The sequence below is a fragment of the Mesorhizobium sp. M0106 genome (genome assembly GCF_040322715.1).
Lineage (GTDB): Bacteria > Pseudomonadota > Alphaproteobacteria > Rhizobiales > Rhizobiaceae > Mesorhizobium.
On record NZ_JAMYUA010000008.1, the window covers coordinates 168,751 to 213,593 of the forward strand.

The following is a 44,843-nucleotide window of genomic DNA, read 5'->3' on the forward strand; positions in this document are numbered from 1 at the left end:
GCGCGGCCAGCGCCTCGTCAAGCGTCATGGCGACGGTGACGCCCTTGCCGGCAGCGAGGCCGTCGGCCTTGATGACGATCGGCGCACCCGTCTTCTCGACATAGGTCCTGGCCGAAGCCAGATCGTCGAAGCGGCCATAGGCGGCGGTCGGGATGCCGTATTTGGCGCAGAGGTCTTTGGTGAAACCTTTCGAGCCTTCCAGCCGTGCCGCTGCCTTTGACGGTCCGAAGACGCGGATGCCCTCGGCGCGCAGGTCGTCGGCAATGCCGGCGACCAGCGGCCCTTCCGGCCCGACCACGACGAGGCCTATTTCATTCTCGCGGCAAAACCGGACCACCGCTGCGTGATCGGCAGTATCGAGCCTCACCAGTTCGGCTTCGTGGCCGATGCCCGGATTGCCGGGCGCCGCGTAGAGCCTGGTCAGCAGCGGCGAGGCCGCGATCTTCCAGGCCAGCGCATGTTCGCGTCCGCCGGAGCCGATCAGTAAAACACGCATGCCCAGATTCCTCGTCATTCCAAGACCAGGACTGCGCTATTGCGCCGCGCGCGACGGGTCAAGACATTTGGCTGCCGAAGCGCCGATTGCGCGTGGCGAGCGTGCGGGGGCTGCTTGACGCTTGACGGCATTCGCCTCTGCTGCCACTCCAGCAAAATGGAAACCGTCCAGTCGAAAGCGGCCCAGGGCCGCGTCGCCGATGCGCCGAGCGGCCACTGGGTCTATCGCGCGCTGCCGCGGCGGTTGTGGCCCTATGCGCAGCTTGCCCGGTGGGACCGGCCGATCGGCTGGCAATTGCTGCTGTGGCCGTGCTGGTGGTCGGCTGCACTTGCCGCGAGCGCCTATCCGCGTCCGTCGGATCCGCTGCTCTCGCTGCTGCCGTCGCCGTGGTATCTCCTATTGTTTTTTCTTGGCGCGTTCGCCATGCGCGGTGCCGGCTGCACCTACAATGATTTGGTCGACGAGAACATCGACAACCAGGTGGAACGCACGCGCTCGCGGCCGCTGCCGGCCGGCAAGGTCACGCGCCGGCAGGCCTGGATGTTTGTTGTCGTGCAGGCACTGGTCGGCCTTGCCGTGCTTTTGCAGTTCAACAGCTTCGCCATCTTGCTCGGCATCGGCTCGCTGGTCATCGTCGCCGTCTACCCGTTCATGAAGCGGTACACCAATTGGCCGCAACTCGTTCTCGGCCTTGCCTTTTCCTGGGGCGCGCTGATGGGATGGGCGGTCGAGTTCGGCGATCTCGATGGGCCGGCAATCATGCTCTATATCGGCTCGATCCTGTGGGTGATCGGCTACGACACGATCTATGCGCATCAGGACAAGGAAGACGACGCCATCGTCGGCGTGCGCTCGACGGCGCGCCTGTTCGGCGACAACACCAAAGCCTGGCTGGCCGGACTTTATGGCGGAGCGCTGGTCTGCTTCGCCATTGCCTTCGCCTCGGCACAGGCACCGGTACCGGCGCTCGCCGGGCTGATCGCCGCCGGCGCCCATATGGCGCGGCAGATCGGCGTGCTCGACATCGACGATCCGGACCAGTGCCTGAGGCTGTTCAGATCGAACAATCAGGTCGGCTGGCTGATCTTCCTCGGCCTGATCGGCGGCGCGGTCTGGGTGGCGCTGAAGCCGCTGGTTTAAGAGCAGCGGTATCGATTCGGCAGCTGCGGAATCGACCTTTCTCCAACTGCTTATGCCGCCCCTCATCGCCCTGCCGGGCACTTCTCCCCGTATAGTGACGGGGAGAAGCACGCCTTCGCAACGGATTTCGCCAATCTCAAGCGTTTGCAGAAAGAGTGCCGAAATTGCGGCCAGTGTCCCTTCTCCCCGTCACTATACGGGGAGAAGGTGGCGGCAGCCGGATGAGGGGCAGCGCCAACTTGCAAGCTGATTTCAATCTATTCCCGCGAAATAAGCTCCTCGCCGCCGATGACCAGCCTGAGGCCGAGGTCGCCGGCGCGGCGGCGGGCGAGGAAGCGCGGGCGGCGCATGGTCGAGACGCGACCTTTGCGGCGGTCCTGCGGCGGCAGCGCCTTGATGGCGGCGCCGAGCGATTCTTCCAGCGTGCGGGCAATGCCGTCGGCCTCGATCAGCAGCATCGGCAGCCGGTAGGCGTCGGCCCAGGCGGGCCAGTCAGCGGCGACATCGTCGAGATCGTCGGCCACCAGCAGCGGCACCGACAGCATCGGGTCGTTGTGCAGAAGCTCAAGCGTCACTGTGACATTGCCATCCGGATCCTCCATTGCGCGGGCGGCGACGCCGCGAAACGCGTTGGCGGGCATAGCGATGATCGCCGGCACGCCGCTCATCTCCAGCGTGCGGCGGATAACCGCGCCGCGCTGGTCGATGGTGAAGGTGACGTCGCCATAGTCGTCGCGCGTGGCGTAGCTCACCACCTGCGGCAGGCGGAATGGGTCGAGACGCATATTGCGGCCGGCCCAGACTGGCTTCAGTCCAGTGTTCATATCGTGCCTTTCCTGTTTCTCCTGAGAGCCGGTGTTTCCGGTTCTCCGGGCCGGTTTTCCCAGCCTCGTTTGTGGAGAAACATTAGCGCGGGCTTCTTATCCTCGCGCTTAAGAAAGTCGGTTAAATTTTGCTGATCCGGGGCGGATGGTTATCGAAATGCGAACCGGCGCGGGCCGGCGAAAGGATCAGATAACCTTACCCGGATTCATGATGCCGGCCGGGTCGAACGCGGCCTTCACCCTGCGCATCAGCTCGATCGCCATCGGCGGCGCCGTCGCGATCAATTCGTCCCGCTTCAACTGGCCGATGCCGTGCTCGGCCGAGATCGAGCCATGAAACGAGCGCACGACCTCGTGCACGGCCTTGTTCATGACGTGGTAAAGGCCGAGAAACGCCTCGTCATCGCCGTCGACCGGCCGGGAAATGTTGTAGTGCAGATTGCCGTCGCCCATGTGGCCGAAGCAGACGACGCGCGCGCCGGGACTGACCGATTGCACGGCGCCGGCGGCCTTTTCGATGAAGGGCGGGATTGACGCCACCGGCACCGAGATGTCGTGCTTGATCGAGGCACCTTCCGGTTTCTGCGCCTCGGGCAGCACCTCGCGGAAATTCCAGAACGCATCGCCCTGGGCCATGCTTGCCGCGATCACCGCATCGCCGACGATGCCTTGCTCGAGGCCTGCCTCCAGCACCTCCTCGATCAGCGCCCTGGCATCCTCGGCCGAACGGCCCGACGAGATCTGCATCAGCACATACCACGGCCAATCGCCGGCCAGCGGCCGTACCACGCCTTGCGCGTGGGCAAGCGTGAAGTCGTAGGGCCTCTGGCCAATCAGCTCGAAGGCGGTGAGCGCTGCCCCTGCACGGTCCATCGCGAGGCTGAACAGCGACAGTGCCGCCTCCGGCGATGACAGGCCGGCAAACGCCACCTCGCGCCCCTTGGGCTTGGGGAACAGCTTAAGCACGGCGGCGGTGATGATGCCGAGCGTACCCTCGGCGCCGACGAACAGGTTCTTCAAATCGTAGCCGGTATTGTCCTTTTTCAGCTTGCGCAGATCGTCGAACACTTCACCGGTCGGCAGCACCACTTCGACGCCGAGGCAGAGCTCGCGCGCATTGCCGTAGGCAAGCACGCCGGTGCCGCCGGCGTTGGAGGAGAGATTGCCGCCGATCTGGCAGGAGCCTTGCGCGGCAAGCGACAGCGGAAACAGCCGGTCGGCGGCATCGGCCGCTTCCTGCAGCGTCTGCAGGATGACGCCGGTTTCGACCGTGACCGTGTTGGACAGCGTATCGATTTCGCGGATGCGGTTCAGCCGCGACAGCGACAGCACGATCTCGCGGCCGGATGCGTCCGGCACCTGGGCGCCGACCAGCCCGGTGTTGCCGCTTTGCGGCACAATGGGCGTGCCAGTTTCGGTCGCCAGCCGCATGATGCTGCTGACCTCCTCGACGGTCCCCGGCCTCAGCACCAAAGCCGTCCTGCCGTGCCAAAGTCCGCGCCGCTCGGCTAGGTAAGGCGCGATGTCCCGCTGATCGCGCAGCGCATATTTATCGCCGACGATTGTCGCAAAGCGCGCGACGACGGCGGGGTCGAGATCGGGGGAAATGTCGTTCATGGGTGGAAACTATGGTGCTCAATCCATCTTGTCACGCGGGGCGATCTTGTCACGCGGGGCGGCGGCGCGCGAAAGCCGGTCATTGATCGCCTCGCCCAGCCCGTCGAACGGGATCGGCTCGACGGCGATGGTTTTGGCGCCACTGCCATCGAGATCCTGCAGATGGGTGAAGAGATTGCTTGCCGCCTCGCGCAGGTCGCCGGTCTCCGACAAGTTGCGCAGGGCGGCTGCATCGCGCCAGCCTTCGGCACGGCGGCGGCCGAAGGCCAGCAAGGCTTCCCCCGGTGCGACCTCCGCAGCATTGAGCCGCACTGCCGCACCTGGCGCATAGTGCGAGGCGAGCATGCCGGGCGCCTCGATAACCGAAGCGCCGCGCAGCAACTTTGTCCCGGCCACCGCTTCGATCTCTTCGGCGGCAATGCCGCCCGGCCGCAGCAGCCGCAGCTTTCCAGCTTCGACCTTGACGATGGTCGATTCCAGCCCGACCGGCGTCGCGCCGCCGTCGACCACAAGCTTGATCCGGGGACCGAGATCGGCGGCCACGGCTTCGGCCGTCGTGGCGCTGATCCTGCCCGAGGAATTGGCGCTGGGCGCCGCCAGCGCGCGGCCGAACCTGGCGATCAGCTCGCCGCCAAAGCCTTTCGGCATGCGCAGCGCGATCGTTTCCAGGCCGGCGGTGACCAGCGGATGAATGCCGTTGCCGGGCCGTTGCGGCAGCACCAGCGTCAGCGGCCCCGGCCAGAATACCTGCGCCAATCTTTCCGACAGCGGATCGAACAGCGCGATGCGCTCGGCCATCGCCGGGTCGGCTATATGGGCGATCAGCGGGTTGAAGCGAGGTCGGCCCTTGGCTTCGAAGATACGAGCCACGGCAACGCCATTGGTCGCGTCGCCGGCCAGCCCATAAACGGTCTCGGTCGGGATGGCGACGACATCGCCGCTCTCGAGCAGCGCCAACGCCCTTTTCATCGCCTCGCCGACGGCACGAATTTCAGCCACTGTCGTCACCTCACGGATGCGGGTGCCTAATACGCTGACGCCGACGGAGCAAGTCCGGGCGTAGGCGAATCGCAAATCGCTAAAATGCTCTGTTTCCCCGCAAGCCGGCATCAACTGCCATCCGCTACGGTGCCGTCTTGTTGGGCAAGGGGAATTATCATGCTTTCGATGCGTATCCTTGGAGCGCTTGGTCTGGCGTTTATGGCCGGCACGGTACAGGCCTCATCGCTCGTTTTTCTCGGGCAAACGACGGCGACGCCTTCGGTTGTAAGTGCCAGCGCGCTCGAACGGGCGAAAACACCGTCGATCGTCGCGCTCGGCGAGAAGTTGCCTGACGTCAATGAAAACGTCACCGATGAAAAGGTCGCGGCAATCCCGAGCCAGCCGAACCATGGCTTCGCCGGAAGTCCGATGATCATTCGCGGCGGTATCGTCGGCGATGCCTTTGCAACGCCCGCGCCCAAAGCCGCGCCGGCCACCGCTGCCGCGCCCGCCGCGGACAGCAAAGCCGACCCAAAGGTCGCCAGCAAAACCCCTGAGGCGGCCGCGCCGAAGCCTGCGCCGCTAGCAGCTCCCGACCAGCCCAAATAGCGCCACAAGCGATGATTTTTTCCCGGACGTCAGCCGGCTATCTTGGAGAAATCCGCGACCCGGTCGGTCGCCGCGCGGATGCGGGCGAGCAATGCCAGGCGATTGGCGCGCACGGCCTGGTCCTCGTCGTTTACCAGGACTTTCTCAAAGAATGAATCAACCGGCTCGCGCAACACGCTAAGCTCCAGCATGGCGGCGGAAAAGTCTTCGTTTTGAATTGCTTCGCCGGCTTGCCTCTCGGCCTGATTGACCGCGGCGTACAAGGTTTTTTCGGCGCCCTCCCGGAACAGAGCCGGCTCAACGCTGCTTGCGATCGCTGTCGCCTTCTTCTCTTCGGCAGCCACAATGTTGGCCGCGCGCTTGGTGCCGGCAAGCAGGTTCCTGCCGTCCTCGGTGTCGAGGAAGGAGCCGAGTGCTTCGACGCGGCGGACTATTTGCAGGAGATCGTCGTTCGACGATTGGCCGATCTCCCCCCTTGAGGGGGAGATGCCCGGCAGGGCAGAGGGGGGCGCGACAGAATGAGACGCCGGCGGGACAGCGCCCCCCGCTGTCGGCTTCGCCGACATCTCCCCCTCTAGGGGGGAGATTGGCGCGCTTCCGCCACTCGCCAGGACGGCATCGATCAAATCGTGCCGTGCACCCTGGTCGCGGAGATAGACCTTTAGGCGGTCCTGGAAAAAGGAGAGGAGGTCGTTTTGGCCAGCGTCAAAGGTACGCAACCAAACGGCTATCTGCTTACGGAGGAGCGAGTCGACGCTTGCAGCAATTGCGGCAAAACGCACTTCATCAAACTCCAAACCAGTGAATGTTTCAGCATCCGCAAACCGAATAGCCGCCTCGCCCAGTTCCCTATTCCAGCGCTGATCGGCAAAAAGTAGCCACGCCGTTCTCCAGCTTGTTTTAAGACGAATTCTGATCCCATTCTCGACCAAAATCCTGACCACCCCCAGCGCCGCTCTTCTGAGCGCATAGGGGTCCTTCGATCCGGTTGGCTTTTCATCGATCGCCCAAAACCCGACCAGCGTATCGAGCTTGTCGGCAAGCGCCACGGCGACCGATACCGGATCGGTCGGCACGCGATCGGACGGGCCCTGCGGCTTGTAGTGCTCCTCGATGGCGGCGGCGACTGATGGATGCTCGCCCTGCAGCAGCGCGTATTTGCGGCCCATGGCGCCTTGCAGTTCCGGGAACTCGCCGACCACCTCGGTGGTGAGGTCGGCCTTGGCGAGCACGGCGGCGCGGCGCGCCAGCGCGATAATCTCCCCCCTCGAGGGGGAGATGTCGCCGAAGGCGACAGAGGGGGTCGGCACGTCCTGATGCGGCTTCCTATTTTGGACAGAGGACGCCGGCGCTTCACGCGAAGCGACCCCCTCTGGCCTGCCGGCCATCTCCCCCTCAAGGGGGGAGATTGCGCGCGCCACGATTGGTGCTAGTTCTTCGGCCAACCTGGCAATCCGCTCCACCCGCTCGCCTTGCGTGCCGAGCTTGGCATGAAACGTTACATTGAGGTGGTCGAGGCGGGCCATGCGCTGGTCGAGTGGCTTGTTGAGGTCGAGTCCGAACTTTTGCGCCGATGCCTGCAGCTGGTCGAGATCCGGCAGGTCGCCCTGGTCGGTTTTCCAGAAATAGAGCGCGTCGGACAGGCGGGCGCGCACCACCTTGCCGTTGCCATGGGCGATCTCCTTGCCGCCGTCCTTGGCCTCGATATTGGCGGTCAGGATGAAGCGGTTGGAGAGCGGCGATTGGCTGATCTCCCCCCTTGAGGGGGAGATGGCCGGTAGGCCAGAGGGGGTCGGCACGACCTGACGCGACTCCCTGTCGCGGACAGGGGATGCCGCCGATCCACGCGAGGCGACCCCCTCTGTCGCCTTCGGCGACATCTCCCCCTCGAGGGGGGAGATTTGGCGCGTCGTCACGAAGCACTTCTGGTTGGCGCGGATGGTGAGCCGGATTACCTCGGCCGGAATGGCGAGAAAATCCTGCTCGAATTCGCCCATCAGCACGACAGGCCATTCGACCAGGCCCGACACTTCCTCCAGCAGCCCCTCGTCCTCGACGAGGTCGAGCCCGCTGGCGAAGGCGAGGTTCCTGGCATCGGCAAGGATGATCTCTTTGCGCCTGTCGGCATCGAGCACGACCTTGGCCGCCTCAAGCCTGGCGACATAATCGTCGAAGCGGCGCACCGTGATGGCGCCAGGCGCATGGAAACGGTGGCCGTAAGTGATATTGCCTGAGCGGATGCCGTCGATCTCGAAATCGACGACCACCGGCTCCTCGGTTTCGGGGCCGAAGGTGCACAGGATCGATTGCAGCGGCCGCACCCAGCGCAGCGAGCCGGGCTTGGCTGAAGCCGGCCCCCAGCGCATCGATTTCGGCCAGGGGAAGTTGCGGATGATGCCCGGCACCAGCTCGGCGATGATCTGCTCCGCCGGCCTGCCCGGCCTGGAAATATGGGCGACATAGAAGTCGCCCTTCTTCGGATCGGAATGAACATGCGCCTCGGCAATCGAGGCAAGGCTGGCCTTGCGCAGAAAACCTTGCACCGCCGGCTCGGGCGCCTTGGTCGAGGGCCCCTTGATCTCCTCGCTGATGTCCTTCGAGCGCGCGGTCAGGCCGCGAATGTCGAGCGTCAACCGGCGCGGCGTCCAATATTCGCGCGCCGCCTCATAGGTCAGCCCGGCTTCGACCAGACCGTCGGTCAAAAGCTTCTTCAGGTCGCCGGCCGCCTTGCGCTGCATGCGAGCGGGGATTTCTTCGGAACGAAGTTCTAGAAGCAGGTCAGGCATTGAAAGAGCTCACGCGACAAAAAACAGCCGCCGCTTCGCGGCGTCCTCCCCCATCGAGGCGGAGGTAAGCGGGGCATAGCAACTCGGTCGGCTGCTGTCACCCTTCCCAGCAAGATCGGGCCAGCACGATCAAGGCGTCCAACGGCGATTTCCGAAAAAATTCAGCCGCCTGTCGGACACGGACCGATCCGCCCGTCCTTGGATCAAAGATTTCCATGAACCGAACGCAGCGCTGAAGCGACCAACGCTCAGGCAGAGAGCTATTGGCTGAACGACCATGAAAACGGCATCGACATTCCTGCAGATCCTCGCGCTCAGCGCCTGTTTCGCGGCGCAGGCTCATGGCACGTTCTCGATGCCCGGCGTCAGGCAAGCGCTGCGGACAATGGCCGGCTCCAGCGGCCAGGGTGCGTTACCAATCAGCACTCCTGCCGAATTCGCCTTGAGCTAGGCCGCCAGCCCGCCCGCCTGCGTCAGCAGAAACGCCTCGCCGCAGGCTTTGGCCAGATTGCGCACCCGCAAAATATAACTCTGGCGCTCGGTGACCGAAATCACGCCGCGTGCGTCGAGCAGATTGAAGACGTGGCTGGCCTTGATGCACTGGTCGTAGGCTGGGAACACGAGGCGGTGGTATCCCTCCCCCTTGAGGGGACCAGACAAGGTCCGGCCGGGAGGGGTCGCTCGTGCAGTGCTCGACGCCTGACCTGCGGTGCCTTCTGATGCGACCCCCTCTGCCCGCTTCGCGGGCGTCTCCCCCTCAAGGGGGAAGATGGGCGCGCCGGCTTGTAGCAACGCCTTGCACTCGGCTTCGGCGTCTTCGAAATGGCGCAGCAACATCGCGGTGTTGGCAAATTCGAAATTATGGCGCGAATATTCCTGCTCGGCCTGCAGGAAGACGTCGCCATAGGTCACCTTGTCGGCGCCTTCACGGCCGTTGAAGTTGAGGTCGTAGACATTGTCGACGCCCTGCACATACATGGCCAGCCGTTCCAGCCCGTAAGTGAGCTCGCCCGCCACCGGGGCGCATTCGATGCCGCAGACCTGCTGGAAATAGGTGAACTGCGACACCTCCATGCCGTCGCACCAGCACTCCCAGCCCAGCCCCCAGGCGCCCAGCGTCGGGCTTTCCCAGTCGTCCTCGACGAAGCGGATGTCATGCAGCAGGGGATCGATGCCAATCGCGGCCAGCGAGCCGAGATAAAGCTCCTGCAGATTGGGCGGATTGGGCTTCAGGATCACCTGGTATTGATAATAGTGCTGCAGCCGGTTCGGGTTCTCGCCATAGCGGCCGTCCTTGGGGCGGCGCGAGGGCTGGACATAAGCCGCGTTCCAGCGTTTTGGACCGAGCGCGCGCAATGTCGTTGCCGGATGGAAGGTGCCGGCGCCGACTTCCATGTCGTAAGGCTGGAGGACGACGCAGCCATAGTCCGCCCAGTAATTATGCAAAGTCAGGATCAGCCCCTGGAACGAGCGGCTGGGATGCATATGGGCAGGGATATGAACGGTCACGGCGGCCTCCGGCGGGATGCGGCACCTCGTAGAGTGCCGCTCCGCGACCGTCAAGGCGATGGAGTCACCCCTTGGGCGCCGGCGCCGGCACGGGCTTTACGTTCGGGGTTTCCTGCGCCGTGTTGGATTCGATCGGCGGCAGGCCCTTCATCAGCTTTTGCTGCAAGGCGGCAAGCACGTCCGGGTCCGGCTTCAGGTCGCGGGCCTGGTTCCACTGGAAGGTGGCTTCCAGCTTGCGGCCGACGCGCCAGTAGACGTCGCCGAGGTGATCGTTGAGCACCGGATCCTCCGGCTTCAACGAAACGGCGCGTTCCATTTCGCGCACCGCATCGTCGAACTGGCCAAGGCGGTAATAGGCCCAGCCCAGCGAATCGACGATGTAGCCGTCGCTCGGCCTCAGGTCGACGGCCTTCTGGATCATCGCGAGGCCTTCCTTGAGGTTCATGTTCTTGTCGACCCAGGAATAGCCGAGATAGTTCAGAACCTGCGGCTGGTCGGGGTAGAGCTCCAGCGCCTTGCGGAAATTCGGCTCGGCCTTCGGCCATTCCTTCAGTCGCTCATAGGCGATGCCGCGCTGGTAGAAAATGTTCCAGTTGGCGGCAGTCGGCGTCTTCAGCACCTCGACCGCCTTGTCGTAAAGATTGGCGGCGGAGCGGAAATCCTCCTTCGAGGAATAGACGCCGCCGAGCGCCAGATAGGCGCGCATGTCGTCTGGATGCGCATCGACGATGGCCTTGAGGTGAGTGATCGCCTCGTCGTTGCGGTCGAGATCGGCAAGGTTGAGGCCAAGCTGCAGGTCCGAAAGCTCCTTCAGCGGCGAGCCAGCGGGAATGCGGCGATAGAGCGCGATGGCGCCCTCGCCATCTTTCAACTGCTCGGCAACGGCGGCAAGCTGAACGAGCGCCGCGTCGTTGTCGGGCCGCAGCGCCAGGGCATATTGCAGATAAAGCCGCACGAACGGCTCGCCGCCGCCGCGGTTGAGCGCGGTGGCGAGATCGAGCAGGATTTCCGAGGCGCCGTCCGACGGACCGGCAACGAAGGGCTCGATCTTTTCGCCCTTGTTGATCTTGTCGCGAAGGGCCGCAATCTCGACCTTGCCCGGGGCGAACGCCTCGGCCTTGTCGAGCACCGACAGCGCCTTGGCCTTGTCGCCTTTGCGGGCGAGGAAAGAGGCGTAGGCCTGCGCGTTGCGCATCCATGTTTCGGGGGCCGCACCGCCTGCCGCCGTGTCCTGCACGGTGGCGGTGTAGAGCGCATCCGCCCTGTCGGGCAGGCCGGAGGCGTCGGCAATCAAGGCGCGGTGGAAGGACTTGAACAAGCTGAACCAGTCGGGGCCCTGCAGCTTGTCGATGGAAGCCATGGCCTCGCCGGCGTCACCCGCACCCTGCTTGGCCCAGCCGGTCATGACGCCGGAGATCAGCCGGTCGAGATCGGATTCGAGCGACAGCTTGAGCCAGTATTCGGCTTTGGAGAAATCCTTCTTGTGGAAGGAATCGATGGCCAGCGCCAGGCGCGAGAAGCGCTCGACGTCGGGAACCGCCTTGAGCTTGTCAGCATAGACCAGGGATTCGTCGAAGCGCCCCTGCGCGATCAGCGACAGCATCAGGCTTTGCTGCAGTCCCGTATCGTTCGGATCGAACGCAAGCGCCTGCTTGTAATAGGAGATGGCGCTGTCGAGGTCGTTGTCGCCATCGGCGATCCTGGCGGCAAGATAGGCCCCCGAGAAGGATGTGATCCTGACCGGCTCGGCGGTCTGTTTGGCATGCGCCGGCAAAGCCGAGATCGCCATGCCCGTCGCGATTGCCAGCCCCGTCAGCCAGCGCGCATATCCTTGCCGCATCATATCCCTTTCAGCCAAACGCCATCTCCGCGTCAGCGGGATCGCCGTAGACTCGATCTTTACAGGTAAAGCATGGCCTTTTTGGGGTCGTGCTTCAACCCGGCCCGAATTCACAATCGGGTCAAGCAATTAATAAACCATGCCGAAAGAGGTCGCACGACCGCATTGCGACAATTCGGCAATGGGAAACCGGCGTCACGGCCCCGAACCTCAGGGTGCTTGCGAAAGGCTTGCGTCGAGCGCCTGCATGGCGACGGTGACAAGATCGTGCAGCCGCTTTTTCGGCACGCCGTCGCGTGCCTGCACCGAAAGGCCGTGCATCAGCGTGGCGTAATAGTCACCCAGCGTCTCGGCATCGGTCTCCGGCTTCAATTCGCCATCGCGCACGGCTTTTTTCAATCGCTCGACGATCGACGCGGTACGCGCCAGCCGATGCTCCGCCAGCCATTGCAGCACGGCGTCATTTTCGACGGCGCAATTGGTCGCGGCCGTCACCACCATGCAGCCCTGCGGCCGCCCCGGCCTCGTATAGATTTCGACGGCGTCGCGAAGCATGCGCTCGATGACGCGCCGGACATTTGGTTCTTCCTGCAGCGCGCGTGTGGCAAAGCCGCCCTCATTGGCCTCGTAAAGCGCCACCGCTTCGCGAAACAGGTCCTCCTTCGAGCCGAAGGCGGCATAGATGCGCGCCGATGCGAGGCCAAGCGCCGATACGAGATCGGCCATCGAAGTGCCCTCGTAGCCGCGCCTCCAGAAAGCGTCGCGGGCTTTCTCCAGCGCCTGGTCGCGGTCGAATTGCCTTGGCCTGCCTGCCATGGCGGTCTCCAATTTTTGTCGATCAACAAATAATCCGCTTGACTTCGGATTGCAAATTTCAATTCTTTGTCGATCATTAAATAATTGTCGACAAGGAGTCCGGCATGAGTTCACTGGATCAAGGCGCGCCGCTCGGGGCGATAACGCAGGGAGCAAGCAGGGCGAAACATGGCGCAACGCTGGCGCTCCTCGCCTTCGCGCAGCTCATCATCTCGCTCGACCTCAACATCGTCTTCGTGGCGTTGCCGAAGATCGGCGCCGGCCTCGGATTTTCAGGCCAGACCCTGCAGTGGGTGGTCAGCGCCTACACCGTGTTCACCGGCGGCTTCCTGCTGTTCGGCGGCCGGGCCGCCGACCTGATCGGCCAGCGCCGCGTTTTCATCTTCGCGCTCTGGCTCTACGCGCTCTCATCTCTGGTCGGCGGCCTCGCCTGGTCGCCGGAAATCATCATCGCGGCCCGCGCCGTACAAGGCATCGGCGCCGCGTTCCTGTTTCCGGCGACGCTGTCGCTGATCAACCGCCTGTTCGCCGAAGGGCCGGAACGCAACCGGGCGCTCGCCGTCTGGGGCGGCGCGGGCGCCAGCGGCCTGACGCTCGGTTCGCTTGCCGGCGGGTTTCTGACCAGCGCCTTCGGCTGGCCGTCGGTCTTCTACGTCAACGTGCTGCTGGCCGGGATCGCCATCATCGCGGCTTTCGCCATCATCCCGCGCGATCGCAAGTGGCACGAGCAACGCAGCTTCGATCTGCCGGGCGCACTGACCGTCACCGCCGGCGCGACGCTGCTTGTCTTCACCCTGGTTCAGGGGCCCGAATATGGCTGGAGATCGATCGCAATCATTGTCAGCGCGGCACTGGCGGCATTCTTCCTGATCGCCTTCACCGTGATCGAGGCCAACAGCGCCGACCCGCTGATGCCGCTGCGCCTGTTCCACAACCGCAGCCTTGTCGCCGGCATGACGATAACCTTCCTCTACATGGCCACTTTCGGCGCGCTGCCCTACTTCCTCACCGTGCTGCTGCAGAACGTGCACGGCTTCACTGCCTTGCAGACGGGCCTCGCCTTTCTCGTGCCGTCGGTCGCCATCGCCACCGGTACGCAAGCCGGCGAGCGTCTGGCAACGCGCTTTTCGACGCGCAGCACCCTGGTCGGCGGCATGATCGTCGGCGCGGTCGGCACAGCATTGATGGTATCAGGCGCGACTGCCGACAGCAGCTATCTGTCCCTCGTACCCGGCCTGATCGTCTCCGGCGTCGGACAAGGCATCGTCTGGACCGCAATGTGGATTGCCGCCGCTTCCGGCGTTGCCCATGACCAGCAAGGCGTCGCCTCGGGGATGGCTTCGACGACGCTCAATGTCGGCAACGCCATCGGCATGGCCGTGCTGATTGCGATTGCCAACAGCCAAATCGGCGAATTGTCCGGCAATGCGTTGAAAATTGCCGTCGCCGACGGCATCCAGGTCGCCTTCTGGCTCGCGGCGGCGGGCATCGTCGTTAGCCTGCTGGCAGCAATGGTTCTTCCGGCAAAGGCTCGATGAGAACAAGCGCGGGGCGCCGATGCCTCTCAATTCACCCGGCTGATGCAGAAATCGATGACGCCGATCAGCGCCGATTTCTGCGGCGTCGCCTCGAGCGGCGCCAGCGCGTCGCGGGCGATCTCGCCGAAATGGCGGGCGCGCCCGATGGTGTCGGCAATTGCGCCGTGGCGGAGCATCAGGCCGATGGCCTTCTCCAGCCCGGCATCGTCGGCGGCATTGTCCTCGATGGCGCGTTTCCAGAAGCTGCGCTCGGCCTTGGTGCCGCGCCGATAGGCGAGGATCACCGGCAGCGTGACCTTGCCCTCGCGAAAATCGTCGCCGACATTCTTGCCGAGATCCTTGCTGGTGCCGCCGTAATCCAGCGCGTCATCGATCAGCTGGAAGGCAAGGCCGAGATTCATGCCGTAGGAGCGGAGTGCTGCGCGATCATTGCGCGTCGCCTGAGCGATGACGGGGCCGACCTCGGCGGCGGCCGAAAACAGGGCCGCGGTCTTGGCCTTGATCACCGCGAAATGCTCATCCTCGGTGGTCTCGAGGTTTTTTGCGGCAGCGAGCTGCATCACCTCGCCTTCGGCGATGACCGAGGCCGCGCTCGACAGGATATCGAGCGCTTCCAGCGAGCCGACATCGACCATCATGCGAAAGGCTTGGCCGAGCAGGAAATCGCCGACCAGAACACTGGCCTGGTTGCCCCAGATCATGCGTGCCGTCTTCTTGCCGCGCCGCATGCCGCTTTCATCGACAACATCGTCGTGGAGAAGTGTCGCGGTATGCATGAATTCGACCGATGTGGCGAGCTTGACATGGCCGTCGCCGGAATAGCCGAACATCTGGGCCGCGGCGAGCGTCAGCATCGGCCGCAGCCGTTTGCCGCCCGACGAGATCAGATGGTTGGCTATCTCCGGAATCATCTCGACATCGGAGCCGGCCTTCGACAGGATCAATTTGTTGACGCGCCCCATGTCGGCCGCGGTCAGGTCGATGAGGTCCTTTATCGAGGCGGCTTCGCGCTTCCCGTTTTCAATGTTGAGAACGACACCCACGGCAAAACTCCCAACCTCGATATGCACGACGGCAACATGGTCCCTGGACAGACTCTAGGGTGTCACCCACCGGCGCGGCAAGAGGCGAATTGGCGCGCCGGCTCTGGTACATGATCACGCCTACGTTTACATCAACGCCGCAAACTGCGAGTTTCATCCGATGATAGAGCTCATCCGCACCAACGACGCCGTCATCATTTCGTTTGTCGAATCGCTGATGCGCGATGCCGGCATCGGCTGTTTCGTCGCCGACCAGAACATGAGCGTGCTCGACGGCTCGATCGGCATCCTGCCCCGCCGTGTCATGGTGGACGCCGACAAGGCCGATGCGGCGCGGCGCATCCTGACGGATGCAGGCATCGCCAACGAGATCCGCCAAAAATAATGTCCGCGTCGCCCGCTGCCCTTGTCCCGGACATGCCGGCTCATACGGTCGACGCCTTCCATCGCGGTCGCTTCTGGCTGGTGCAGCCGAGAAAGGCGGGCCACCGCGCCGGCATGGATGCGATGATGCTGGCGGCTGCCGTGCCGTCCTCGTTCGCCGGGCGGCTTGCTGACTTTGGCGCGGGTGCCGGTGCCGCCGGCCTGGCGGTACTGTCGCGCTGCCCCGCTGCAGAGGCCGTGCTTGTCGAGCGTTCCCCGGAAATGGCGGCCTTCGCCACCACCACGCTTGCCCATCCCGGCAATGCGCATCTCAGCGACCGCGCCTCGGTGCTCGTCGCCGATGTCGCGCTGTCGGGCCGGGCGCGAACGGCCGCCGGCCTCGAGGACAACAGCTTCGATTTCGTCATCATGAACCCGCCGTTCAATGCCGCCGAGGATCGCGCGACGCCCGATCCGCTGAGAAAGGCCGCGCATGTCTCTGCGGATGGGCTGTTCGACAGCTGGATCCGCAGCGCGGCCGCGGTGGTCAGGCCGGGCGGCGGGCTGGCCGTCATCGCCAGGCCGGAACAGCTCGGCGCCATCCTCGATGCCATTGCCGGCCGCTTCGGCGACGCCGAGATGCTGGCCGTCCACCCTCGCCCCGAAGCGGCGGCGATCCGCATCGTCGTCCGGGCAGCACTCGGCGCACGCGGCAAACTGTCGATCCAGCCACCGCTTATGCTGCATGCCTATTCAGGCAATGGCCCTTCGGAGCGGGCAGAGCTGATCAATAACGGGCTGGCGTCGCTGTTCGGAGACTGATCCATTCTGATTGCCGGGGTGACGGCATTGCCGTTGGCCGGCGAATTCCTACATGCCTCAAGCAAATCGACCGGAGACCGCCCCCTCGTGAAACGCCTTTTCAACCGCCTGCTGCCGAAATCCTGGCGCTCCGCCGTCGTCACCATTCCGGTCGTCCGGCTGCACGGCACGATCATGCCCGGCGGCGGCCAGTTCCGGCCGAGCCTGTCGCTCGCTTCCACCGCCGGCCTTCTCGAAAAGCTGTTTTCCTTCGACGCGCCGGCGGTCGCCATCTCGATCAATTCGCCAGGTGGTTCACCGGTGCAGTCGCGGCTGATCTTCAGGCGCATCCGCGACCTGGCGAGCGAGAAGAACAAGAAAGTCCTGGTTTTCGTCGAGGACGTGGCGGCATCGGGCGGCTACATGATCGCGGTCGCCGGCGACGAGATCTTTGCCGACCCGTCCTCCATCGTCGGCTCGATCGGCGTGGTGTCGGCCTCGTTCGGCTTTCCAGAGCTGTTGAAGAAGATCGGCGTCGAGCGCCGCGTCCACACCGCCGGCCAGAACAAGGCGGTGCTCGACCCGTTCAAGCCGGAAAAGAAGGAAGACGTCGAGCGCCTGAAGGCGCTGCAGCTCGAGGTCCACGAGACCTTCATCGATCTCGTCAAGGACAGGCGCGGCAGCAAGCTCAAGGACGATCCAGACCTGTTCACCGGACTTTTCTGGACGGCCAAGAAGGGTCTCGAACTCGGGCTGGTCGATGCGCTCGGCGACATGCGCAGCGTGCTGAAGAGCCGTTTCGGGCCGAAAACCCAGCTCAAGCTGATCACCGCGCCGCGCGGCCTGTTCGGCCGCTTCGGCCTGTTCGGCTCGAGCTTTTCGGCGCCCGATATTGCCGCCGCCGCTGCAAGCGGCGTCATCGATGCGGCGGAAGAGCGCGCGCTGTGGGCGCGCTTCGGGCTTTGAAAAGCCGGTGAAAGCGTCTAGCATAAATCATCAACCGACCCGACCGGCCGCCTTGCCGGCCTTGCGAGGGAGGAGTTTGACATGCCGCAGATCATTTTCTTCGCCGTCGTCGGCATTGCCGCCTATTTCGGCTACCGCTCCTTCGTCAGGGAAGCCGAGCGTGTGACCGCCAAGGTGCGGCGTACCGAAAAGCAGGCCGCCAACGGTACAATGGGAACATTGGTCAAGGACCCGAAGACCGGCGAATACCGTCTGGCCAAGGATTGACCGTCGTCCCCCTCGCGGCCGAGCCAGTGAACGCCGAGGCCAGCATCCGGGCGTCGCATGCGCACGCCAAGATAAATCTCGCGCTGCACGTCACTGGCCAGCGCGCCGACGGTTATCACACGATCGAAAGCCTGGCTGTGTTCACGCGCTTCGGCGACCGCATCGAAACGGAACTTGCCGACAGCGATGGGTTTTCCGTGTCCGGCAAATACGCCTCCGCAGCGCCCGCCGACGACAATAATCTGGTGGTGAGAGCGCGCGATGCACTGCGGCGCGAGGCCGGTCCCCAGCACGCATCGGCTGTCGCCATCAGGCTCGAAAAGAACCTGCCGGTCGCGTCCGGTGTCGGCGGCGGGTCGAGCGATGCGGCGGCTGTGCTGCGCGCCCTGGTCCAGACCTGGGGACTTGATGTCGGCGATGCCGAACTGGCGCGGATCGGCCTGTCGCTCGGCGCCGACGTGCCGATGTGCCTCGCAGCCAAGCCGCTGATAGCCCGCGGCATCGGTGACGAGCTGACGCTCGTGCCGGGTTTCCCGGCGCTGGGTCTGGTGCTCGTCAATCCCGGCACTGCCGTCTCGACGGCCGACGTGTTCGAGGCGCTTGGCCGCCGCGACAATGCGGGGCTGCCGCCGCTGCCGCGCATTGTCGACTTCCACAGCATCCGCAACTGGCTGGAGATCACCCGCAACGACCTCGAGCCTGCGGCGCGCGCAATCCAGCCCGCGATCGGCAAGGCGCTTTCCGTGCTCAACAAGGCCGGAGCCGGTTTTGCCAGGATGTCCGGTTCAGGCGCCACCTGCTTCGGGCTGTTCGAGACCGGCAATGTGGCCAAGCGCGCGGCCGTCGATATCCGCGGCCGCCATCCCGACTGGTTTGTCGCGGCGACGCGAAGCGTGACATCGGAGGCTGATGCCCATGGCCAGGATTGACGAGAGCCGCCCCTTCGTTCCCGTGCGCATCGCGGTACTGACCGTTTCCGATACGCGCAGCCTCGCCGACGACAAATCCGGGCAGACGCTGGCCGACCGCATTGCCGAGGCCGGCCATGTCCTGGCCGCCCGCGACATCGTCACCGACGACCGCGACAAGATCCGCGACAAGGTCCTGGGTTGGTCAAGGGACGAAGCGATTGATGTCGTCATCACCACCGGCGGCACCGGCTTTACCGGCCGCGACGTGACGCCGGAAGCGCTGGAGCCGATCTTCGAAAAGCGCATGGACGGCTTTTCCGAAGTGTTCCACTGCATCTCCTACGACAAGATCGGCACTTCGACGATCCAGAGCCGGGCAACCGGCGGCGTCGTCAACGCCACCTTCGTTTTCGTGCTGCCGGGCTCGCCCGGCGCCTGCAAGGACGCCTGGGACGGCATCTTGAAGCCGCAGCTCGACTATCGGCACATGCCCTGCAACTTCGTCGAGATCATGCCGCGGCTGGACGAGCATTTGCGGCGCGGCTGAGACGAACCGAGGTATCAGCCAAGCGACCTCGGTTTAGCGAATGACCGGCTCGCCGTGAAAACGCCGGCGCGACGGCGGCGACACGCCGAAGCCAACCTCCATCATCAGCCGCGGCGTGCGCGTCGGCACGGTGCCCATATGGAAGCCGAACGGATCCTCGACAAAGCCGAGGCCGGCCGGCCCGGTCAGCGTGACCGGGCTCTGCTCGCCGTAGACGCCCAGCACCTCTTCCGCCGAATGGCCGACCAGCAGCGTCAGCTGATGCTTCAGGATGCGGCGGTTATGGGAGCCGCGGACATAGACATGCGGCCCAGTGTCGGCGTCGACCGGCACCAGGTAGAAAAAGAACTTCAGCATGCGCCAGTCGTCGAGGTCGAAATGGTATTTGCCGAGCGAGGCCATGTTCTTGTCGGCGTCCGAGACGCCACCGGTCGGAAAGCTCCACCAGACGCGGGTCGTGATCAGCTTGGCCTGGCTGCCGAGATAGTGCGCTGCGATATCGAGAAGCAGCGGATCGCGCTGCACGGCGACCGCAGCGTTGCAGTCGAGGACCCGTTCGAAATAGTGACCGCTGAGCAGCGGGCGGCCGAAATGCTTTTCGGCATCGGCGTGTTTTTCGGGCAGGAATTCCAGCCGGCGGTCGAAATTGCCGAAGCATGGCGTGCGCTCGGCGAAGCGGGCGATCTCCTCATGGATGGCGGCCGGCAGCATCAGGCCCGAATAGAGCCCCTCGGTGCGCAGCGCGCCGACGACGGCATCGCGGTCGACGCCGGCGAACATCGTTTCACCGACATTGCGCGCCGGCGGAACGGGCTTTGCACCGCGCCAGTGCAGCCGCCGCGCCGGCATGGTGCGGGCCAGCATGAACATCGGCAGCCATGCCGGATTCTCGCGAAGGTCGGAAAGATAGGTCGGGATGCGGGCGGCGATGCGGCGCAGCGTGCCGCCGTTTCGTGCGATCGCCTCGAGGCTTGCAGCGCCGGACTTGTCAGGGCTTGAAAGGGTCATCGGGGTCCTCAAAATGTCGATGGAACAGCATCGACGTTAGTCGTCGCCGCTCCGGCACACCCCAAACCCTATTCGCCCATATCGCCGGGAATGGTAACCCCCGGCCAGATTTTGTGCAATGCACAATAAACGACGACCCGCCAGAAAATGTGCTTGGGCGGAGTTCCCATAACCGGGACGGTAAGCTGTCACTTCCGCGGCGCGACCCAGATCTCGGCGTGGAGCCTCCTGGTCGCCAGGCCGCGGGCGATCGCTTCGGCGCTGCGGGCATTCTTCGACAGCGCGGCGGCCTGACGCTTGCTGATCACCAGGCCTTCGGCGAGAGCGCGATTTCCGGCAAAGACGCGCGACAGGAACGGCGCGCGGCTGCCGCGTGCCCGCGAGAACCGCGCCGCCATGGTTTGCCTCGCCGTATGGGCGACGACCTCGTCGATCCAGCCCTCTCCCAGCCGCGCTCCCGGTTCGAGCAAAAGCAGCCAGTCGCCCTTGGCCTGCCTGATGCCGGCGGCGATGCCGCCGCTGACATAGTGGCAGCCGGCATGTTCGGCGACGCGGTGCGTCTGATCGGTCGAGCCGGTGTCGCAGACGAGAACGTCGCGCACCACGCCTTCGACCGCGCCGCCGATCAGCGAGGCGAGCGTGCGGGCAAGGCCCTCCTCGTCATTCAGGGTTTCGATCAGGACGCTGAGCATGTTTAGCCGAATAGCGGAAAGCGGTGGGCAGCGCCAGTTTTTGCGGCGCGCCGCGAGAAAGTTCTTGCTTTGTTCTCATCAATGCGATAGGAATACATTCATGAGCAGAGCGATTCGACAGCGGGCGGACAGTCCCTGGGAAAGGGCCAAAATGGAACAGATCGTGCGTGCCGACATTGCCGCCTTCGGCGCTGGCAGGGCCGAGATGGCGAATGCGATGATCGAGCAGAGCGGCATGCGCGTCCGTCCCGACCGCAATCGCGGCAGGTCGGCGGGCATCAATCCGTCCGGCCGTTTCGAGCCGGTCAGCCGGCACGTGTTCGACGACGGCTGGAATTCGCTGGAGGAGCTGCCGCCCTTCAAGACCGAGGTACAGGTCGAGAAGCCGCGCACCATCATCACCCGCAACGAATCGCCCGATATCTCCTTCGACCGCTCGATCAATCCCTATCGCGGCTGCGAACATGGCTGCGTCTATTGTTTCGCGCGGCCGACGCACAGCTTCATGGGGCTGTCGCCGGGGCTGGATTTCGAATCGAAGCTGTTTGCCAAGCCGGATGCGGCGCGGCTGCTCGACAAGGAATTGTCCAGGGATAATTACCAGCCGCGCACCATCGCCATCGGCACCAACACCGATCCCTATCAGCCGATCGAGAAGCAATACCGGATCATGCGCGAGATCCTCGAAGTGCTGGAGGCGCGCGGGCACCCGGTCGGCATCGTCACCAAATCGGCGCTGGTGACGCGTGACATCGACATTCTGTCGCGCATGGCCGAACGCGGGCTGGCCAAGGTGGCGTTGTCGGTGACGACGCTCGACCGCATGCTGGCGCGCACCATGGAGCCACGCGCGTCGATGCCGACCAAGCGGCTGGAGGCGATCAGGCAGCTTTCGGACGCCGGCATACCGGCCTCGGTGATGGTCGCGCCGATCATCCCCGGACTGACCGACCCGGAAATGGAGCGCATCCTCGATTCGGCGCAGGCAGCGGGCGCGCGTGAAGCCGGCTATGTGCTGCTGCGCCTGCCGCTGGAGGTCGCGCCAATCTTCAAGGACTGGCTGCTGCGCCATTATCCCGACCGCTATCGCCACGTCATGTCGCTGATCCGGTCGATGCGCGACGGCAAGGACTACGATTCGGAATGGGGCAAGCGCATGAAAGGCTCCGGCCCGTATGCCTGGCAGATCGGCCGGCGCTTCGAGATCGCCGCCAAACGGCTCGGCCTCAATGCCGAGCGGCGCTCGCTCAGGACCGACCAGTTCGTCCCCGCCGCCAAGGCGACCGAGCAGCTGATGCTGCTGTGACAAAGCGTCTCGCGCCAGCCGCTTGAAGCGGCCGCAGCAGGCGAAAAATCCCGTCCGGCCTGTCTTGTCCCCGGGCTTGCAGACGGTAGCCCCTCCTGGTCCGGTGCCCCGCCCGACCCAGAGGGGACTTGCGGAGAATCGGAGCCGATGCGAACCTCGCCGCACCATGGCTCGCCCGCGTTCCGATTCTCCGCTTCTCTTCGAAATCGTCGAGAAACCCGACTTCTCGTTCGAGACGAGGGCGATGGCCGAAGGCCTTTGGCCGGTGGCGGGGATGGACGAGGCCGGCCGCGGCCCGCTCGCCGGGCCGGTGGTGGCGGCAGCGGTGGTGCTCGATCCCGCCAACATCCCCGACGGCCTCGACGATTCCAAGCGGCTGACGCATTTGCAGCGTGAGGCGCTGTTCCTGAAAATCCTCGGCTCCGCGCTCGCCGTATCGATGGCGTCGGTCAGCGCCGAAGGCATCGATGCCTCCAATATCCTCAAGGCCAGCCTGGAGGCGATGCGCCGTGCCGTGGCCGGCCTGTCAATCCGGCCGAAGCTGGCATTGGCCGACGGCCGCGACGTGCCGCCCGGCCTGCCCTGCGAGGGAAAAGCACTGATCAAGGGCGACCAGCGCTCGCAGTCGATCGCCGCAGCCTCGATCGTCGCCAAGGTGATGCGCGACCGCATGATGTGCGGCTGCGGCAGCCATCATGCGCATTACGGCTTCGAGCTGCATATGGGCTACGCCACTGTGCGCCATCGCACGGCGATCGATCTGCACGGGCCAGTGGCACGGCTGCACCGCGCCTCCTTCGCGCCGTTCCGGTTCGGCGGCACCGAGGTGCTCGAGGAAGAGGGTTTTTCGGGTTTGGATTGAGCGATTCGGCAAGGTGTGATCTCCCCCCTCGAGGGGGAGATGTCGCCAAAGGCGCCAGAGGGGGTCGGTACGTCCTGGCGCGACGCCATGCGGGACGAAAGAGAAGGCTGGCGCTTTACGCGCGGCGACCCCCTCTGGCCTGCCGGCCATCTCCCCCTCAAGGGGGGAGATTACGCGCTCGGCCGCTTTCGCTAACAAAAAAGCCGCCAGGTTTCCCGGGCGGCTTTCGATGAATTTCTCGACGAAGTCGCTTAATTCAGCTTCGACTTCAAATCCCGCAGCGAGGCGTTGAACAGGTCGGCGCCGGCCTTGGCGTCGATCTTGCCGGCCAGCAGCGCGCGCGCGGCCTCTACCGCGATATCGACGGCGCTGGCGCGCACTTCGCCGATTGCTTCGCGCTCGGCCTGGCCGATCTTCTGCTCGGCCAAGGCGGTACGCCGAGCGACATAGTCCTCGGTCTTCTTGTGCGCCTCGGCGGCAAGCATGTCGGCTTCACGCTTGGCGGCGGCAACGATGGCCGCGGCCTCCTGCTCGGCTTCCTTGCGCTTGCGCAGGTATTGGCCAAGCAGTTGCTGGGCCTCTTCGCGCAACCGGCGCGCTTCCTCGAGCTCGCTGCTGATCTTGTCGGCGCGGGCATCGAGCGCCTTGGCGATCATGCCCGGCACCTTGATGTAGATGGCAATGCCGAGGAAGATTACGAGGGCAACCGTTGCCCAAAGCGTCGCGAGAGATGTGGCGTCCATGATGCGCTCCTCACCCGGCCACGGATTTGACCGCGGCCGCGATTTCGGCCTTGCTAGCCTTGCCGCCGACAAGCGCCTCGACGATGGCCGAAGCGGTGTCCTCGGCGATCGTGCCGACTTCCTTCATGGCATTGGCCTTGATGGAAGATATGCGCGCCTCGGCCTCGCCAAGCTTCTGGTCAAGCGCTGCCTCGATCGTCTTGCGGGCAGCTTCGGCTTCCGCCTTGGCCGCATCGTTGGCCTGCTGGCCGATCGCATTGGCCTTGCCCTTGGCTTCCGCCAATTCCTGCTCATAGGCGGCAACGGCGGCATCGGCCTCGCTTTTCAGCCGGGCAGCATGATCGAGATCCTGCGTGATGCGGTCGTTGCGAACGTCGATGATGCCGCCGACGCGCGGCATCACTACCCGTTTCAAGAACAGGTAGAACAGCCCGAAAGTGATTGCCAGCCACAGCAGCTGTGACGGGTACGTCGCCGGATTGAATGGCGGAAACGTGCCGTGCGCCTCGGCGGGCACGCCGGTCCCAGCGCTGCCGCCTTCGACGGCGGGCGCGGACTCTTGCGCAAAGGCAGATGTCACGAACATGGGCTATCCCCGAAATTCAGGCCCGCCGCAGGATCGCGGCCGGCCTGTTCAATTCTTGCCAATGTTCAGCCGAACAAGCATTCAGCCGAACAGGGCGAGAAGCGCGATGAGAAGCGAGAAAATACCCAGCGCTTCGGTCACGGCGAAGCCGAAAATCAGACGGCCGAACTGGCCGTCGGCGGCCGACGGGTTGCGCAGCGCGCCCGCCAGATAGCTGCCGAAGATGTTGCCGAGGCCAATGCCCGCGCCGCCCATGCCGAGGCATGCGATGCCGGCGCCGATGTACTTTGCTGCTTCTGCGTCCATTTATTCAACTCCTTTGGATCTAAAATTCCGTTGCGATTCCATCCGGCGGCAATGCCGGAAACTCTAAATCAGTGCGAAGGGTGCAGGGCGTCGTTAAGATACATGCAGGTCAGCACGGCGAAGACGTAGGCCTGCAAAAGCGCCACGAGCAACTCCAGAGCCGTCAAAGCCACGGCCATCGCCAGCGGCAGGACCGAACCCGCAATGCCAAGCGTGCCGAGAGCGCTGAGGCTGACGACGAATCCCGAAAACACCTTCAGCGTGATGTGGCCGGCCAACATATTGGCGAACAGACGAACCGAGAGGCTGACCGGGCGCGAGACGAAGGAAATCACTTCGATCGGAACGACAAGCAACATCATCACGATGGGCACGCCTTTCGGCACGAACAGCTTCAGGAAGCCGAGACCGTGCTTCATGAAGCCGTAGACGATCACGGTTCCGATCACCAGCGCAGCGAGGCCGAAGGTGACGATGATGTGGCTGGTGACGGTGAAGAAATAAGGGAACAGGCCAAGCAGGTTGGCGACAAGCACGAACATGAACAGCGAGAACACGAAGGGGAAGAACTTCATGCCTTGCGTGCCCGCGGCGTCCCTCAGCATATTGCCGACAAATTCATAGGCCATTTCCGAGACCGACTGAAGGCGGCCCGGAACCAGGCTGCGGCTCGACGTGCTGAGGTAGAGAAACGCCGATGCGACAGCAACCGTCGCAAGCATGAACAGAGCCGAATTGGTGAAAGACAAGTCGTAGCCGCCGATGTGAATCGGAATGATCGGATGGATCTGGAACTGGTGGATCGGATCGACCTTGTCAGCAGCCACTTTAAATCCCCATCAAAGCCGCAGACGGCTTCAGCATTCTGTTCAATGCGCCGGCATGCGGCGCCTCAATTCATTCTTTCGGATCGCGCGGTTTGTCGCCCGTTCCGAATTCCGACACAAGCCCGGCTGAACGCAGGACGTTGAGCACGCCGGCGCCAAAACCCAGCAGCAGCCCGACTATCAGACCCCATGGCGATGTCCCCGCCACGCGATCGATAAACCAGCCGAGAGCCGCACCGACCACTATCCCGGCGATGAACTCGCTGGACAGCTTGAGCGCCTGGCCGTACCCGGCCACACTGCCCGTTTTCGCGTCGTCTTTCCCCTCGAGCCGGTCCGGCCGCCTTGTCGCAAGCGATGCTTCAAGGTCGCGCCGGCGGCGCTCAAGATCGTCGTCGCGGATGTCGGCTTCATGCTGCTTGCCGCGGCCGGTTTTGCCGGTTCCGTCTGGCCCATTCTTGTCGGCCACGCAACCCCCCTGCCCGGTCAGACCGTCACCGTCCGTCCGCTTCTTAAAGTCGCCGGCAACATAGTTAGAGGGTCCGCGCCCGTCAAGCCACGGGCGGACGTTCAAGCTCAAGTATTTTATCGTTATAAATCAGTTACTTGCCTGGGTGCGACATCGTGCCCGACACAGTCTCTGGCGGGCCGTGGCCGAATCCCCGCGGCGATGCGTCTTCGATCGGCCGCTCTCGCGGGAAAGACGCAAGGGCTGCCCGAGCGCTCAGCTCCAGCCGCCACCATAGGTGCGGTAGAAGATGTGCAGGCCGATCCTGGTCATTTTCTGCATCGTCCGCGCCCAGCCCGGATGGACGTAGTTGGCGTAATAATGGGTCGACGAGCCGACTTCGGGAATGAAGATCTTGCCGGCTGTGACGGCAATGGCGACATCCTGTGCGGTCTGGTAGGCGGCGGCGTTGTCGATGCGCTTCTTCCTGCCGTCGCAGGCAAAGGAAAATTGGCAGCGGTTGAACCAGTTGTCGTTCTGGTAGACGACGCCGCAGATCGAGTTCGGATAGGTCGGGTTGCGGACGCGGTTGAGGATGACCTGAGCGACGGCGGCCTGGCCACGCACAGATTCGCCGCGCGCCTCGAAATAGATGCCGTTGGCGAGACAGGCCTGCTCCGGCTTGGAAAAGACGCTCGCCGGCAGCGGCGTCTGCATCCAAGAATGGTCGCCCTTGCTCAGCGGCGGAATGAAGCGACCGTCGTTTGGGTCCTCGTCCTGCAGCAAGGCCTCGAAGGGTGACGCCTGTGCATAATCGGGAGCCGACGAGGCGTAGGCGGTCGCCAGCACGTCAGGATGATCGTTGTTGACCAGCGCGGCAAGCATCGCCGGCACGCCGGGATCCGGCTTCTTGTCGATGCGCGTGTGGAAGGCGGCGGCGATCTGGATTTCCTTGCCTTTGATCTCGGGCTTGGCGAAAGCCATCCTCAGGCCGCTGTCCATGCTTGGGCGGAGCAGCGAAGAGGTGCGCTCGAAGATCGAGCCGGCGTTGAAGTTCTTCGGCGGCGAGACGGGCGAGACCTGGATGATGCGGCCCTTCTTGTCGGCACGCGTGATGCGGTTCTCGTCCGGCGTCGTGCCGGCGATGCTGCCCTTGCCGCGAAACGAAACGGCGCCGATGCCGGGCAGTTGGACGCCGGAGCCGGAGAGCGAGCCGGTGCTGCTGGAATCGAGGAAGGGCATTTCGGCGGCGTGAACGGAGCCGGCGACGGATTTCTCGACATAGGCGTTCCAGCGGACGCTCGGCGCCTCCAGGCCGGAGACCAGGCTGGTCATGTCCTGATAGGCAGCGACCGTCGGAAAGCCGATCCAGATGCCAAGGCCAATAACGAGGGGAGGCAGGAAGGAACGCTTTTTCTCACCGGCGGCGGCGACAAGCCGCGTCAAAACACGTCGATGCACGGAACTCTCCAGAAACGCGACGGACCCCACTGGAGAGCTACAATGATGCATTAACCTTGATGGGGCGTTAACAGCTTAGAACGTTGTTTTCCCATCTCGTGTCGAAGTCAGGCGCTTTTGCGGCCATCGCTTGACGGAAGAAAGATCGGCCAGGCGATCAGCGCGCAAATAGCCGCACCCAGCCAGACGCCTGCCCACGAGCAGAGCACGAGAAGCCCCGGAATGGCGATCGGCACCAGGAAGAAGGCAATGAAGACCAGACTGTTGGCAAGGCCGAGCGCCGTTCCGGCCTGGCTTGCGCCGGCCAGCGTCGCAAGCTCGGTGTAGGCGACGCCGTGCCAGGAGGAGACGCAGATGCCGGCCACGACCAGCACCGCAACGATCGCCGGCGACAGCATCGGCGCTTGGCCTGACAAGAATTGGGCCGAAAACAAGACGAGCGCCGCAAGCACGGCGAAGGCGGCCACGCTCAGCATGCTGCACAGACGCAGGAACGACCGGCGGTTGCCGTGACGGTCGGTGTAGCGGCCGCTCCAGACGCGCATGACCATGGCGCCGACCTGCACGGCAGCCAGGCTGGCGCTGATAACGGCTGTTCCCATGCCGGCGAAATCATGCAGGAACACGGAAGCAAATGTAAGCACCGCCACCTGCGGAAAGCAAAGCAGGCCGATGGCTGTTGCGATGCGCCAGACGGCCGGGTTGCGCAGCGGCGCCGGGCCGGCCGACAATGCCATGCTGCCCGAATTGGCATCGTCATGCGCCGGCGGCTGATGCAGCCAGCGCCAGGCGAGCGAGGTCGAGACCGCGGATGCAGCCGCCAGAAGTCCGAAGACCGCCGTGAAGCCATGGGCTGAAGCGAGCGACGGCAGCACGAGCGCGCCAAGCCCGCCGCCAAGCGGCACCGCCGTCTGTCTGATGCTCATGGCAAAGCCGCGCTCGCCTTCGCCGAACCAGGCCATGATGGCGCGGCCGCTGGAGCCGTTGACGCTGCCGCCGAGCAATCCGGTGACCAGCAGGGCAGCGGCGAGAAGCGCGATGCCGGGAATATGGGCCGGTGACGGCACGACCAGCGCGGCCATGACAAGCAGCCAAACCGCGGTTGCGCCGAGCCCCGTCAGCAGCACGCGGCGGTCGCCCCAGCGATCGGTCAGCAGCCCCCACGGCAATTCGCTCAGCGCCACGCCCAGGCCGAGAAGGCCAAGCGCCAGGCCGAGGTCGCCATTGGAGAGATGATAGCCCGAGCGCAGGAACACCGCCGTCGCCGGAATGCCGGAGAAGGTCGCCGAAAAGCAGGCATTGGCGGCGACGCCGATGCCCAGCACCTTCCAGCGATGATTGGCTCGAAGTGCCGCCGCTTCTGACGGGGCGGCAACGGCGGCCGGGCGAAGCGGTTTGCAATCTGCTCGTGTGGCGACAGCGGACATGGTTCAGCTCCTGCATGGGTCGGCTGCATTCGGTCTTGACGCGCTCTCTCTACCGCCATAGCTTCGTACTGAATATCAGGAAGTTTTTGACGTAATGTCCCGAATATCAGGATTATTGGCATGCGACGCGTGACATTCGATCTCGAAGTCCTGCGCAGCTTCGTCACCGGCATGGAGCTGGGCAGCTTCGCCAAGGCCGCCGACCGGCTCGGCCGCTCGACCTCGGCAATCAGTGCGCAATTGAAGAAGCTGGAGGACCAGGCGGCGACGCCGATCTTCCGCAAATCTGGGCGTGGCCTGGCGCTGACGGACGCGGGCGAGACCATGCTCGGCTACGCGCGGCGGCTGATCGAGCTCAATGACGAGGCCGCCTCCGCCATCCACGATGTCGAGCTGGAGGGTTGGGTGCGGCTTGGGCTGCAGGAGGATTTCGGCGAGGCGGTGCTGCCGGAGGTGCTCGGGCGCTTCGCCCGCGCCCATCCCAAGGTCAAGATCGAGGCCAGGATCGCACGCAGCCATGAGCTTGCCGAACGGATCATTTCGGGCAGCCTCGATATCGCGCTTGCCTGGCACAATGGCGCGACGCTGCCCTACAGCCGGCATGTCGCCGACGTCCAGATGCGCTGGATCGGCCCGGCAAAACAGATCGAGACCAGCCTGCGCGATGGCGAGGCGTTGCCGCTGGTGGCGCTCGAAGCGCCGTGCCTGCTGCGCAGCGTGGCGACCGAAACGCTCGACCGCGCCGGACTGGCATGGCGGATGGCCTTCTCCAGCCCGAGCCTTGGCGGCATCTGGGCAGCCGTCGCCGCCGGGCTCGGACTGACGATCCGCACCGATATCGGCCTGCCGGCCACCGTCAGGGCGATGACGCCGGAGATCGCCGGGCTGCCCGCCTTGCCCAAGATGGCGCTGTTCCTGCATCGCAAGGAGGCCGAGCCCGACGCGGTCGCGGCGCGGCTTGGCGACATCCTGCTGCAGGCAGCGCTGGAAGCGTTGCCGCAAGGTGCGCGGATGGATGAGGGGCTGAGAGACGTCGCTTAGGTTTCGACAAGACAGTTTTGAGGCGACGTCGCAAGACTTCCGAAGGCACAGCGATCCAGAACCGCACATCCTGCGTCGAATTTCTTCACACCCCCCTCTGTCCTGCCGGACATCTCCCCCTCAAGGGGGGAGATTGGCAGCTTCGTTCTTGGCACCTTTCTTGCAACGTTAGAGATTGGCGAAGGCATTCGCGAAATCCAATCTCCCCCCTTGCGGGGGAGATGTCCGGCAGGACAGAGGGGGTGCTGTCCCGCCAGCGTTAGCAAAGATCCTGCACCGCAACGACGCTCTTGCGTTACTCCCGAGCCGAGCGCAGGCGCAGCGCCCCTGAAAGCTCCCCTCAGTGGCGCTTCTTGGCCCTGCCGGCGAACGGGTTGTCCGAGGTGCGCAAGGCGATGCGGATCGGCACGCCGGGCATGTCGAAAGCCTCGCGCAGGCTGTTCGAGAGATAGCGGACATAGGATTGCGGCATCGCATCGGGGCGAGAGCAGGAGACGACGAAGCCCGGCGGCCGCGTCTTGGCCTGCGTGACATATTTGATCTTCAGCCGACGCCCGTCATCGGCGAGCGGTCTCTTGCTTCAATGAGGTTTTTCGGTGGCGTGCTGCGGTCAGGGGCTAATTCCCCGAGGGCCCCGGCGTAGCTGAATCTGGCGGGTACCGCAGCATTTCTTGAACTTCATACCTGAACCGCAAGGACATTGATCATTGCCGCCGCGTTGCAGCCGGCCGACCAGGGGCAGCAGCGCTGCGGAAGGCAGGAGCGCTGCCGCAAGGGCAGCCAACTTGGCCGAGATCCCCGGTACGACGAGGCGACGACCGGATTTGAACCCTCGCCACGCCCGTTCAGCCACATACTCCGGATCCACCTTGGGCAAGATGTTGAAGAGCACCGTCTGATTGGCGCCTGACCTTGCGAGAAACTCCGTCGACACCGGGCCTGGTGCAACGCATGTGACCGTCACACCGGTTCGGCGCAATTCCTGGTGAAGCGCCTCTGAGAAGAAGCGCACGAAAGCTTTGCTAGCGAAGTACAGAGCCATATAAGGCCCGGGAACGAACCCGGCCACGGAACTGAGATTGAGCACCCCGCCCCGTCGGCGCGCCACCATTCCCGGCAGAAAATGGAGGGTCAGTTCTGTGAGGGAATGTATGTTGAGATCGATGATGCCGAGTTGACCATCAATAGGCAGCGCCGTCGTCGCGCCCCGCAGGCCATAGCCGGCGCTGTTGACCAGGACATCACAGACCAGGCCGTGTGCGGACAGGAAGCCCTCCAGGCGCGTTGGCGCATCGCCTGCCACGAGATCCAACTCGAGCGTGAATGCCTCGCCACCCCTCTCCCGAACCTCAGACGCCGCAGCGGCCAAACCCTCGGGCGAGCGGGCAACCAGCACAACCGCACCGCGCTCCCGTGCAGCGACGCTCGCAATTGCCCGGCCAATTCCACCCGAGCCGCCAATCACGACGACGGCTGGCCGGAATTCACAGCGCGAAATCATGTCGCGTTCCTCTGTCCTGCAGGAGCGGCAACACTTTGATCGAGCAGCATCACTTCATTGGCGACAATGCCGTTCAGGATCTTTTCGAATCTCTCCAGTGCTCGTGCAACGTTCGCTCCATCCATGACCCGGTGATCGTAGTGGATGCGGACATTCACCGATCCGTCTTTGCCGATGGGACCGTAGTTGAGAAGCGTGGTCAATGGTGTCAGCGGGTTGAGTGATTCCGCACCGAGACCAGAATAGACGGACAGTTGGAAGGTACCGAAGTAATTTGACCTTTGCCGGGCGATGTTCAACCCTAGCCACATAAGCAGCCACCTGACTGGCGCGGGCGCACCTGCCATGCGCAAGGCACGCCGGAACTCCGGGACCTCCAGGATCGGCCGTGATCGAGCCGCGTGGATGGATCCCTCAAGTTCCGTGATGGAGTAGCGCTCCGGGCGCTTGATGCAGCTCAGCAGAACGGCCGGCTCGCCATCATATTCGCGCTCGTGGGCAATCGAGGCTACGCTTGCCGGATACTCGTAAAGCTGCGGCCAGGGCAACTTGACATAGGCGCGCCGCAGCTCCGGCATCTCTAGGGCGAGAAGCGCATATCCTTTCAGGAAGATCGCGGTCCACGAGGGCCTGGCCTGCTGCGCCATCCTAGCCCTTACGAGTGGGCCGAGGTTCATCTGACGCTGCACCGCGACCCGTGGCACGCCGATCGAAAACCTCATCAGATCGCCAACAAGGCGCCGGGGCGCGGAAAGCTTGAGGGCTCGGCCTCGCATCAAACGTACCTCTAATAAAGATAAGGGAATATTCGCTTGGTCTTTTCCATATAGGCACGGTATTGCGGACCGAAATTCTCCAGCATCATACGCTCTTCCTCGTCCACTCTCAGCAGGAAAAGGACTGCGAACCCAATCAAACCCGATATGCCCGCAATCCAGTTCGGCAGCAGAAAGACCTGGCCGAGCCCCATAAGCAGGAAAGAGGTGTACATAGGGTGACGGACCAAGGCGTATGGCCCGGCGCTGACCAGTTCATGCCGTTCGCGGATCTCCAGCGTAATCGACCAGTTCCGGCCAAGTTCCTTGTGGGACCTGCGAAAAACCCATAGCGCGGAGCAGAAGATGATTGTGCCGAGAGCCACGGCCCACGCGCTGGCCGGGTGGTCAGCCGCTGCGGGCATACCGGTGACAACATAGAAGGCAGGCAGGATTGCGAGGCCAAACAGAGCAGATGCAAGCCCGACGATGTCGGAACGTGAGCGGTAGCCAGTTACAATTCGCACGCGCCTTGCCCGGCGCTCGAAGGGATACCGGATCACGTACCAAGCAACGATGCCGATTACCCAAATGACCTCGCCAAGTGAGGCTGCCGCAATGCTCACTTCAGGTCACCAGCGCCCTTTCTGCGATCGCGACTGTAGCAGCTGCCCCTGAGTATGGCCAGTTCACCCATCGCCTCGATTTCGTCACCGGCCGACCTTCAGGCGCAGCGATCCTCTCCGAGTTAGTCCGCAGACGCGAAAGCCGGAGGGGCAGTACCGATCGCATTCGGTCCCATTCATCCCTCGAATCTTGGTTATGTATTCATCTCCCGAAGCTCGGTTATGAATTGTTGCGGCCGGAGCTGAATGGCGGGAGTCTTATATCCCATGGAATGAGCGATGTCCGCCACGAAGCCGTTGCAGTTCAAGACCGTCGCCTGCCAGACATGCGAGCTCGCCTGCAGCTTGCGGATGTAGGCAACGACTTTGTCGTATTCGGCCCGGGTCAATATGATTTGCCAGCTTGCGGATCTGTATGGTTCTTCCAGATCACCGTCGCTCCACCCGGTTTCGGCTGGCACCGGCACGATATGGCCCAGAACATAGGGAACCGCACTGTTCGAAGCCGGGTGAAGGCCCGCGACTTGGGGATCGATCATTCTCCCGGCCCGGTCCAGGCGCCCAAAAACTGCGTAGGTGTGGCCGTAGCTTAGGGCGTAGCGGGAGCGGAACTCGATGAAGTACCGCTCGTCGTTTTTTTGAGGCGCAGCTCCGCCATTGGCATAAGATACGAAATTCGGCTGGGGCGGCAGGTCTTTCGTCTGACATGCCGCTGCCGGGAGGGCCACCAACGCCACAAGCAAGAGACGGCTACTTACAAGCGTCATCGCCGCGTCCATTCCCGAACTTCACGAAGCACAGACCTAATAACGGCCTATGCCCGCCAACCGCGCCGTATGCTATGAAGCCGGCCAAAGCCCCGGCTGCGTATGTATGGGGAAGGGCTTGGCACCCCTTCCCCATACAAGCCGGTCCTTACTTAATCACTGGTTCCTCTACCGGAGCGGGTGCCGGAGCCTTACCCTTTCCTTTGCCGATCCAGTCGTTCGCGCAGCCGCTCAGGCTGGCAACGGCGAGCACAGTAACCATTGCAATCAATATCCTGTTCATCAAGCAATCCTTTCCCCGGGGGCGGAATAGCCTATAGAATCGCCACAACTAGAACGATATGCAGCCCCACCAAGTTAGCTGCGATCTACACCAACGCCTAGTGCAGAAATGACACAGTTGGCACCCGGTTGCCGGCGGCACCTTTGCGGTGACGTGCTGGCAGGGTTCACCATCCAACGGAGATCAAGCCTGCCCACCATCAAACAACCACCACCGTCGTGCCCAAAGGAGTACGGTCGTAGAGGTCAATGACGTCGTCATTTATCATACGGATGCACCCGTTCGATACCGCTGTGCCTATCGTCCATGGCTCGTTTGTACCATGTATCCGGAAGTGGGTGTCGTGCCCGTCGCGATAGAGATAAAGGGCACGCGCACCAAGCGGGTTGTTTGGTCCGCCAGGGACCCCCCCTGCATACTGCACCAGGCGCGGCTTGCGCTTCATCATGCTGGCGGTGGGTGTCCACGACGGCCAGTCCGCCTTGCGGCCGACGGTCGCTGTACCCTTGAACGAAAGTCCCTGCTCGCCGACGCCGACGCCGTAGCGCGTCGCCCACCCGTCCGTCTCGACGGCATAGAGAAAACGTTGCGAAGTATCGACGACGATTGTTCCGGCCGGCTCGTTTCCGTCGTACCGCACATGCTGCCGTCGGTAACGAGGATTCAGGCCACGCCTTGGTCCGAACGCGGATGAAATCGACGTACATCCGGAGACCATCAGAGCCAGACTACCCAGCACGAGCCCCCGGCGCGCAATGTGGTGTTCTTCCATTTCTACCTGCTAGGAAACTGGTCATCTACCGCCGCCCTCGTCTCTACCATTCCAAGGGCTGCGGGCCAAGTCTCGCTGTGTGGTGGCAAAAATGAATTCACAGGATTGACAAGCGAATTGGAGCGAAACTTCTTGCGATAACCGTCTGCCTCTGTTTCGGTTATGTCAAAATGGGCATAGGACAGAGACGATGAAGCCTGACTTCCATAGTAAAGTCGCGATTGTGACCGGCGCAGGCTCCGGAATAGGAGCCGCTGTTTCACGGCAACTCGCGCAAGGAGGAGCCGAGGTTGTTGTCGCCGACCTTGACGCCGAGGCCGCGCAGTGCAAAGCCGCCGAAATAAGCTCGCAAGGAGGCAGGGCCTACGACTTTGCGGTAGATGTCACGGATGCAGCAGCCGTGGAAAAGCTGATCGAGTTCACTGTCCAGAAATGCGGCGGACTGGATATGGCGGTAAACAATGCAGGTATCGACGGCGTTCGAAAAGCAACGGCAGACTATCCGCTCGACAACTGGCACAAGCTGATAAACGTCAATCTTAATGGCGTTTTCTACAGCATGAAGTACGAAATCGCCGCGATGCTGGATCGAGGCGGAGGCGCCATCGTGAACATGTCCTCCGTTCTCGGTTCCGTCGGCTTGCCAACTGCGTCCGCATACACGGCAGCGAAACACGGAGTCGTTGGACTAACCAAAGTTGCGGCGATCGAATATGCCAGGATGGGCATCCGGATCAATGTAGTCGGCCCCGGCTGGATCGAAACGCCTCTTTTATCGGAGCAAATGGAGGCATTAGCCAGCCGGCGCATGGCAGGTCTTCAGCCGATGGGCAGGCGCGGGAAACCGGAAGAGGTAGCGGCTCTTGTATGCTTCCTCTTGTCCGACCAGGCCAGCTTTATCACTGGGAGCTACCATCTGGTGGACGGAGCTTACACCGCCCATTAGGTGCAGAGGCTGCCCCCACTCGCGCCGGCCACCGTCAGGGCGATGACGCCGGAGATCGCCGGGCTGCCCGCACTGCCTGAGATGGGCCTGTTGCCGCATCGCAAGGAAGGCCGAGCCAGACCCGGTGGCGGCGCGACTTGCCGACATCCTGCTGCAGGTGTCGGTGGAATCGCCTTCCCGAAAATGTGCAGGCGCTGCCCGCGAGCGGCCTGCGGAGCGTAGCCTGATGCTGGCGCCCAGAAGACGCGCAGCTCAGCGGCGCTTCTTCGCCCTGCCGGCGAACGGGTTGTCCGAGGTGCGCAAGGCGATGCGGATCGGCACGCCGGGCATGTCGAAAGCCTCGCGCAGGCTGTTCGAGAGATAGCGGACGTAGGATTGCGGCATCGCATCCGGCCGTGAGCAGGAGACGACGAAGCCCGGCGGCCGCGTCTTGGCCTGCGTGACATATTTGATCTTCAGCCGACGCCCGGCGACAGCGGGCGGCGGATGATGCGCCAGGATGCCTTCCAGCCAGCGGTTGAGCTTGCCGGTCGACACACGGCTGTTCCAAACTCGATGCGTCCGGATGACGGCATCCATCAGCTTGTCGAGGCCACGCCCGGTCTCGGCCGACACCGGCACCGCCTGCATACCGCGCGCCTGGGGAAGAAGCCGCTCGGTTTTTTCGCGCAGCTCGGCCAGCAGCTCCTGGGGATGGTCGACAAGATCCCATTTGTTGAAGGCGATCACCGGGGCACGGCCCTCGCGGATGATCAGGTCGGCGATCTGCAGATCCTGCTTCTCGAAGGGAATGGTGGCGTCGAGCACGATGATGACGATCTCGGCAAAGCGGATGGCGCGCAAGCCGTCCTGCACCGACATCACTTCGAGCTTTTCGTGGATCCTGGCCTTGCGGCGCATGCCGGCGGTGTCGAACAATTTTAAGCGGCGGCCATGCCAGTCCCAGTCGACCGAGATGGAATCGCGAGTGATGCCGGCCTCAGGGCCGGTCAACAACCGCTCCTCGCCGATTAGCGCGTTGATCAGCGTCGACTTGCCGGCGTTGGGGCGGCCGACGACGGCGATGCGCATCGGTTTGGTGTCGTCATAGCTCGGCTCTGCGTCCGGGTCGGTAACATCCTCGCCGATCAGCACCTCGCTGGCGGCGACCTCCTCCTCGCCGGCCTCTTCGTCCTCGCCGAAGGCGCGCGCCTCGCCCAGTGCCGCGATCACCGCGTCGCGCAAATCGGGCAGGCCCTGGCCGTGTTCGGCCGAGACCGGGATCGGTTCGCCAAGGCCGAGCTCCCAGGCCTCCAGCATGCCGCCCTGGGCGCCGCGCGCCTCGGCCTTGTTGGCGACGACGACAACCGGCTTGCCGGACTTGCGCACGATCTCGGCGAAGGTCTTGTCGTCGGGCATCAGCCCGGACTTGGCATCGATCGTGAAAAAGATCAGGTCGGCTTCGCGGATGGCGATCTCGGTCTGGGCGCGCATGCGGCCGGGCAGCGTCGAGGCGGCCGCATCCTCGAAGCCGGCGGTGTCGATGACGTCGAAATGCAGATCGTAGAGTTTTGCGGCATGGACGCGGCGATCGCGGGTGACGCCGGGCGTATCGTCGACAAGCGCCAGCTTCCTTCCCACCAGCCGATTGAAAAGGGTCGATTTGCCGACGTTAGGCCGGCCGATGATGGCGACTTTGAAGGTCATGGACTATTACGACACGCCGCCCGAGCCGCGGATCAGCTCGGACATCAATGTCGCCCGCTCGCGCGTGTTGCGCGGGGCGCCGTCATCCGCGGCGATCTGGTCGAACAGCTTCAATGCATCCGCCGCCTTGCCTTCCTTCCAGGCGGCAAGGCCAAGCGCCTCGCGCGCCGTATGGCGCAGCGTGTTGGTGTCGGCGGTGAGCGCCTCGACGCGGCTGGAGACATCGGCGAAAGAGCCGTGGTCGACCAGAAGCAGCGCTGCCCGGAGACGAGCCATGTCGCGAATGCCGGAGGGGATCTTGGTGTCGGCGGCGACCTCGTCGAAATCCTTGACGGCGGCGTCGACGTCGCCCTTGTCCGCCTTGACGGTTGCGGCGCGCATGCGGGCGAGCAGCGGATAGGCGCCGTAGCCGTCCTTCTCCAACGCCTCCAGAGCGGCAAGCGCCTCGTCGTTCTTGCCGTCATTGGCAAGCTTCAGCGCCTGCGAGAAGGCATCGCCCGAGCGGTTGGCGCGGGTCTCGTCCCAATAGCGGTAGCCGACGACAGCGGCAGTGCCGAGCACCACCAGCACGGCCAGCACGAGCAAGGCGGGACCGAAACGATCCCACAGCGCATGCGCCTGGTCGCGACGAATCTCTTCGTTGACTTCGCGGATAAAACTGTCGTCCGACATGGATCAAAACCATTCATGCCCTGGCCGGGGCGGTTGATGAGCCCGCGTTTTAGCGAAATTTTGCCGGCATGGAAGGGGTTCGGAAGGAAAATCGCCTATTCACGAGGCAGTCGCCGCCAAGGGCGGCCGTACAGGTCGATCGTACCCGTGCCATATTTCGCCGGTAGGCGGTGCTTCTACATTCCTTGACCCGGTCAGATGCCTTTGCCCCGTTTGTCCCGCGTTGTTGCGTTTTCCATTGCCGTGTTTGCTGCCGGCGCGGCTTGCGCCGACCCGCCGGCGCCGCCGGCAAAACCGAAGCAGATCGTCATCATCTCATTCGACAGCGCCCGCGACATTTCGCAGTGGCAGCGCAGCCGGGCGCTGGCCGCACGCACGGGTGCGCATTTCACCTATTTTGTCTCCTGCGTGTTCCTGCTGTCGCCCGAGACGCGTATGGAATACACCGCGCCCGGCAAGACAGAAGGCAAATCGAATATCGGCTTTGCCGCCTCCAAACAGGAAGTCGCCGAGCGGCTCGAGCAGATCAATCTTGCCGCCTCGGAAGGCCACGACATCGGCAGCCATGGCTGCGGTCATTTCGACGGCAAGGACTGGAGCAAAGCCGACTGGCTAAGCGAGTTCGGCTCGTTCAAGCATGTTCTCGAAAACGCCTATTCGATCAACGGCATTGCACCCGAACCAAAGGGCTGGCGCGATTTCGCAGGCAAGGCAGTGGTCGGTTTCCGCGCGCCTTATCTGTCGGCAAACAAGGCGCTCTACGAGGCGCTGCCTGCGGCCGGTTTCCTGCTCGACGCAAGCGGCGTCTCGCGTGGGCCGGTCGAGCCGCCGACCGTCAGCGGCATCACGCGTTTTTCGCTGCCGCAGATCCCGGAAGGGCCGAGCTCAAGGCGGGTGATCGCCATGGACTACAATCTCTATGTCAGACATTCCGGCGGCTTCGAGCGGCCGAGCATGGCGGAGGAGTTCACTGACCGGACCTATCACGCGTTCCGCGCCGCCTTCGATGCGCAATACCGGGGCAAGCGCATTCCGCTTGAGCTCGGCTTCCACTTCACGCTGATGAACGACGGCGCCTACTGGAACGCGCTGGAACGCTTTGCCGGCGAGGTCTGCATCAAAGCGGACGTCGAGTGCATCAGTTTTCACGATTATGTTTCGCGGCGAGGCGAAAGGCAGGCGGCGGTGGGCGGCTGAGCCGCAAGCGCCCGCCGCCCGCCAGTCTTAGCTTGCCGGCTGGTCCTCAGGACGCAGCCCGGCTTGTTCCCGTTCTAGATAGTGCTGATCGATCACCGGCAGCGGCTCGCCCTTGATCGTGGCTTCGAACGCTCGCAGCCGCTTGTGGACTGACAAGAGCTCAACGATCGTTGACCAGGAATTAACAAGATATTGGAACGAGCTGGTCACTTGGCTGAACGCGGAATTGACCTGGTTGACGAGACCCAACGTCAAGGTTCCGGCGACCAACGAAGGAGTCATCAAAAAAAGAGGGAATATGGTATTTAGTTGCAAGTAGAGATAGCGGACCACATTGAAATAGACGTAGTGGAAATAGAGCCGGAAGTAGTTCTGGCGCACATTTCCGAACAATTCGGAAACGGTCGGCGGCTGCGCTCGGGACTGATCGTCCTCACCATAAACAAGTTCCTTGCGGTAAGCGGCTTCGACGCGCTGGTTGCGAAACTGCAAGCCGGGCAGCTTTATGCCGGCGGTGGCAATGCATACCGTCCCAAACATCGCCCAGAAGATCGCAGCCAAAACCAACGGCTGCGGCACCTGACCGATGAAAGGCAATGCCGTAATGTGCTTTGAGTAGGCAAGCAAAATCGGCATGAAGGCGATCAAAGTCATTATCGAATCAATAAAGCTGGTCCCAAGATCTTCCATGATCTTTGAAAAGCGCATCGTGTCTTCCTGCACGCGCTGGGAAGCTCCCTCGATGCTCCGCACCCTAGGCCAATAGGACATGTAGTAGTCGTTCATCGCTGTCCGCCAGCGAAACACCCAATGGCTTACAAAGAAATTTGTCAGAACGTAAACAGTAACAGCCACCAGAGCGATGCCGAGGAAAGTTATTAACTGCGCATAAACATCATACTCTGTCGCCTTCACACTTTTGCTCACAATGCCCTGGATCAGATCCCAGAACGGCCCGTACCAGGCATTGATCGCTACACTCACCTGAACCTGAAAATAGGTCGTGAACAAGATCAGCGAGCTGCCAAGGATCGACCAGCGGTCCCACGGGTGCGGGGAATACCAATGCCAGAAGGCGTAAAAGAGCAGCACACCAAGTGTAAAATAGATGTAGAACCAAAGGAACGGAGGCGACCAGAAAACGGAAACGCCAATGATCGGCGCCGCGTCCGCTGCAGGGAGGGGAAATCCGACCAAAGCGCCTAGCTGGTCGCCGCCGAGAAACCACACGGCCACCATGACCGCACTCCAGACGGCGGCCGAGGTGAAAAAGAGCTTCGGCTGCGGAAAAAACGATACGAACACTGTGGCGAAATCCTCGGTCGGCGCAAATCAGCGGCGTTGGTCAGCGGGCATAAAGTCACACATTAGTGGGAAAGAAAATGCCCGTGCCCGATGCCCGCAACCGAGCAAGACCATAATCATGGCGATTTTGGCGCAGCCGACCAGGCGATCGCGCCGGAAGCGAGCAGGACGGCGGCAGCCACGATCGAGGCAAGGAAAAAGTTGCCCGAGGCCTGCGCAAGCAGACCGGCGACGATCGGGCCGATGATCTGGCCGAGGCCGAAGGCGGCCGTCATCACCGCCAGCATCCGGCGTGGTGCTTGCGGAGCAAGCTGCCTGCCGGCCTGCAGGCCAAGCGCGGTGATGGCGATGAAGGTGCCGCCGATAAGAAGGCCGCCGAGTAGCGGCCCGGTGCGCCCGCCCATGGCGACGCTGGCGCTGACGCCGACCACCTCGATCAGGCACCCCAGCGCGTAGGTGGCATAGAGCCCGATCCTGGCCGTAAGCTTCTGCCACAGCCAGACCGATGGGAAACCGGCAAGGCCGGTGACCATCCAGACCACAGCCTCGAAGACGCGGCCGCCGCCGCCCTGGCGGACGATGGCGACCAGGAACGTTGCCGTGACGATATAGCCGAAGCCGAACAGGCCGTATGCGACGATGATCTTCACCAGCGACCGGTCTTTCGGCAGTGCCGGCTCGCTCCCGGTGGTGCTGTTCGCGGCCGAGGTGCCGCCGGCCAGCAAGGCGACGGCGGCAAAGCCGCAGGCCGAAATCACCGCCGACCACAGCCAGCCCGCCGCCCAGCCGGCATGTTCGGTGACGAGGAGCGCCAACAGCGCCGAGGACGCCGCGATGCCGAGGCCGACACCGCCGAAATACAACGCCTGCAGGTCGTTTCGCCCGGCCGCGGGGAGATGACCGAAAACGATGCTGGTCATGAAGACCAGGACAAAGGCGCTTGCAACGCCGGCAAGAAAGCGGATGGCGAGAAACGCGGCCATCGTGCCGCTCAGGCCCATCAGGCCGGCGAGGATCGCGGTGGCGGCAAGGCCGGCCAGCATCACCTGGCGCTCGCGGCCTTGCGCCCAGCCGCCGGTGGCGGCAAGCGCGCCGACGAGGTAGCCGAGATAATTGGCCGATGCGATCCAGCCGGCATCGGCCGGCGACAGGCCGAGCTCTTCCATCATGCCAGGCAGGATCGGCGTGTAGACGAAGCGGCCGATGCCCATGGCGACGGCCAGGGCAATCATGCCGGCGATTGCAAGGCGCAAGGGCGAAGCGATGTTCATTGCAGTGCACCATAAGTGCGCCTGCCGGTGAGACAATCCGCCTTTTGTTGGGCCAGAAGGGTTGCGCAGCCGCGTCGGCGGTTGGCTCGCCCGAGGTGCTTCTTCAGGAGACTCAACCGCAGCAGGTTCTTGTCGAGGCCGTCTCGAAGCGGGTACGACGCGCAGTCAGCCTGAACGGCATGTCGGCGAGTTCGCGCTCCGACATGGTGTCGAGGAGCGGATGCGCCAGCGGATCGGTCATCCAATTGATGGCCTTGCTGTCATGCCGGTGTGGCTGCATCCCGATCGGGGAAAAGGCGCCGAGCCATGATAAAATCTTCATCGGATTTGCCTCCTCACTTTGAGTAACCCACTTAAAATCCGCCGTTCGGCAGTGTCTGGCAATTGAGATTTCCGCCGCTCCAGTTTAGAAAAACTGTATGGCTATGCTGAACCGTGTTCATCTCAACGGCTTGCGCGCCGTCGAGGCCGTCGCCCGCCTGGGCTCGCTCGCGGCGGCGGCCGGCGAGCTCAACGTCTCGGTCAGCGCCGTCAGCCAGCAGATCAACCGGACCGAAAAGCAGCTCGGCCGGGCGCTGTTCGACCGAACGCCGGCTGGCCTGGTGGCGACCGAATTCGGCGCCACCTTCACAACGCGGCTTGGCGCGGGCTTCCGCGAACTCGCACAGGCGGTGGCGCTTGCCGATGAAAGCTCGGAGTGCACGCTGGTGGTTTCGGTGGCGCCAGCTTTCGCCTCGAAATGGCTGCTGCCGCGGCTGTCGCGGCATTTTGCCCGCCATCCGAACGTGCTCCTGCGCATCGATGCCTCGGTGCGGCTTGCCGATCTCGATCGTTCGGACATCGACGTCGCCATCCGGCTCGGCGACGGCAAATGGCCGGGCGGGCGGGCCGAATTGCTGCTGGCGCAGGAGGTGTTTCCGGTCTGTGCACCGGTGATCGCCAGCAAGCTGAAATCGATCGAGGACCTTGCTTTGACCTGTGCGATCACGGACGAAAGATCGATGATCAGTTGGGAGAGCTGGTTCGAAGCGGCCGGGGTGAAGCCGGTCACCTTCATGAAGGGCGCGCGCTTCACAGATCCGATGCTGTGCCTGGAATCGGCGATTGCCGGCCACGGCGTTATGCTCGGCTGGCAGTTGCTGGCCGCCGACGCGCTGGCCGACGGCCGTCTCGTTGCGCCTTTCGGCGTACGCGCCCAGAGCGGGCTCGGCTATTGGCTGGTGACCTCGGCCAGCAAGAACGAAAGCCGTAAGGTCAGGGATTTCAAGATCTGGATCCGCGAAGAGATCGAGGCGACGATGGCGCAGTTCAGGTCGCTCGAGAGGGCCAGCTAGGGCTGCCGGCACATCACGGTGGAAAGGTCGTTAGCGCCGGTCTATGTAAGAAACAGTCCCCAATCACGGCAGGCAGGATCATGACCACACATTCGCGCGGCGTTTCCGCAAGCATCGACCCGGTGAAGCTCGACAGGCTGGCGGAGGTCGCCGTCAAGGTCGGGCTGCAATTGCAGCCGGGGCAGGATCTGGTGCTGACCTCGTCTATTGCCGCGCTGCCTTTGACGCGGCGGATCGTCGAGCACGCCTACAAGGCAGGCGCGGGCCTGGTGACGCCGATCTTCAACGACGATGAGATCACGCTCGCGCGCTTCCGCTACGGCGCCGACGCCGGCTTCGACCGCGCCGCCGGCTGGCTCTATGAAGGCATGGCAAAAGCCTTCGCCAACAATGCGGCGAGGCTTGCCGTGCGCGGCGAGGATCCGTCGCTGCTTTCGGCGCAGGACCCGGCAAAGGTGGCGCGTGCCAACAAGGCGAATTCGATGGCCTACCAGCCGGCGCTGGAGAAGATCACCGGCTTCGACATCAACTGGAACATCGTCGCCTATCCCGATCAGGCCTGGGCCAAGCAGGTATTCCCGGACGACGCCGACGACGTCGCCGTGGCCAAGCTCGCCGACGCCATCTTTGCCGCCTCGCGGGTGGACGTCGAAGACCCGATCGGCAACTGGACGGCGCACAATGCGGCGTTGAAGAGCCGCACCGAATGGCTGAACGGCCACAATTTCCACGCACTGCATTTCACCGGTCCCGGCACCGACCTGACCGTCGGGCTGGCCGACGGCCACGAGTGGATGGGCGGCGCCTCGACCGCCAAGAACGGCATCACCTGCAACCCCAACATCCCGACCGAAGAGGTTTTCACCACACCGCATGCAAGGCGCGTCGAAGGCCATGTCACCAGCACCAAGCCGCTGTCCTATCAGGGTACCCTGATCGACGGCATTGCGGTGCGTTTCGAGGCGGGCCGCATTGTCGAGGCCAAGGCCACGAAAGGCGAGGATGTGCTGCAAAAGGTGCTCGATACCGACGAAGGCTCGCGCCGTCTCGGCGAGGTGGCGCTGGTGCCGCATTCCTCGCCGATCGCCAAGAGTGGGCTGCTGTTTTTCAACACGCTGTTCGACGAGAACGCCGCCTGCCACATCGCGCTCGGCCAGTGCTATTCGAAGTGCTTCGTCGACGGCGCCTCGCTCGGCCAGGACGAGATCGCGGCGCGCGGCGGCAACAAGAGTTTCATCCACATCGACTGGATGATCGGCTCGGACAAGATCGACATAGACGGCGTCCATAAGGACGGCAGCCGCGTGCCGGTGATGCGCAAGGGCGAGTGGGTTTAGGCCCGGGATCTCTAAGCGAAGACCAGCAAGCAGCGGCGCCTGCTGGCCCATGCGGAGTTGGCAATGGAGCTCGCGGTCAAGCGCATCTATGAGCAGCCGGCGCCCGATGACGGGCAGCGGGTGCTCGTCGACCGTATATGGCCTCGCGGCGTCCGCAAAGAGGACGCGGCGCTGACGGTCTGGCTGAAGGACATCGCGCCGAGCAATGGGTTGCGCAAATGGTTCGGTCATGAGTCGGCGCGCTGGGCGGAATTCCAGCGGCGATACCGCGATGAGCTCGACCGGAACGGCGAGGCGGTGGCGGAACTACGTGCCTTGCTCCGTGAAGGCAAGGTGACGCTGCTCTACGGCGCCCATGACGAGGCGTACAACAATGCGGTGGCACTGGCGAGCTATTTACGTGGGGCGGACTGAAGCGCGAGCCTGCGTCCTGTGACTTTGGAGAGTGGCGAAAGCCGTAGCGACGGCCAGAGGGGTGCTTCCCTCCGACCTCTCAAGACCTGGGTTCCTCGCCCCCGCGAAGCGGGGGAGAGGTGGGGGGGCAGCGGCCGGCGCGCTGGGAGGTTTAAAAAAATCCCGACCCCCGCCACGAGGGCTTGGGGGGGTTTGGGGGGGGTGGTGTTCAAAAAA

At 63.6% G+C, this 44,843-nt stretch carries 47 protein-coding genes and 1 pseudogene (1 of these 48 running past the window's edge); 18 read left to right on the forward strand and 30 right to left on the reverse strand.

Annotation, left to right across the window (positions count from 1 at the left end; translation table 11 throughout):
* Positions 1–496 carry the 5' portion of a phosphoribosylamine--glycine ligase gene (gene purD / locus NKJ55_RS11005; RefSeq protein WP_352449915.1) on the reverse strand. It extends 782 nt beyond the left edge of the window, so only the first 496 of its 1,278 coding nucleotides appear in the window; its start codon is at positions 494–496; its stop codon lies beyond the left edge, outside the window.
* A 156-nt stretch (positions 497–652) separates the two neighbouring features.
* Here purD and ubiA point away from each other — a divergent pair, with 156 nt between their 5' ends.
* The gene (gene ubiA / locus NKJ55_RS11010) at positions 653–1,636 is read left to right on the forward strand and encodes a 4-hydroxybenzoate octaprenyltransferase (protein WP_352449960.1); all 984 of its coding nucleotides are present in this window, start codon (positions 653–655) and stop codon (positions 1,634–1,636) included.
* 257 nt (positions 1,637–1,893) lie between these two features.
* Here the strand turns inward: ubiA and NKJ55_RS11015 are convergent, their stop codons facing one another.
* The 3 genes from NKJ55_RS11015 to NKJ55_RS11025 form a co-directional block, all read right to left on the reverse strand.
* Positions 1,894–2,460, reverse strand: a complete 567-nt coding sequence (locus NKJ55_RS11015) for a DUF6101 family protein (protein ID WP_352449916.1) — start codon at positions 2,458–2,460, stop codon at positions 1,894–1,896.
* A gap of 186 nt (positions 2,461–2,646) precedes the next feature.
* Positions 2,647–4,077, reverse strand: a complete 1,431-nt coding sequence (locus NKJ55_RS11020; protein ID WP_352449917.1) for an FAD-binding oxidoreductase — start codon at positions 4,075–4,077, stop codon at positions 2,647–2,649.
* Positions 4,078–4,095: 18 nt separating this feature from the next.
* Positions 4,096–5,076: an L-threonylcarbamoyladenylate synthase gene (locus NKJ55_RS11025; RefSeq protein WP_352449918.1), complete on the reverse strand. Its 981-nt coding sequence runs from the start codon at positions 5,074–5,076 to the stop codon at positions 4,096–4,098.
* Between the two features lie 159 nt (positions 5,077–5,235).
* Here NKJ55_RS11025 and NKJ55_RS11030 point away from each other — a divergent pair, with 159 nt between their 5' ends.
* Entirely contained in the window at positions 5,236–5,667 is a 432-nt protein-coding gene (locus NKJ55_RS11030) for a hypothetical protein (protein WP_352449919.1), read from the forward strand.
* A gap of 29 nt (positions 5,668–5,696) precedes the next feature.
* On the opposite strand, the gene NKJ55_RS11035 is transcribed toward NKJ55_RS11030, so the two are convergent.
* Complete coding sequence (locus NKJ55_RS11035) at positions 5,697–8,453, reverse strand: glycine--tRNA ligase subunit beta (protein WP_352449920.1); 2,757 nt, start codon at positions 8,451–8,453, stop codon at positions 5,697–5,699.
* A gap of 277 nt (positions 8,454–8,730) precedes the next feature.
* Here NKJ55_RS11035 and NKJ55_RS11040 point away from each other — a divergent pair, with 277 nt between their 5' ends.
* Entirely contained in the window at positions 8,731–8,904 is a 174-nt protein-coding gene (locus NKJ55_RS11040) for a hypothetical protein (protein ID WP_352449921.1), read from the forward strand.
* On the opposite strand, the gene NKJ55_RS11050 is transcribed toward NKJ55_RS11040, so the two are convergent.
* The 3 genes from NKJ55_RS11050 to NKJ55_RS11060 all read right to left on the reverse strand — a co-directional run bounded on the left by NKJ55_RS11050 (position 8,901) and on the right by NKJ55_RS11060 (position 12,618).
* The gene (locus NKJ55_RS11050) at positions 8,901–9,938 is read right to left on the reverse strand and encodes a glycine--tRNA ligase subunit alpha (protein ID WP_502904478.1); all 1,038 of its coding nucleotides are present in this window, start codon (positions 9,936–9,938) and stop codon (positions 8,901–8,903) included. The two genes, NKJ55_RS11040 and NKJ55_RS11050, sit on opposite strands and share 4 nt — an antisense overlap.
* Before the next feature lie 88 nt (positions 9,939–10,026).
* The gene (locus tag NKJ55_RS11055; RefSeq protein WP_352449961.1) at positions 10,027–11,802 is read right to left on the reverse strand and encodes a tetratricopeptide repeat protein; all 1,776 of its coding nucleotides are present in this window, start codon (positions 11,800–11,802) and stop codon (positions 10,027–10,029) included.
* A 210-nt stretch (positions 11,803–12,012) separates the two neighbouring features.
* A complete protein-coding gene (locus tag NKJ55_RS11060; RefSeq protein WP_352449922.1) occupies positions 12,013–12,618 on the reverse strand; it encodes a TetR/AcrR family transcriptional regulator in 606 nt (201 codons plus the stop codon).
* 104 nt (positions 12,619–12,722) lie between these two features.
* Between NKJ55_RS11060 and NKJ55_RS11065 the strand changes: the two genes are divergently transcribed.
* A complete protein-coding gene (locus NKJ55_RS11065) occupies positions 12,723–14,156 on the forward strand; it encodes an MFS transporter (RefSeq protein ID WP_352449923.1) in 1,434 nt (477 codons plus the stop codon).
* A 26-nt stretch (positions 14,157–14,182) separates the two neighbouring features.
* Here NKJ55_RS11065 and NKJ55_RS11070 read toward each other — a convergent pair whose 3' ends face one another.
* Positions 14,183–15,199, reverse strand: coding sequence for a polyprenyl synthetase family protein (locus NKJ55_RS11070; RefSeq protein ID WP_352449924.1), 1,017 nt, complete (start codon positions 15,197–15,199; stop codon positions 14,183–14,185).
* A 160-nt stretch (positions 15,200–15,359) separates the two neighbouring features.
* Here NKJ55_RS11070 and NKJ55_RS11075 point away from each other — a divergent pair, with 160 nt between their 5' ends.
* The 6 genes from NKJ55_RS11075 (at position 15,360) to moaB (ending at position 19,054) form a co-directional block, all read left to right on the forward strand.
* Entirely contained in the window at positions 15,360–15,584 is a 225-nt protein-coding gene (locus NKJ55_RS11075) for a putative signal transducing protein (protein ID WP_023674082.1), read from the forward strand.
* Positions 15,584–16,384: a tRNA1(Val) (adenine(37)-N6)-methyltransferase gene (locus tag NKJ55_RS11080; protein WP_352449925.1), complete on the forward strand. Its 801-nt coding sequence runs from the start codon at positions 15,584–15,586 to the stop codon at positions 16,382–16,384. The genes NKJ55_RS11075 and NKJ55_RS11080 overlap by 1 nt, the downstream gene beginning before the upstream one ends.
* Before the next feature lie 87 nt (positions 16,385–16,471).
* Positions 16,472–17,329 carry a S49 family peptidase gene (locus NKJ55_RS11085; protein ID WP_352449926.1) on the forward strand — a complete coding sequence of 286 codons (858 nt, stop codon included), beginning with the start codon at positions 16,472–16,474 and terminating at the stop codon, positions 17,327–17,329.
* A gap of 81 nt (positions 17,330–17,410) precedes the next feature.
* A complete protein-coding gene (locus NKJ55_RS11090; protein ID WP_023674078.1) occupies positions 17,411–17,596 on the forward strand; it encodes a membrane protein in 186 nt (61 codons plus the stop codon).
* 26 nt (positions 17,597–17,622) lie between these two features.
* Positions 17,623–18,525 carry a 4-(cytidine 5'-diphospho)-2-C-methyl-D-erythritol kinase gene (locus NKJ55_RS11095; RefSeq protein WP_352449962.1) on the forward strand — a complete coding sequence of 301 codons (903 nt, stop codon included), beginning with the start codon at positions 17,623–17,625 and terminating at the stop codon, positions 18,523–18,525.
* Positions 18,512–19,054: a molybdenum cofactor biosynthesis protein B gene (moaB, locus tag NKJ55_RS11100; protein WP_352449927.1), complete on the forward strand. Its 543-nt coding sequence runs from the start codon at positions 18,512–18,514 to the stop codon at positions 19,052–19,054. The genes NKJ55_RS11095 and moaB overlap by 14 nt, the downstream gene beginning before the upstream one ends.
* Before the next feature lie 33 nt (positions 19,055–19,087).
* Here moaB and NKJ55_RS11105 read toward each other — a convergent pair whose 3' ends face one another.
* On the reverse strand, positions 19,088–20,062 hold the full coding sequence (locus tag NKJ55_RS11105) for a phytanoyl-CoA dioxygenase family protein (RefSeq protein WP_352449928.1): 975 nt from the start codon (positions 20,060–20,062) through the stop codon (positions 19,088–19,090).
* A gap of 188 nt (positions 20,063–20,250) precedes the next feature.
* Positions 20,251–20,754, reverse strand: coding sequence for a glycosyltransferase (locus NKJ55_RS11110; protein ID WP_292664385.1), 504 nt, complete (start codon positions 20,752–20,754; stop codon positions 20,251–20,253).
* Positions 20,755–20,905: 151 nt separating this feature from the next.
* Between NKJ55_RS11110 and NKJ55_RS11115 the strand changes: the two genes are divergently transcribed.
* Together NKJ55_RS11115 and rnhB are read left to right on the forward strand one after the other, a co-directional pair.
* A complete protein-coding gene (locus tag NKJ55_RS11115; RefSeq protein ID WP_352449929.1) occupies positions 20,906–22,060 on the forward strand; it encodes a PA0069 family radical SAM protein in 1,155 nt (384 codons plus the stop codon).
* A gap of 166 nt (positions 22,061–22,226) precedes the next feature.
* Positions 22,227–22,922: a ribonuclease HII gene (rnhB, locus tag NKJ55_RS11120; RefSeq protein ID WP_352449930.1), complete on the forward strand. Its 696-nt coding sequence runs from the start codon at positions 22,227–22,229 to the stop codon at positions 22,920–22,922.
* A 251-nt stretch (positions 22,923–23,173) separates the two neighbouring features.
* Here rnhB and NKJ55_RS11125 read toward each other — a convergent pair whose 3' ends face one another.
* The 7 genes from NKJ55_RS11125 to NKJ55_RS11155 form a co-directional block, all read right to left on the reverse strand.
* Positions 23,174–23,665: a F0F1 ATP synthase subunit B gene (locus tag NKJ55_RS11125; RefSeq protein ID WP_352449931.1), complete on the reverse strand. Its 492-nt coding sequence runs from the start codon at positions 23,663–23,665 to the stop codon at positions 23,174–23,176.
* Positions 23,666–23,675: 10 nt separating this feature from the next.
* On the reverse strand, positions 23,676–24,251 hold the full coding sequence (locus tag NKJ55_RS11130) for a F0F1 ATP synthase subunit B (RefSeq protein ID WP_352449932.1): 576 nt from the start codon (positions 24,249–24,251) through the stop codon (positions 23,676–23,678).
* A gap of 81 nt (positions 24,252–24,332) precedes the next feature.
* Entirely contained in the window at positions 24,333–24,557 is a 225-nt protein-coding gene (locus NKJ55_RS11135; protein WP_006206606.1) for a F0F1 ATP synthase subunit C, read from the reverse strand.
* Positions 24,558–24,625: 68 nt separating this feature from the next.
* Positions 24,626–25,384: a F0F1 ATP synthase subunit A gene (locus NKJ55_RS11140; RefSeq protein ID WP_352449933.1), complete on the reverse strand. Its 759-nt coding sequence runs from the start codon at positions 25,382–25,384 to the stop codon at positions 24,626–24,628.
* Positions 25,385–25,454: 70 nt separating this feature from the next.
* The gene (locus NKJ55_RS11145; RefSeq protein WP_254820419.1) at positions 25,455–25,853 is read right to left on the reverse strand and encodes an AtpZ/AtpI family protein; all 399 of its coding nucleotides are present in this window, start codon (positions 25,851–25,853) and stop codon (positions 25,455–25,457) included.
* Between the two features lie 255 nt (positions 25,854–26,108).
* Positions 26,109–27,293: a cell wall hydrolase gene (locus NKJ55_RS11150; protein ID WP_352449934.1), complete on the reverse strand. Its 1,185-nt coding sequence runs from the start codon at positions 27,291–27,293 to the stop codon at positions 26,109–26,111.
* Positions 27,294–27,400: 107 nt separating this feature from the next.
* The gene (locus tag NKJ55_RS11155) at positions 27,401–28,720 is read right to left on the reverse strand and encodes an MFS transporter (RefSeq protein ID WP_352449935.1); all 1,320 of its coding nucleotides are present in this window, start codon (positions 28,718–28,720) and stop codon (positions 27,401–27,403) included.
* 120 nt (positions 28,721–28,840) lie between these two features.
* Here NKJ55_RS11155 and NKJ55_RS11160 point away from each other — a divergent pair, with 120 nt between their 5' ends.
* Positions 28,841–29,761: a LysR substrate-binding domain-containing protein gene (locus NKJ55_RS11160; RefSeq protein ID WP_352449936.1), complete on the forward strand. Its 921-nt coding sequence runs from the start codon at positions 28,841–28,843 to the stop codon at positions 29,759–29,761.
* Positions 29,762–30,101: 340 nt separating this feature from the next.
* Here the strand turns inward: NKJ55_RS11160 and NKJ55_RS11165 are convergent.
* The 7 genes and pseudogenes from NKJ55_RS11165 to NKJ55_RS11195 all read right to left on the reverse strand — a co-directional run.
* Positions 30,102–30,332 (reverse strand): annotated as a pseudogene (locus tag NKJ55_RS11165) (ribosome biogenesis GTPase Der); the annotation flags it as partial.
* 39 nt (positions 30,333–30,371) lie between these two features.
* Positions 30,372–31,262, reverse strand: coding sequence for an SDR family NAD(P)-dependent oxidoreductase (locus NKJ55_RS11170; RefSeq protein ID WP_352449937.1), 891 nt, complete (start codon positions 31,260–31,262; stop codon positions 30,372–30,374).
* A complete protein-coding gene (locus tag NKJ55_RS11175; protein ID WP_352449938.1) occupies positions 31,259–32,038 on the reverse strand; it encodes a hypothetical protein in 780 nt (259 codons plus the stop codon). Before NKJ55_RS11175 ends, NKJ55_RS11170 begins: the two co-directional genes overlap by 4 nt.
* A gap of 11 nt (positions 32,039–32,049) precedes the next feature.
* Positions 32,050–32,637 (reverse strand): protein-S-isoprenylcysteine O-methyltransferase, encoded by a 588-nt coding sequence (locus NKJ55_RS11180; RefSeq protein WP_352449963.1) that lies wholly within the window; start codon positions 32,635–32,637, stop codon positions 32,050–32,052.
* A 200-nt stretch (positions 32,638–32,837) separates the two neighbouring features.
* A complete protein-coding gene (locus NKJ55_RS11185; RefSeq protein ID WP_352449964.1) occupies positions 32,838–33,410 on the reverse strand; it encodes a hypothetical protein in 573 nt (190 codons plus the stop codon).
* A 148-nt stretch (positions 33,411–33,558) separates the two neighbouring features.
* A complete protein-coding gene (locus tag NKJ55_RS11190; RefSeq protein WP_352449939.1) occupies positions 33,559–33,693 on the reverse strand; it encodes an ABC transporter in 135 nt (44 codons plus the stop codon).
* A 199-nt stretch (positions 33,694–33,892) separates the two neighbouring features.
* The gene (locus NKJ55_RS11195; RefSeq protein ID WP_352449940.1) at positions 33,893–34,465 is read right to left on the reverse strand and encodes a L,D-transpeptidase; all 573 of its coding nucleotides are present in this window, start codon (positions 34,463–34,465) and stop codon (positions 33,893–33,895) included.
* Between the two features lie 190 nt (positions 34,466–34,655).
* On the opposite strand from NKJ55_RS11195, the gene NKJ55_RS11200 reads away from it, so the two are divergent.
* Complete coding sequence (locus NKJ55_RS11200) at positions 34,656–35,411, forward strand: SDR family NAD(P)-dependent oxidoreductase (RefSeq protein WP_352449941.1); 756 nt, start codon at positions 34,656–34,658, stop codon at positions 35,409–35,411.
* Positions 35,412–35,663: 252 nt separating this feature from the next.
* Here the strand turns inward: NKJ55_RS11200 and der are convergent, their stop codons facing one another.
* Together der and NKJ55_RS11210 are read right to left on the reverse strand one after the other, a co-directional pair.
* Entirely contained in the window at positions 35,664–37,097 is a 1,434-nt protein-coding gene (gene der / locus NKJ55_RS11205; RefSeq protein WP_352449942.1) for a ribosome biogenesis GTPase Der, read from the reverse strand.
* 6 nt (positions 37,098–37,103) lie between these two features.
* Complete coding sequence (locus NKJ55_RS11210; protein ID WP_023674063.1) at positions 37,104–37,769, reverse strand: tetratricopeptide repeat protein; 666 nt, start codon at positions 37,767–37,769, stop codon at positions 37,104–37,106.
* 204 nt (positions 37,770–37,973) lie between these two features.
* On the opposite strand from NKJ55_RS11210, the gene NKJ55_RS11215 reads away from it, so the two are divergent.
* Positions 37,974–38,966, forward strand: coding sequence for a polysaccharide deacetylase family protein (locus tag NKJ55_RS11215; protein WP_352449965.1), 993 nt, complete (start codon positions 37,974–37,976; stop codon positions 38,964–38,966).
* Between the two features lie 27 nt (positions 38,967–38,993).
* Here the strand turns inward: NKJ55_RS11215 and sbmA are convergent, their stop codons facing one another.
* The 3 genes from sbmA to NKJ55_RS11230 all read right to left on the reverse strand — a co-directional run bounded on the left by sbmA (position 38,994) and on the right by NKJ55_RS11230 (position 41,864).
* Positions 38,994–40,271 carry a peptide antibiotic transporter SbmA gene (sbmA, locus tag NKJ55_RS11220; RefSeq protein ID WP_352449943.1) on the reverse strand — a complete coding sequence of 426 codons (1,278 nt, stop codon included), beginning with the start codon at positions 40,269–40,271 and terminating at the stop codon, positions 38,994–38,996.
* 116 nt (positions 40,272–40,387) lie between these two features.
* Entirely contained in the window at positions 40,388–41,542 is a 1,155-nt protein-coding gene (locus tag NKJ55_RS11225) for a YbfB/YjiJ family MFS transporter (RefSeq protein ID WP_352449944.1), read from the reverse strand.
* Between the two features lie 112 nt (positions 41,543–41,654).
* Positions 41,655–41,864 (reverse strand): hypothetical protein, encoded by a 210-nt coding sequence (locus NKJ55_RS11230; RefSeq protein ID WP_352449945.1) that lies wholly within the window; start codon positions 41,862–41,864, stop codon positions 41,655–41,657.
* 97 nt (positions 41,865–41,961) lie between these two features.
* Between NKJ55_RS11230 and NKJ55_RS11235 the strand changes: the two genes are divergently transcribed.
* The 3 genes from NKJ55_RS11235 (at position 41,962) to NKJ55_RS11245 (ending at position 44,627) form a co-directional block, all read left to right on the forward strand.
* On the forward strand, positions 41,962–42,876 hold the full coding sequence (locus NKJ55_RS11235; protein ID WP_352449946.1) for a LysR substrate-binding domain-containing protein: 915 nt from the start codon (positions 41,962–41,964) through the stop codon (positions 42,874–42,876).
* A gap of 80 nt (positions 42,877–42,956) precedes the next feature.
* Positions 42,957–44,213, forward strand: coding sequence for an aminopeptidase (locus NKJ55_RS11240; protein WP_352449947.1), 1,257 nt, complete (start codon positions 42,957–42,959; stop codon positions 44,211–44,213).
* A gap of 57 nt (positions 44,214–44,270) precedes the next feature.
* A complete protein-coding gene (locus NKJ55_RS11245) occupies positions 44,271–44,627 on the forward strand; it encodes a DUF488 domain-containing protein (RefSeq protein ID WP_352449948.1) in 357 nt (118 codons plus the stop codon).
* Positions 44,628–44,843: the final 216 nt, after the last annotated feature.

What these genes read in the sequence shown, in the direction of transcription:
- NKJ55_RS11055 (WP_352449961.1), bottom strand. Translation starts at nt 11,802, where the DNA reads ATGCGGCAAGGATATGCGCGCTGGCTGACGGGGCTGGCAATCGCGACG.
- NKJ55_RS11040 (WP_352449921.1), top strand. Translation starts at nt 8,731, where the DNA reads ATGAAAACGGCATCGACATTCCTGCAGATCCTCGCGCTCAGCGCCTGT.
- NKJ55_RS11195 (WP_352449940.1), bottom strand. Translation starts at nt 34,465, where the DNA reads ATGGAAGAACACCACATTGCGCGCCGGGGGCTCGTGCTGGGTAGTCTG.
- NKJ55_RS11130 (WP_352449932.1), bottom strand. Translation starts at nt 24,251, where the DNA reads ATGTTCGTGACATCTGCCTTTGCGCAAGAGTCCGCGCCCGCCGTCGAA.
- NKJ55_RS11035 (WP_352449920.1), bottom strand. Translation starts at nt 8,453, where the DNA reads ATGCCTGACCTGCTTCTAGAACTTCGTTCCGAAGAAATCCCCGCTCGC.
- NKJ55_RS11125 (WP_352449931.1), bottom strand. Translation starts at nt 23,665, where the DNA reads ATGGACGCCACATCTCTCGCGACGCTTTGGGCAACGGTTGCCCTCGTA.
- NKJ55_RS11050 (WP_502904478.1), bottom strand. Translation starts at nt 9,938, where the DNA reads ATGCATCCCAGCCGCTCGTTCCAGGGGCTGATCCTGACTTTGCATAAT.
- NKJ55_RS11225 (WP_352449944.1), bottom strand. Translation starts at nt 41,542, where the DNA reads ATGAACATCGCTTCGCCCTTGCGCCTTGCAATCGCCGGCATGATTGCC.
- NKJ55_RS11235 (WP_352449946.1), top strand. Translation starts at nt 41,962, where the DNA reads ATGGCTATGCTGAACCGTGTTCATCTCAACGGCTTGCGCGCCGTCGAG.
- NKJ55_RS11090 (WP_023674078.1), top strand. Translation starts at nt 17,411, where the DNA reads ATGCCGCAGATCATTTTCTTCGCCGTCGTCGGCATTGCCGCCTATTTC.
- NKJ55_RS11230 (WP_352449945.1), bottom strand. Translation starts at nt 41,864, where the DNA reads ATGAAGATTTTATCATGGCTCGGCGCCTTTTCCCCGATCGGGATGCAG.
- der (WP_352449942.1), bottom strand. Translation starts at nt 37,097, where the DNA reads ATGACCTTCAAAGTCGCCATCATCGGCCGGCCTAACGTCGGCAAATCG.
- NKJ55_RS11170 (WP_352449937.1), bottom strand. Translation starts at nt 31,262, where the DNA reads ATGATTTCGCGCTGTGAATTCCGGCCAGCCGTCGTCGTGATTGGCGGC.
- ubiA (WP_352449960.1), top strand. Translation starts at nt 653, where the DNA reads ATGGAAACCGTCCAGTCGAAAGCGGCCCAGGGCCGCGTCGCCGATGCG.
- NKJ55_RS11075 (WP_023674082.1), top strand. Translation starts at nt 15,360, where the DNA reads ATGATAGAGCTCATCCGCACCAACGACGCCGTCATCATTTCGTTTGTC.
- NKJ55_RS11080 (WP_352449925.1), top strand. Translation starts at nt 15,584, where the DNA reads ATGTCCGCGTCGCCCGCTGCCCTTGTCCCGGACATGCCGGCTCATACG.
- NKJ55_RS11105 (WP_352449928.1), bottom strand. Translation starts at nt 20,062, where the DNA reads ATGACCCTTTCAAGCCCTGACAAGTCCGGCGCTGCAAGCCTCGAGGCG.
- NKJ55_RS11060 (WP_352449922.1), bottom strand. Translation starts at nt 12,618, where the DNA reads ATGGCAGGCAGGCCAAGGCAATTCGACCGCGACCAGGCGCTGGAGAAA.
- NKJ55_RS11200 (WP_352449941.1), top strand. Translation starts at nt 34,656, where the DNA reads ATGAAGCCTGACTTCCATAGTAAAGTCGCGATTGTGACCGGCGCAGGC.
- NKJ55_RS11210 (WP_023674063.1), bottom strand. Translation starts at nt 37,769, where the DNA reads ATGTCGGACGACAGTTTTATCCGCGAAGTCAACGAAGAGATTCGTCGC.
- NKJ55_RS11155 (WP_352449935.1), bottom strand. Translation starts at nt 28,720, where the DNA reads ATGTCCGCTGTCGCCACACGAGCAGATTGCAAACCGCTTCGCCCGGCC.
- NKJ55_RS11115 (WP_352449929.1), top strand. Translation starts at nt 20,906, where the DNA reads ATGGAACAGATCGTGCGTGCCGACATTGCCGCCTTCGGCGCTGGCAGG.
- moaB (WP_352449927.1), top strand. Translation starts at nt 18,512, where the DNA reads ATGGCCAGGATTGACGAGAGCCGCCCCTTCGTTCCCGTGCGCATCGCG.
- NKJ55_RS11110 (WP_292664385.1), bottom strand. Translation starts at nt 20,754, where the DNA reads ATGCTCAGCGTCCTGATCGAAACCCTGAATGACGAGGAGGGCCTTGCC.
- NKJ55_RS11020 (WP_352449917.1), bottom strand. Translation starts at nt 4,077, where the DNA reads ATGAACGACATTTCCCCCGATCTCGACCCCGCCGTCGTCGCGCGCTTT.
- NKJ55_RS11240 (WP_352449947.1), top strand. Translation starts at nt 42,957, where the DNA reads ATGACCACACATTCGCGCGGCGTTTCCGCAAGCATCGACCCGGTGAAG.
- NKJ55_RS11185 (WP_352449964.1), bottom strand. Translation starts at nt 33,410, where the DNA reads ATGACGCTTGTAAGTAGCCGTCTCTTGCTTGTGGCGTTGGTGGCCCTC.
- NKJ55_RS11175 (WP_352449938.1), bottom strand. Translation starts at nt 32,038, where the DNA reads ATGCGAGGCCGAGCCCTCAAGCTTTCCGCGCCCCGGCGCCTTGTTGGC.
- NKJ55_RS11030 (WP_352449919.1), top strand. Translation starts at nt 5,236, where the DNA reads ATGCTTTCGATGCGTATCCTTGGAGCGCTTGGTCTGGCGTTTATGGCC.
- rnhB (WP_352449930.1), top strand. Translation starts at nt 22,227, where the DNA reads ATGGCTCGCCCGCGTTCCGATTCTCCGCTTCTCTTCGAAATCGTCGAG.
- NKJ55_RS11190 (WP_352449939.1), bottom strand. Translation starts at nt 33,693, where the DNA reads ATGAACAGGATATTGATTGCAATGGTTACTGTGCTCGCCGTTGCCAGC.
- NKJ55_RS11065 (WP_352449923.1), top strand. Translation starts at nt 12,723, where the DNA reads ATGAGTTCACTGGATCAAGGCGCGCCGCTCGGGGCGATAACGCAGGGA.
- NKJ55_RS11015 (WP_352449916.1), bottom strand. Translation starts at nt 2,460, where the DNA reads ATGAACACTGGACTGAAGCCAGTCTGGGCCGGCCGCAATATGCGTCTC.
- NKJ55_RS11135 (WP_006206606.1), bottom strand. Translation starts at nt 24,557, where the DNA reads ATGGACGCAGAAGCAGCAAAGTACATCGGCGCCGGCATCGCATGCCTC.
- NKJ55_RS11160 (WP_352449936.1), top strand. Translation starts at nt 28,841, where the DNA reads ATGCGACGCGTGACATTCGATCTCGAAGTCCTGCGCAGCTTCGTCACC.